General features: G+C 58.5%; 62 protein-coding genes and 4 tRNA genes. 2 read left to right on the top strand and 64 right to left on the bottom strand.

Annotated elements, in window-relative coordinates; translation table 11 throughout:
• Positions 1–257: 257 nt before the first annotated feature.
• The 47 genes from KBA32_RS02360 to KBA32_RS02130 form a co-directional block, all read right to left on the bottom strand.
• Positions 258–884 carry a ParA family protein gene (locus KBA32_RS02360; RefSeq protein WP_294354710.1) on the bottom strand — a complete coding sequence of 209 codons (627 nt, stop codon included), beginning with the start codon at positions 882–884 and terminating at the stop codon, positions 258–260.
• A 313-nt stretch (positions 885–1,197) separates the two neighbouring features.
• Positions 1,198–1,584 (bottom strand): 50S ribosomal protein L17, encoded by a 387-nt coding sequence (rplQ, locus tag KBA32_RS02355; RefSeq protein WP_294354708.1) that lies wholly within the window; start codon positions 1,582–1,584, stop codon positions 1,198–1,200.
• A gap of 31 nt (positions 1,585–1,615) precedes the next feature.
• Positions 1,616–2,590, bottom strand: a complete 975-nt coding sequence (rpoA, locus tag KBA32_RS02350) for a DNA-directed RNA polymerase subunit alpha (RefSeq protein ID WP_294354706.1) — start codon at positions 2,588–2,590, stop codon at positions 1,616–1,618.
• Positions 2,591–2,629: 39 nt separating this feature from the next.
• Positions 2,630–3,259, bottom strand: a complete 630-nt coding sequence (gene rpsD / locus KBA32_RS02345) for a 30S ribosomal protein S4 (RefSeq protein ID WP_294354703.1) — start codon at positions 3,257–3,259, stop codon at positions 2,630–2,632.
• Between the two features lie 12 nt (positions 3,260–3,271).
• Entirely contained in the window at positions 3,272–3,661 is a 390-nt protein-coding gene (gene rpsK / locus KBA32_RS02340; protein ID WP_294354700.1) for a 30S ribosomal protein S11, read from the bottom strand.
• A gap of 15 nt (positions 3,662–3,676) precedes the next feature.
• Complete coding sequence (gene rpsM / locus KBA32_RS02335) at positions 3,677–4,039, bottom strand: 30S ribosomal protein S13 (protein WP_294354697.1); 363 nt, start codon at positions 4,037–4,039, stop codon at positions 3,677–3,679.
• A 69-nt stretch (positions 4,040–4,108) separates the two neighbouring features.
• Entirely contained in the window at positions 4,109–4,222 is a 114-nt protein-coding gene (gene rpmJ, locus KBA32_RS02330) for a 50S ribosomal protein L36 (RefSeq protein WP_263769975.1), read from the bottom strand.
• Positions 4,223–4,299: 77 nt separating this feature from the next.
• Positions 4,300–4,518: a translation initiation factor IF-1 gene (infA, locus tag KBA32_RS02325; RefSeq protein ID WP_263769974.1), complete on the bottom strand. Its 219-nt coding sequence runs from the start codon at positions 4,516–4,518 to the stop codon at positions 4,300–4,302.
• Between the two features lie 2 nt (positions 4,519–4,520).
• Positions 4,521–5,846, bottom strand: coding sequence for a preprotein translocase subunit SecY (gene secY, locus KBA32_RS02320; RefSeq protein WP_294354689.1), 1,326 nt, complete (start codon positions 5,844–5,846; stop codon positions 4,521–4,523).
• A 21-nt stretch (positions 5,847–5,867) separates the two neighbouring features.
• The gene (rplO, locus tag KBA32_RS02315) at positions 5,868–6,302 is read right to left on the bottom strand and encodes a 50S ribosomal protein L15 (RefSeq protein WP_294354686.1); all 435 of its coding nucleotides are present in this window, start codon (positions 6,300–6,302) and stop codon (positions 5,868–5,870) included.
• A gap of 1 nt (position 6,303) precedes the next feature.
• Entirely contained in the window at positions 6,304–6,486 is a 183-nt protein-coding gene (gene rpmD / locus KBA32_RS02310; protein ID WP_294354682.1) for a 50S ribosomal protein L30, read from the bottom strand.
• A 3-nt stretch (positions 6,487–6,489) separates the two neighbouring features.
• Positions 6,490–7,014: a 30S ribosomal protein S5 gene (gene rpsE / locus KBA32_RS02305; protein ID WP_294354679.1), complete on the bottom strand. Its 525-nt coding sequence runs from the start codon at positions 7,012–7,014 to the stop codon at positions 6,490–6,492.
• 28 nt (positions 7,015–7,042) lie between these two features.
• Entirely contained in the window at positions 7,043–7,396 is a 354-nt protein-coding gene (gene rplR / locus KBA32_RS02300; RefSeq protein ID WP_294354721.1) for a 50S ribosomal protein L18, read from the bottom strand.
• Positions 7,397–7,409: 13 nt separating this feature from the next.
• Entirely contained in the window at positions 7,410–7,943 is a 534-nt protein-coding gene (gene rplF, locus KBA32_RS02295; protein WP_294354678.1) for a 50S ribosomal protein L6, read from the bottom strand.
• 12 nt (positions 7,944–7,955) lie between these two features.
• On the bottom strand, positions 7,956–8,351 hold the full coding sequence (gene rpsH / locus KBA32_RS02290) for a 30S ribosomal protein S8 (protein ID WP_294354676.1): 396 nt from the start codon (positions 8,349–8,351) through the stop codon (positions 7,956–7,958).
• Between the two features lie 15 nt (positions 8,352–8,366).
• Positions 8,367–8,672 (bottom strand): 30S ribosomal protein S14, encoded by a 306-nt coding sequence (gene rpsN, locus KBA32_RS02285; RefSeq protein ID WP_294354675.1) that lies wholly within the window; start codon positions 8,670–8,672, stop codon positions 8,367–8,369.
• Between the two features lie 11 nt (positions 8,673–8,683).
• Entirely contained in the window at positions 8,684–9,223 is a 540-nt protein-coding gene (gene rplE, locus KBA32_RS02280; protein WP_294354672.1) for a 50S ribosomal protein L5, read from the bottom strand.
• Positions 9,224–9,232: 9 nt separating this feature from the next.
• Positions 9,233–9,547 (bottom strand): 50S ribosomal protein L24, encoded by a 315-nt coding sequence (gene rplX, locus KBA32_RS02275; protein ID WP_294354668.1) that lies wholly within the window; start codon positions 9,545–9,547, stop codon positions 9,233–9,235.
• A gap of 9 nt (positions 9,548–9,556) precedes the next feature.
• Entirely contained in the window at positions 9,557–9,925 is a 369-nt protein-coding gene (gene rplN / locus KBA32_RS02270) for a 50S ribosomal protein L14 (RefSeq protein ID WP_294354665.1), read from the bottom strand.
• 126 nt (positions 9,926–10,051) lie between these two features.
• A complete protein-coding gene (gene rpsQ, locus KBA32_RS02265; protein WP_294354662.1) occupies positions 10,052–10,315 on the bottom strand; it encodes a 30S ribosomal protein S17 in 264 nt (87 codons plus the stop codon).
• Complete coding sequence (gene rpmC, locus KBA32_RS02260; protein ID WP_294354658.1) at positions 10,312–10,506, bottom strand: 50S ribosomal protein L29; 195 nt, start codon at positions 10,504–10,506, stop codon at positions 10,312–10,314. The genes rpsQ and rpmC overlap by 4 nt, the downstream gene beginning before the upstream one ends.
• Position 10,507: 1 nt before the next feature.
• The gene (rplP, locus tag KBA32_RS02255) at positions 10,508–10,921 is read right to left on the bottom strand and encodes a 50S ribosomal protein L16 (RefSeq protein ID WP_294354653.1); all 414 of its coding nucleotides are present in this window, start codon (positions 10,919–10,921) and stop codon (positions 10,508–10,510) included.
• The gene (rpsC, locus tag KBA32_RS02250; protein ID WP_294354650.1) at positions 10,905–11,729 is read right to left on the bottom strand and encodes a 30S ribosomal protein S3; all 825 of its coding nucleotides are present in this window, start codon (positions 11,727–11,729) and stop codon (positions 10,905–10,907) included. The genes rplP and rpsC overlap by 17 nt, the downstream gene beginning before the upstream one ends.
• Positions 11,730–11,738: 9 nt before the next feature.
• Positions 11,739–12,068, bottom strand: coding sequence for a 50S ribosomal protein L22 (gene rplV / locus KBA32_RS02245; RefSeq protein WP_294354718.1), 330 nt, complete (start codon positions 12,066–12,068; stop codon positions 11,739–11,741).
• Positions 12,069–12,079: 11 nt separating this feature from the next.
• Positions 12,080–12,355 (bottom strand): 30S ribosomal protein S19, encoded by a 276-nt coding sequence (gene rpsS, locus KBA32_RS02240; protein ID WP_294354648.1) that lies wholly within the window; start codon positions 12,353–12,355, stop codon positions 12,080–12,082.
• A 13-nt stretch (positions 12,356–12,368) separates the two neighbouring features.
• Positions 12,369–13,196, bottom strand: a complete 828-nt coding sequence (gene rplB, locus KBA32_RS02235) for a 50S ribosomal protein L2 (RefSeq protein WP_294354646.1) — start codon at positions 13,194–13,196, stop codon at positions 12,369–12,371.
• Positions 13,196–13,498 (bottom strand): 50S ribosomal protein L23, encoded by a 303-nt coding sequence (gene rplW, locus KBA32_RS02230; protein ID WP_294354643.1) that lies wholly within the window; start codon positions 13,496–13,498, stop codon positions 13,196–13,198. Before rplW ends, rplB begins: the two co-directional genes overlap by 1 nt.
• Complete coding sequence (rplD, locus tag KBA32_RS02225) at positions 13,495–14,115, bottom strand: 50S ribosomal protein L4 (RefSeq protein WP_294354641.1); 621 nt, start codon at positions 14,113–14,115, stop codon at positions 13,495–13,497. The genes rplW and rplD overlap by 4 nt, the downstream gene beginning before the upstream one ends.
• The gene (gene rplC / locus KBA32_RS02220; RefSeq protein WP_294354635.1) at positions 14,115–14,759 is read right to left on the bottom strand and encodes a 50S ribosomal protein L3; all 645 of its coding nucleotides are present in this window, start codon (positions 14,757–14,759) and stop codon (positions 14,115–14,117) included. The genes rplD and rplC overlap by 1 nt, the downstream gene beginning before the upstream one ends.
• Before the next feature lie 110 nt (positions 14,760–14,869).
• A complete protein-coding gene (gene rpsJ / locus KBA32_RS02215) occupies positions 14,870–15,181 on the bottom strand; it encodes a 30S ribosomal protein S10 (RefSeq protein ID WP_294354632.1) in 312 nt (103 codons plus the stop codon).
• Between the two features lie 57 nt (positions 15,182–15,238).
• Positions 15,239–16,429, bottom strand: coding sequence for an elongation factor Tu (tuf, locus tag KBA32_RS02210; protein ID WP_294354600.1), 1,191 nt, complete (start codon positions 16,427–16,429; stop codon positions 15,239–15,241).
• Between the two features lie 26 nt (positions 16,430–16,455).
• Positions 16,456–18,549 (bottom strand): elongation factor G, encoded by a 2,094-nt coding sequence (fusA, locus tag KBA32_RS02205; RefSeq protein WP_294354627.1) that lies wholly within the window; start codon positions 18,547–18,549, stop codon positions 16,456–16,458.
• 65 nt (positions 18,550–18,614) lie between these two features.
• On the bottom strand, positions 18,615–19,085 hold the full coding sequence (gene rpsG, locus KBA32_RS02200; protein ID WP_294354625.1) for a 30S ribosomal protein S7: 471 nt from the start codon (positions 19,083–19,085) through the stop codon (positions 18,615–18,617).
• 96 nt (positions 19,086–19,181) lie between these two features.
• Positions 19,182–19,559 carry a 30S ribosomal protein S12 gene (gene rpsL, locus KBA32_RS02195; RefSeq protein WP_294354622.1) on the bottom strand — a complete coding sequence of 126 codons (378 nt, stop codon included), beginning with the start codon at positions 19,557–19,559 and terminating at the stop codon, positions 19,182–19,184.
• 161 nt (positions 19,560–19,720) lie between these two features.
• Positions 19,721–23,926 (bottom strand): DNA-directed RNA polymerase subunit beta', encoded by a 4,206-nt coding sequence (gene rpoC / locus KBA32_RS02190; RefSeq protein WP_294354620.1) that lies wholly within the window; start codon positions 23,924–23,926, stop codon positions 19,721–19,723.
• Positions 23,927–24,010: 84 nt separating this feature from the next.
• On the bottom strand, positions 24,011–28,294 hold the full coding sequence (rpoB, locus tag KBA32_RS02185) for a DNA-directed RNA polymerase subunit beta (protein WP_294354617.1): 4,284 nt from the start codon (positions 28,292–28,294) through the stop codon (positions 24,011–24,013).
• A 288-nt stretch (positions 28,295–28,582) separates the two neighbouring features.
• The gene (gene rplL / locus KBA32_RS02180) at positions 28,583–28,957 is read right to left on the bottom strand and encodes a 50S ribosomal protein L7/L12 (protein ID WP_294354615.1); all 375 of its coding nucleotides are present in this window, start codon (positions 28,955–28,957) and stop codon (positions 28,583–28,585) included.
• A gap of 63 nt (positions 28,958–29,020) precedes the next feature.
• On the bottom strand, positions 29,021–29,518 hold the full coding sequence (gene rplJ / locus KBA32_RS02175) for a 50S ribosomal protein L10 (protein WP_294354613.1): 498 nt from the start codon (positions 29,516–29,518) through the stop codon (positions 29,021–29,023).
• Positions 29,519–29,759: 241 nt separating this feature from the next.
• On the bottom strand, positions 29,760–30,449 hold the full coding sequence (rplA, locus tag KBA32_RS02170) for a 50S ribosomal protein L1 (protein WP_294354716.1): 690 nt from the start codon (positions 30,447–30,449) through the stop codon (positions 29,760–29,762).
• 1 nt (position 30,450) lies between these two features.
• Positions 30,451–30,882 carry a 50S ribosomal protein L11 gene (gene rplK, locus KBA32_RS02165; RefSeq protein ID WP_294354610.1) on the bottom strand — a complete coding sequence of 144 codons (432 nt, stop codon included), beginning with the start codon at positions 30,880–30,882 and terminating at the stop codon, positions 30,451–30,453.
• Between the two features lie 130 nt (positions 30,883–31,012).
• Positions 31,013–31,546 (bottom strand): transcription termination/antitermination protein NusG, encoded by a 534-nt coding sequence (gene nusG, locus KBA32_RS02160; RefSeq protein WP_294354607.1) that lies wholly within the window; start codon positions 31,544–31,546, stop codon positions 31,013–31,015.
• Entirely contained in the window at positions 31,543–31,896 is a 354-nt protein-coding gene (gene secE / locus KBA32_RS02155) for a preprotein translocase subunit SecE (RefSeq protein WP_294354604.1), read from the bottom strand. The genes nusG and secE overlap by 4 nt, the downstream gene beginning before the upstream one ends.
• Before the next feature lie 23 nt (positions 31,897–31,919).
• Positions 31,920–31,995 (bottom strand) — tRNA-Trp (locus KBA32_RS02150).
• Between the two features lie 52 nt (positions 31,996–32,047).
• Positions 32,048–33,238: an elongation factor Tu gene (gene tuf, locus KBA32_RS02145; protein WP_294354600.1), complete on the bottom strand. Its 1,191-nt coding sequence runs from the start codon at positions 33,236–33,238 to the stop codon at positions 32,048–32,050.
• A 54-nt stretch (positions 33,239–33,292) separates the two neighbouring features.
• Positions 33,293–33,367: transfer RNA gene (locus KBA32_RS02140), tRNA-Thr, on the bottom strand.
• Between the two features lie 38 nt (positions 33,368–33,405).
• A tRNA-Gly gene (locus KBA32_RS02135) sits at positions 33,406–33,479 on the bottom strand.
• A gap of 49 nt (positions 33,480–33,528) precedes the next feature.
• A tRNA-Tyr gene (locus KBA32_RS02130) sits at positions 33,529–33,613 on the bottom strand.
• A 184-nt stretch (positions 33,614–33,797) separates the two neighbouring features.
• On the opposite strand from KBA32_RS02130, the gene KBA32_RS02125 reads away from it, so the two are divergent.
• Positions 33,798–34,628, top strand: coding sequence for a trans-aconitate 2-methyltransferase (locus tag KBA32_RS02125; protein WP_294354598.1), 831 nt, complete (start codon positions 33,798–33,800; stop codon positions 34,626–34,628).
• Here KBA32_RS02125 and KBA32_RS02120 read toward each other — a convergent pair.
• The 12 genes from KBA32_RS02120 to rpiB all read right to left on the bottom strand — a co-directional run bounded on the left by KBA32_RS02120 (position 34,573) and on the right by rpiB (position 47,014).
• Positions 34,573–35,220: a response regulator transcription factor gene (locus KBA32_RS02120; RefSeq protein ID WP_294354595.1), complete on the bottom strand. Its 648-nt coding sequence runs from the start codon at positions 35,218–35,220 to the stop codon at positions 34,573–34,575. The genes KBA32_RS02125 and KBA32_RS02120 overlap by 56 nt on opposite strands.
• Before the next feature lie 93 nt (positions 35,221–35,313).
• The gene (locus KBA32_RS02115) at positions 35,314–37,845 is read right to left on the bottom strand and encodes an ATP-binding protein (protein WP_294354593.1); all 2,532 of its coding nucleotides are present in this window, start codon (positions 37,843–37,845) and stop codon (positions 35,314–35,316) included.
• A 4-nt stretch (positions 37,846–37,849) separates the two neighbouring features.
• Positions 37,850–38,260, bottom strand: coding sequence for a thioredoxin family protein (locus KBA32_RS02110; RefSeq protein WP_294354589.1), 411 nt, complete (start codon positions 38,258–38,260; stop codon positions 37,850–37,852).
• A gap of 169 nt (positions 38,261–38,429) precedes the next feature.
• On the bottom strand, positions 38,430–39,407 hold the full coding sequence (locus KBA32_RS02105) for a sugar-binding transcriptional regulator (protein WP_294354586.1): 978 nt from the start codon (positions 39,405–39,407) through the stop codon (positions 38,430–38,432).
• A gap of 146 nt (positions 39,408–39,553) precedes the next feature.
• Positions 39,554–40,504, bottom strand: coding sequence for a methyl-accepting chemotaxis protein (locus KBA32_RS02100; RefSeq protein WP_294354583.1), 951 nt, complete (start codon positions 40,502–40,504; stop codon positions 39,554–39,556).
• A 293-nt stretch (positions 40,505–40,797) separates the two neighbouring features.
• On the bottom strand, positions 40,798–41,751 hold the full coding sequence (locus KBA32_RS02095) for a D-ribose ABC transporter substrate-binding protein (RefSeq protein WP_294354580.1): 954 nt from the start codon (positions 41,749–41,751) through the stop codon (positions 40,798–40,800).
• Positions 41,752–41,809: 58 nt separating this feature from the next.
• Positions 41,810–42,919 carry an ABC transporter permease gene (locus KBA32_RS02090; RefSeq protein ID WP_294354577.1) on the bottom strand — a complete coding sequence of 370 codons (1,110 nt, stop codon included), beginning with the start codon at positions 42,917–42,919 and terminating at the stop codon, positions 41,810–41,812.
• 23 nt (positions 42,920–42,942) lie between these two features.
• Complete coding sequence (locus tag KBA32_RS02085; protein ID WP_294354572.1) at positions 42,943–44,478, bottom strand: sugar ABC transporter ATP-binding protein; 1,536 nt, start codon at positions 44,476–44,478, stop codon at positions 42,943–42,945.
• Complete coding sequence (locus KBA32_RS02080) at positions 44,475–45,134, bottom strand: DUF2291 family protein (protein ID WP_294354569.1); 660 nt, start codon at positions 45,132–45,134, stop codon at positions 44,475–44,477. Before KBA32_RS02080 ends, KBA32_RS02085 begins: the two co-directional genes overlap by 4 nt.
• Positions 45,135–45,328: 194 nt before the next feature.
• Positions 45,329–46,213: a zinc-binding dehydrogenase gene (locus KBA32_RS02075; protein WP_294354712.1), complete on the bottom strand. Its 885-nt coding sequence runs from the start codon at positions 46,211–46,213 to the stop codon at positions 45,329–45,331.
• Between the two features lie 30 nt (positions 46,214–46,243).
• Positions 46,244–46,417 carry a hypothetical protein gene (locus tag KBA32_RS02070; protein ID WP_294354566.1) on the bottom strand — a complete coding sequence of 58 codons (174 nt, stop codon included), beginning with the start codon at positions 46,415–46,417 and terminating at the stop codon, positions 46,244–46,246.
• 150 nt (positions 46,418–46,567) lie between these two features.
• On the bottom strand, positions 46,568–47,014 hold the full coding sequence (rpiB, locus tag KBA32_RS02065) for a ribose 5-phosphate isomerase B (RefSeq protein ID WP_294354565.1): 447 nt from the start codon (positions 47,012–47,014) through the stop codon (positions 46,568–46,570).
• Between the two features lie 375 nt (positions 47,015–47,389).
• Here rpiB and dhaL point away from each other — a divergent pair, with 375 nt between their 5' ends.
• Positions 47,390–49,156 carry a dihydroxyacetone kinase subunit DhaL gene (gene dhaL / locus KBA32_RS02060; protein ID WP_294354560.1) on the top strand — a complete coding sequence of 589 codons (1,767 nt, stop codon included), beginning with the start codon at positions 47,390–47,392 and terminating at the stop codon, positions 49,154–49,156.
• 120 nt (positions 49,157–49,276) lie between these two features.
• Here the strand turns inward: dhaL and KBA32_RS02055 are convergent, their stop codons facing one another.
• The 5 genes from KBA32_RS02055 to KBA32_RS02035 all read right to left on the bottom strand — a co-directional run bounded on the left by KBA32_RS02055 (position 49,277) and on the right by KBA32_RS02035 (position 55,287).
• Positions 49,277–50,194, bottom strand: a complete 918-nt coding sequence (locus KBA32_RS02055) for a substrate-binding domain-containing protein (RefSeq protein ID WP_294354557.1) — start codon at positions 50,192–50,194, stop codon at positions 49,277–49,279.
• Between the two features lie 85 nt (positions 50,195–50,279).
• Entirely contained in the window at positions 50,280–51,275 is a 996-nt protein-coding gene (locus tag KBA32_RS02050; RefSeq protein WP_294354553.1) for an ABC transporter permease, read from the bottom strand.
• A 23-nt stretch (positions 51,276–51,298) separates the two neighbouring features.
• Positions 51,299–52,816, bottom strand: a complete 1,518-nt coding sequence (locus KBA32_RS02045) for a sugar ABC transporter ATP-binding protein (RefSeq protein WP_294354551.1) — start codon at positions 52,814–52,816, stop codon at positions 51,299–51,301.
• Between the two features lie 109 nt (positions 52,817–52,925).
• Positions 52,926–54,371, bottom strand: a complete 1,446-nt coding sequence (locus tag KBA32_RS02040) for a hypothetical protein (RefSeq protein ID WP_294354548.1) — start codon at positions 54,369–54,371, stop codon at positions 52,926–52,928.
• Positions 54,372–54,375: 4 nt separating this feature from the next.
• Positions 54,376–55,287: a sensor histidine kinase gene (locus KBA32_RS02035; RefSeq protein WP_294354546.1), complete on the bottom strand. Its 912-nt coding sequence runs from the start codon at positions 55,285–55,287 to the stop codon at positions 54,376–54,378.
• Positions 55,288–55,510: the final 223 nt, after the last annotated feature.

Raw genomic sequence — 55,510 nt, 5'->3', positions numbered from 1 at the left:
ACCGACAACGGGCACGAGCCCTACCGCGTCGAACATCGGCCGCAGGTCGTATATCACCACCCTGCACCGCCCGTTTACTACGCTCCGCCCACGCGCGTTGCCACACCGGTCTATTACGTTACGACCTATCGCGGCGCACGTCAGCCCCACCATCATCACGAGCGTTGGCGCCGAGCCGAAGGACACTGGCACGGCTATCGTTGAACGAGCACAACCGCGCGGCTTATCGCCACAGGCGGTGAGTACGGTCGCCGTCCTTAGTCCGAGCCGGCCCAATCGATAATGGGCCGCCACTGTTCGATGTCTTTCTCGACACGCGATCCGGGAAAATCAAATAGCGTCATCCCGTTGGCCGCAACCTGGACATAGAGTTGCGTATCGCGGAGATATGTCAGCACAGGCAGATCGTAGGCGCTTAGAAACCGCTCAAGCTCGGCGGCGGAGCGTGTTCGCGCGTCGACCCGCATTCCGACAATTGCGACCTGGATTCGCTCTTTCCGGATCGCTTTTTCCGCTAACAGCAACTCAAGAAATTGCCGTGTCGCAGCGATGTCAAAGAACGACGGCTGCACTGGCACGATTACGCGCGAAACGGCCTTCAGAACACGTTCGAGCGCTCTCCCATGCAAACCAGCCGGGGAATCGAGAACTGCGTGCGAAGTCCCGCGCGGGGGTCGGGCCGGCGAGTCCTTTTCGATGTTCCAGGTGCGAATCGGGGGCAACTCGGGCGGACGGGCCTGTAACCAGGTGCGTGCCGATAATTGACGATCGGTGTCTCCAAGCATCACCTGATGCCCGCAGCGCGCGTAGAAGCCGGCCAGGTTCGTCGCGAGCGTCGTCTTGCCCGAGCCGCCCTTGGGGTTTGCCACCAGAAAAGACTTCATCGTGCCTCCGTCTCGGCTTCAATCCTTCAGCCGCACAGCCGCCTCACCACAACACAGATCGCGCTCGCCTTCTCGGCAGACAAGCCCGTTCCTGGGGATCGCCACAGGCATACGCACGGCGCCCTCCGGTCCCGCCCACCATCTGCGACGTGGCAGCAAAGGTCGCCGAGCGCGTAAACCGGCGCCCGGACGCCTACCCAGACCCGACCAACATCCGCACCGGGCCGCGGGGAGCCACCGCCGATCGGCATAAGAAAAAGGCCGCCTAGCATGCACTAAGCGGCCCTCAACTTTACGACTCGACGTGACAGCCCTACGCTGCGACGGGCAACGCCTCTTCTTCTGGCTGATCCAGCAACTGAACCAGTGCCATCGGCGCGTTATCACCGTCACGGAAGCCGCACTTGAGAATTCGCAGATAACCGCCGTTACGGCTCGCATAGCGCGGACCAAGTACGTCGAACAGTTTGACCACAATCTCACGGTCGCGCAGGCGATCGAACGCCAAACGACGGTTTGCCAAACTTGGCTTCTTGCCAAGCGTGATGAGCGGCTCGACGACGCGACGCAGTTCCTTTGCCTTCGGCAAGGTGGTCTTGATCGTTTCGTGGCGCAGGACAGATACTGCCATGTTGCGCAGCATCGCCAAGCGGTGAGCACTAGTGCGGTTGAGCTTACGCAGACCTAAACGGTGACGCATATCATTTCCTTCCTATTCTTGTCCGAGAGAGCTACTTGTCGAGACCAGCCGGTGGCCAGTTCTCAAGCTTCATGCCCAGTGTCAGGCCCCTAGCTGCCAACACTTCCTTGATTTCATTCAGCGACTTTCTGCCCAGGTTAGGGGTCTTGAGCAGTTCGTTCTCCGTGCGCTGGATCAGGTCGCCGATATAGTAGATATTCTCGGCCTTGAGGCAATTCGCCGAACGGACCGTGAGTTCAAGGTCGTCGACCGGGCGCAGCAGCAAGGGGTCAACCTGGACCGTCTTATGGTGCTCGACCGGCAGCGCCGTGCCCTCGAGATCCGCAAACACCGACAGTTGCTCCATCAGAATCCGCGCAGCGGTGCGAATCGATTCCTCCGGCTCAATAACGCCGTTTGTTTCGATTTCCATCACCAACTTGTCAAGGTCGGTTCTCTGCTCAACTCGCGCGCTTTCGACGAAATAACTCACGCGGCGAACCGGGCTGAACGAGGCGTCAAGCACCAGATTTCCTATAGTCTTGCCACTTTCTCCGTCCGATCGGACATTACCCGGAACGTAGCCTCGGCCCTTCTCAACCTTCAACTCCATCGACAACTTGCCGCCGGCCGAAACATGCGCAATCACATGATCAGGATTCACGATCTCGACGTCGTGCGACACGGTGATATCGCCAGCGCGCACCACGCCCTCGCCATCTTTGGTGAGATGGAGCGTTGCCTCTTCCCGATTATGAAGTTTGAAGACGACGCCTTTCAAATTCAGCAGGATGTCGACAACGTCCTCCTGAACACCATCGATCGTGGAGTACTCATGGAGTACGCCATCGATACTGACCTCGGTCGGGGCGAAACCTGGCATCGACGACAGCAGAATCCTGCGCAGCGCATTCCCTAGCGTATGCCCATAGCCACGCTCGAACGGCTCCATAACCACCCGTGCGTGCACTGGAGACAAACTCTGTACATCAATAATGCGCGGTTTCAATAATCCACTACTATGCATATCCTGTCCTTTGCCTGATTCTGTCAAGCCGCGCAGCACTTACTTCGAGTACAACTCGACGACGAGGCTTTCATTGATCGTCGACGACAGTTCACTACGCTCCGGACGCGCTTTATAAACGCCTTTGGCTTCCTTGGTATCGACTTGGACCCACTCCGGGAACCCGCGCGACTCAGCTGCGGCCAGCGCAGCCTTGACGCGCAGGTGATTCTTCGCCTTTTCTGCGATTTCGAGCACGTCACCGGGGCGGACCTGGTACGACGGAATATTCACGCGCCGGCCGTTAACCAAAACGCAATTGTGGCGAACCACTTGGCGCGATTCGGAACGCGAGGCCGCGAAACCCATGCGGTACGTGACCGTATCCAGACGCGATTCGAGCAACTGCAGCAGGTTTTCGCCGGTCACGCCCTTCCGGCGATCCGCTTCCTTGTACACTTTACGGAACTGCCCTTCGAGCACACCGTAGATGCGGCGAATTTTCTGCTTTTCGCGCAGGTGAACGCCATAGTCCGACAAACGTTGCCCTGACTTCTGGCCATGCTGACCGGGAGCGTATGACCGGCGCTCAATTGCGCACTTGTCCGTAAAACACTTTTCGCCCTTGAGGAAGAGCTTCTCCCCCTCACGGCGGCACTGACGGCACTTGGGATCGAGATTGCGAGCCACTGTACTTTCTCCTTAAATCCGGCGCTTCTTCGGCGGACGGCAACCATTATGGGGGATCGGCGTCACGTCCGTGATCGCCGTGATCTTCATGCCAAGCGCGTTAAGCGCACGCACCGAAGACTCGCGCCCGGGGCCGGGCCCCTTGATGCGGACTTCGAGATTCTTCACTCCGCATTCAACAGCGACTTTACCGGCTGCTTCGGCGGCCACCTGTGCCGCGAACGGCGTACTCTTACGCGACCCCTTAAAACCGGCGCCGCCAGAAGTCGCCCACGACAGGGCGTTGCCCTGGCGATCCGTGATCGTAATGATCGTGTTATTAAACGAAGCGTGAATATGCGCAATGCCTTCCGCGACGTTCTTCTTGACTTTTTTGCGAACTTTCGTTGCAGTCTTTGCCATGATGATCAGATCCTCTTATTTCTTACCGGCGATGGCCTTGCGCGGGCCTTTACGCGTGCGCGCATTCGTGCGCGTACGCTGACCACGACACGGCAGTCCCTTGCGATGGCGAAGGCCGCGATAACACCCCAGATCCATCAGGCGCTTGATGCTCATCGTCACTTCGCGACGCAAATCGCCTTCGACCGTGAACTTGCCGACCTGCTCACGCAGACGGTCCATCTCCGCTTCTGTAAGATCCTTCATCTTCGTCGTACGCGCGATGCTCGATGCATCACAAATAAGACGTGCTCGACTGCGTCCAATACCGTAGATCGCGGTCAACGCGATCTCGGCATGTTGGTGGTTGGGAATATTTACCCCTGCGATGCGGGCCATCGAATCACCCCGAATAAACTAAACTTAAATTGTACCGAACCGGCAACAACTCGAACCGAGTCGCTCCGATCAACCTTGGCGCTGCTTGTGGCGCGGATCCGAACAGATCACGCGCACAATGCCGTGGCGCCGAATAATCTTGCAGTTGCGGCAGATGCGCTTTACAGATGCCAGCACTTTCATGGTTTGCTCCTAAAATCACGGCATCCGGCGCAGCCAGCCTTTTGCCAAAAACACAACTACGTAGAGATTCTGAATTCTTACTTCGCCCGGAAGACGATTCTCGCCCGGCTCAGGTCATACGGCGTGAGTTGAACCGTCACCTTGTCGCCGGGAAGGATGCGAATATAGTGCATACGCATCTTTCCTGAAATGAAGCCGAGGACGACATGCCCATTTTCAAGCTTTACCCGAAACGTCGCGTTTGGGAGGTTTTCGAGAACCTCCCCTTGCATTTCAATGAGATCTTCTTTCGCCATCCTTATTTCGCCGTGTAGCCAGAGCCTTTGAAATTTGCCTTCTTAAGCAGCCCCTCGTACTGATGCGACATCGCGTAGGCTTGAACTTGGGTCATAAAATCCATGGTGACGACCACGATGATTAACAACGATGTACCGCCAAAGTAGAACGGGACGTTCCACTTCAAAATCAGGAACTCCGGTAACAGACAAACGATGGTGATGTAGGCAGCACCCACCAGGGTCAGGCGCATCAAAATCTTGTCGATATAGCGTGCCGTCTGATCTCCCGGTCGAATCCCTGGGACGAATGCACCACTCTTCTTCAGGTTGTCGGCCGTTTCTTTCGAATTAAACACGAGCGCGGTATAAAAAAAGCAAAAGAACACTATCGCCGCCGCGTACAACATGACGTAGATTGGCTGACCGGGCGAAACCGCACCGGCGAAGTCTTTCAGCCAACGCATCGAATCGCTGGAGCCGAACCAGCCCGCGATCGTCGCCGGGAACAGGATGATCGACGAGGCGAAAATCGGCGGTATAACCCCCGCCATGTTCAGCTTGAGCGGCAGATGCGAACTCTGCCCACCGTAAATCTTGTTTCCGACCTGGCGCTTCGCGTAATTCACCAGAATCTTCCGCTGACCTCGTTCGACGAACACGACGAACGCGGTAACCAACCCAACCAGCAGGGTAATAAACAACGCTGACACGGGATGCATAGCGCCGGTACGCACCAACTCGAGCAAGCCGGCAATCGCTTTGGGCAAACCGGCAGCGATCCCCGAAAAGATGATTATCGAGATACCATTACCCAACCCACGTTCGGTAATCTGCTCGCCGAGCCACATCAAGAACATCGTCCCGGTCAGCAGCGTAACCACCGTCACCAACCTGAAAACCAGACCTGGGTGCGGCACCAAACCCGGTTGCGCTTCAACAGCGACCGCGATTCCCACCCCCTGAAAAAGCGCGAGGATCACAGTACCGTAGCGGGTGTACTGTGTAATCTTTCTGCGCCCGGCTTCCCCCTCCTTCTTTAAGGCCTCAAGCTGCGGGCTCGCATGCGTCATCAATTGCAGGATGATGGAGGATGAAATGTACGGCATGATCCCCAAGGCGAAAATCGAAAAACGCATCAGCGCGCCGCCTGAGAACATGTTGAACATTCCCAGAATTCCGCCCTGCTGACGACTAAAAAGTTCGCTCAGGGCAGCAGGATCGATTCCGGGCACCGGAATGTGCGAACCGATCCGATACACAACTAACGCGCCGAGCAGGAAGAACAAACGCCTCTTCAGGTCGCCGTACTTACCGCTCTTACCGACTGAACTTTGATTAGCCGCCAAAAAACACCCCGGTTAAAACGATTACTCGACAACGGAGCCGCCAGCGGCTTCGATAGCCGCTTTCGCACCGCGCGTAGCGCTCACCCCCTTGAGGGTGACCTTCCGTGCTATCTCGCCAGAAAGTACGACCTTCGCGGACAGCGAATGTTGAGAAATGAGGTTCGCTTGCATCAGCGTGAGCAGATCGATCTCGTCGACGGGCAACGCAGAAATTTCCGAGAGACGGACTTCGGCGCTACGCCCCTTCGCCAACGAGACGAATCCACGCTTCGGCAACCGGCGCTGAAGCGGCATTTGACCGCCTTCGAAACCAACCTTGTGAAAGCCACCGGCGCGCGACTTCTGCCCCTTATGGCCACGACCAGCGGTCTTGCCAAGACCGGAACCGATACCACGACCAACGCGGCGTTTCGAATGCTTCGCGCCCTCAGCGGGCTGAATCGTATTCAGTTTCATATCAACCCTCGCACTTAACAAGGTACGCGACCTTGTTGATCATGCCGCGAACCGCCGGCGTATCTTCCAGCACGGAGACACTGTTCAATCGCCGAAGCCCAAGACCCTTTACAGTCGCTCTATGAGACTGTTTCGTCCCAATGACGCTTTTGACTAGCGTGACCTTAACCGTCTTCTCTGCCATGTCTTACCCCAAGATTTCTTCGACTGTCTTGCCGCGTTTTGCTGCAATATCCGCGGGCGTGTTCATTGCTTGCAGACCATTGATCGTCGCGCGCACGATATTGTACGGATTAGTCGAGCCGTGCGCCTTTGCAACGACGTTCGTCATCCCCATCACGTCAAACACAGCCCGCATTGCGCCACCAGCAATGACGCCCGTACCTTCGGGCGCCGGTTGCATCATGACCGTGGAAGCGCCATGGCGTCCAACAACGGTGTGGTGCAGAGTGCCACTTTTTAGGCGAACCTTCACCATCTTCCGCCGCGCTTCCTCCATCGCTTTCTGCACGGCAACCGGCACTTCACGCGACTTGCCCTTTCCCATACCAATACGTCCGTCGCCATCCCCCACCACGGTCAAAGCGGCGAACCCGAGGATACGACCACCCTTAACGACCTTCGTGACCCGGTTGATCGAGATCATCTTCTCGCGCATGCCGTCATCAGGCTTTTCGGCTTGCTGCGACTTTCTGCTTTGCGGTTTTGCCATTACTTACTCCGATCCAATATTCGAGCGCTCAGAACTTGAGCCCAGCCTCACGCGCAGCCTCGGCCAACACCTTGACCCGTCCGTGGTACTGAAAACCGCTCCGGTCGAACGCAACTTGGGCGACACCAGCTTTAATAGCGCGCTCCGCGATCAACTTCCCAATAACGGTGGCAGCATTCTTGTTCCCCCCGTTAGCCAGTTCTTTACGCAACGCCGGCTCAAGCGACGAAGCCGCTGCGATAACCTTGGACCCACATGGCGAACACACCTGCGCATAAATGTGCAAGTTCGTACGATGAACTGATAGCCGTACGGCGTTCAACTCAGCAATCTTAAGCCGCGTTTTCCGAGCTCTGCGCAACCGCGCTTCGTTCTTGTTAATCATCTATGCACCCTTACTTCTTCTTGGTTTCTTTGAGGACGATCACTTCGTCGGAATACCGGACGCCCTTGCCTTTGTACGGCTCTGGCTTGCGATAGGCACGTATCTCGGCAGCAACTTGCCCGACCTGTTGCTTATCAACGCCCTTGATAATGATTTCGGTTTGCGTCGGCGTTTCGCACTTGATACCTTGTGGCATCTTGTGCGCGACAGGGTGTGAGAAGCCAAGCATCAAGTTCAGCACATCACCCTGAACCTGCGCGCGATAACCAACTCCGACCAACGCAAGCTTGCGCTCGAAACCCTTGCTAACGCCGGCAACCATGTTCGCGACAATCGCGCGAACCGTACCGGACAAAGCGCCCGCGTTCTCGACGCCTTCAACAGCTTTGCAGACAAGGGTGTTCTCAACCTTCTCGACCGTCACCGCAGCACTAGCCGGGAACGACATGGCGCCAAGAGGCCCCGTGATCGAGACATTACCGCCTCCAAGGACGACCTCTACGCCCTGCGGGAGAACGATGGGATTTTTAGCTACACGCGACATAGTTTCCCCTTATTACGCCACGACGCAAAGCACTTCACCGCCGGTGTTGCTGGCACGCGCCTTACGATCAGTCATTACGCCTTTAGGGGTTGACACTATCGCAACACCCAACCCATTCATAACCTTCGGTATCGCGCCAACACCTCGGTAAATCCGCAGTCCTGGCTTTGAAACGCGGTCGATTCGCTCAATAACCGGTTGGCCAGCGTAATACTTGAGGACAACTTCGAGGACCGCCTTACCGTCCAAGGTCGCCACGGAAAAGTCTTCGATATAGCCCTCGTCCTTCAACACTTTGGATATCGCCACCTTCACCTTTGACGACGGCATCACAACAGAAGCCTTGCTAGCCATCTGCGCGTTGCGAATGCGGGTCAGCATGTCGCTGATCGGATCGCTCATACTCATCTCGTTGCCTCCTGCTTACCAGCTAGCCTTAGTCATACCCGGAACTTCTCCGCGCATGACAAAATCACGCAGCTTGCTGCGCCCCAACCCGAACTTGCGAAAAACGCCACGGGGCCGCCCGGTCAGCTTGCACCGGTTGCGCAGCCGGACTGGACTTGAGTTTCGCGGCAACGCCTGAATCTCCAAGCGTGCAGCAAAACGCTCCTCTTCCGTACGAGCTTGGTCATTAACAACAGCAAACAGACTCTCACGCTTTGCAGCGAACTTCTCAACCAATTTACGACGCTTCTCGTCGCGGTTAATCAATGCACGTTTCGCCATTATTGATTGCCTCAATTCTTGAACGGAAATTTGAACGCACCAAGAAGCGCCCTAGCTTCTTCGTCGGTCTTTGCGGTCGTCGTCACACTGATATTCATGCCGCGCAAAGCATCGATCTTGTCGTACTCGATTTCCGGAAAGATGATCTGCTCTTTGACGCCCATATTGTAATTACCGCGCCCATCGAAGCCCTTGCCGGATACACCGCGGAAGTCGCGCACTCGCGGCAAGGCGACGGTAACCAGACGATCAAGGAACTCGAACATACGCGGACCACGCAGAGTCACCATACAACCGATCGGGTAGCCGTCCCTGATCTTGAAACCGGCGATCGATTTACGCGACTTCGTAACAACCGGCTTTTGACCCGCGATCTTTGTCATGTCCGAAACCGCGTGCTCCAAAACCTTTTTGTCCGCAACAGCCTCGCCAACGCCCATGTTCAGCGTAATCTTCGTGATACGCGGAACTTCCATCACGGACTTGTAGCCGAATTTCTTCGTCAACTCACCAACGACGGTACTCTTATAAAAGTCAAACAAACGCGCCATGATCACCCCTTACGCCCCAACCGCCTCGCCATTCGATCTGAAGATGCGAACTTTCGCACCATCAGCCGAAACCTTGAACCCAACGCGATCAGCGCGCTGAGTTGCCGGATTAAACAAGGCCACATTCGAAACATGGAGCGGCGCACTTTTCTCCACAACACCGCCGACCACACCCTTAACCGGATTGGGCTTCACGTGCTTCTTGACGCGATTCACTCCTTCAACAACAACAAACCCGTCGACACACGAAACAACCGAACCGCGCTTACCTTTGTCCTTGCCGGCAAGAACAATGACCTCATCACCTTTACGAATCTTATTCATCGCCCTACCTCACAGAACCTCAGGCGCCAACGAGACGATCTTCATGAAACGATCACCACGCAACTCGCGCGTAACCGGCCCGAAGATACGAGTCCCGATCGGCTCGAGTTTGTTGTTCAACAACACGGCAGCGTTACCATCGAAACGAACGAGCGAGCCATCAGGGCGACGAACGCCTTTCGCGGTGCGAACCACAACGGCGTTATAAACGTCACCCTTCTTGACACGCCCACGCGGAGCCGCATCTTTGATGCTCACTTTGATAATGTCACCAACACTTGCGTATCTACGCTTGGACCCGCCAAGCACCTTGATACACATAACCGAACGCGCACCCGTATTATCGGCGACGTCCAACACCGTCTGCATTTGAATCATTTATTCACTCCAACTTAACCCGCCGCGGCGGTCAGTCTTGGAACCCGTAAGGGAAAGACCGCCTGCCGTTCGACGCCAGGCGAAAAAGAGCCGGAATTATATACTAATCAACGGCAATTGCAACGACTAGATAGCGACCGCACGCTCAAGAAGGCGGCTCACCGACCAAGTTTTCGTCTTCGAAAGCGGGCGCCCTTCCTGGATCTCAACCAAGTCCCCGGCCTTCGCCTCGTTGTTGGCGTTGTGAGCATGATACTTGCGCGACCGAACGATAATCTTGTCGTACATTGGATGCTTGACCCGGCGTTCAACCAAGACGGTCACCGTCTTTTCCATCTTGTCACTCACGACACGCCCGACAAGCGTGCGCTTACTCATCGTATCATTCATTGCTTCACCACCTTTTCACGAAGAAGCGTTCTTACTCGTGCGATATCACGCCGGACCTTGCCGATCTGACTCACGTTAGCGAGTTGCTGCGTAGCCATCTGCATCCTCAAACCGAACTGCGCCTTCAGCAGATCGAGAAGCTCCTTGTTCAACTCGTCGACGCTCTTGCTTCTTAGTTCACTCGTCTTCATCTCAACCCACCATCCGAGTCACAAACGTGGTTGGAATAGGCAACTTCGCCGCAGCCAGTGCGAACGCCTCGCGCGCCAAGGCCTCACCAACGCCATCCATTTCGTAAAGCACTTTGCCAGGCTGAATCTCAGCGACGTAGTACTCAGGATTACCCTTTCCGTTACCCATACGAACTTCCGCGGGCTTCTTCGAAATAGGCTTGTCCGGGAAAATCCGAATCCAAATTCTGCCACCGCGCTTGATGTGCCGGGTCATTGCCCGACGCGCCGCCTCGATTTGCCGAGCGGTCAACCGGCCACGACCCGTCGCTTTCAGCCCGAAATCTCCGAAACTCACTTTGGCACCACGAGTCGCCAATCCGGTGTTGCGACCTTTCTGTTCCTTGCGGTACTTTCTTCTAGTTGGCTGCAGCATCGCTCGCCCCTGCCTTTCTCACTCGTTTTGCCGTACCCTTAACGTCACCCGCGCCGGCGTCAGCAGTCTTAGCCCTTGTCTTGTCAGCGTCTCCAAGCACAGGCTTTGCCAAACGGCGCGGCTTCTTTGCAACATCGTCGGCCGAGCTGGCATCGACCGCCGGGCTACCTTGCTCGTTGCGATTAAGCACTTCGCCCTTGAAAACCCACACCTTGACACCAATCAACCCATACGTCGTCAGCGCTTCGGAGGTAGCGTAGTCGATATCGGCACGCATCGTGTGAAGCGGCACGCGGCCCTCGCGATACCATTCGCGCCGCGCGATTTCCGCACCGTTGAGACGACCCGAGCTCATGATCTTGATGCCCTGCGCTCCGAGGCGCATCGCGTTTTGCATTGCTCGCTTCATAGCCCGACGGAACATGATGCGTTTCTCGAGCTGCTGGGTAATCGAGTCAGCGATCAGTTGTGCGTCAAGTTCAGGCTTGCGAATCTCCTCGATCGAGACATGAACCGGCACGCCCATGATCTTCTGGAGCGCCGCGCGGAGATGATCGATCTCCTCGCCCTTTTTCCCAATAACAACGCCCGGTCGCGCCGAAAATACGGTAACCCGTGCATTCTTCGCCGGCCGCTCGATCAACACGCGCCCAACCGACGCATGCTTGAGTTTGGTTTTTAGATAGGCACGCACCTGCACATCTTCGTTCAACATGCCAGCGAAATTCTTGCTGTTCGCGTACCAGCGCGACGCCCAATCACGCGTTACTGCAAGCCGAAAACCAGTCGGATGAATCTTTTGTCCCATTGCTCTTCCTTAGTTCCCGACCGTCAGAAAAATGTGGCAAGTCGGCTTGACGATCCGATTACCACGCCCTTTTGCGCGCGCTGTAAAGCGCTTGAGCACCATGCCTTTTTCGACATAAATCGTCTTGACCTTCAATTCGTCGATGTCTGCACCGTCGTTATGCTCGGCATTAGCGATAGCCGACTCAAGCACCTTCTTAATGATGCCAGCCCCCTTCTTGGGGCTGAAAGTCAGGATGTTTAGCGCCTTATCAACCGGCAATCCGCGAATTTGATCGGCGACCAATCGCCCTTTTTGGTCCGAAAGCCGGACACCACGCAAGCTAGCACGAGTTTCCATGTTCATTCCCTTTACTTCTTCGCCTTCTTGCCGGCGGTATGACCTTTAAATGTCCGGGTCAGCGAAAACTCGCCAAGCTTGTGCCCTACCATGTTCTCAGTCACGTACACGGGAATGTGCTGCTTCCCGTTATGAACAGCGATCGTGAGGCCAACAAAGTCCGGCAATACCGTAGAACGACGCGACCACGTCTTAATCGGCCGCTTGTCGCTAGTTGCTCTAACGGCTTCAACCTTCTTGATAAGATGGGCGTCGACGAACGGGCCCTTTTTTACAGAACGTCCCATAGCTATCTATCCCCTATCGTTTGTGGCGACGCTGCACGATCATGCTGTTCGTGCGCTTATTGCTGCGAGTCCGGAACCCCTTGGTCTTGACACCCCACGGTGTAACCGGATGCATACCAGCGGCAGTACGCCCTTCACCCCCACCGTGAGGGTGGTCAACTGGGTTCATCACCACACCACGAACGGTCGGACGCACACCGCGCCAGCGCATCGCACCAGCCTTACCGATCGACCGGAGGCTATGCTCCTCGTTTCCGACCTCACCAATCGTCGCCCGACACTCGACATGGACACGCCGAATTTCGCCGGAACGCAGACGCAACTGCGCATAAACACCTTCGCGCGCAAGCAACTGGGCGGAAGTACCGGCTGATCGCGCCAATTGAGCACCCTTGCCAGGAATCATTTCAACGCAATGAATAGTCGTTCCGACCGGAATATTCCGGATTGGCAGCGTATTACCTACCTTAATCGGGGCTTCGGCACCGCTAACGACCTCCTGCCCGACCGCGAGACCACGCGGGGCGATCACGTACCGACGCTCGCCGTCCGCGTAGAGAACAAGCGCGATATTGGCCGTCCGATTCGGATCGTATTCAAGCCGTTCAACTTTGCCGACAACCCCGTCCTTGTTCCGCTTGAAATCGACAACGCGGTAGTGCTGTTTGTGACCACCACCTTGATGACGAGTCGTCACATGTCCGTTGTTGTTCCGCCCGGCTTTCTTGGACTGCGCTTCGACAAGACCGGCAAACGGAGCGCCTTTGTGCAAACCCGGCGTCACAACCTTGACGACCGCACGCCTTCCCGGAGAAGTCGGTTTTACTTTGATGAGCGCCATTATGCAGCCCCTCCATCAACGAAATTGATCTCCTGACCAGGCTTCAGGCACACAAAGGCCTTTTTCCAATCGCTTCGACGCCCGACGCTACGGCCAGACCGCTTCGATTTACCCTTCACGTTGGCAATCTGAACCGACGCTACCGAAACTTTGAACAACATCTCGACGGCCGCCTTGACTTCGACCTTGGTTGCACTTGGGACGACACGAAAGACCACCTGTTCGTTCTTGTCCGCAATGAACGTCGCTTTCTCAGAGATTTGCGGCGCCAAGAGCACCTGCATTAAACGTTGCTGATTCATCCCAGAATCTCCTCAAACTTGGCGAGGGCACCCTTCGTCATGACAACCCTCGGGAATCGAATCAGCGAAACAGGATCCGCTTCATTGACTTCCACCACCAGCACGCTAGGAACGTTGCGCGACGCGAGGAAGAGATTCTCTTCCAACTGATCGGTAATCACCAACGCCGACTCGCAACCAAGCGCCTTCATCTTCTGCACGAACAACTTCGTCTTCGGCGCCTCCAACTCAAGCGCGTCCACGATAGCCAAGCGATCTTCGCGCACCAACTGCGACATGATCGACGCCATACCGGCGCGATACATCTTCTTGTTCAATTTATGGCTAAAGTTCTCGTCTGGCGAGTTCGGAAAGATCCGGCCGCCGCCGCGCCACAACGGAGAGGAAGACATACCCGCACGGGCGCGCCCGGTACCCTTTTGCCGGAACGGCTTTGCCGTCGTGTGTCGAACCTGCTCACGATCCTTCTGCGCACGATTTCCGCTGCGCGCATTTGCCTGGTAAGCAACAACCACCTGATGAATGAGCGCTTCGTTGTACTCGCGCCCGAACAACACATCGGACGCCTCCAACTTTCCAACCTCAACACCCTTGCTATCGACCAATTTAAGTTCCATTACGCCCCCGCCTTGACAGCCGGACGAACAACCAGGTTCGAGCCTTTCGAACCGGGGACTGCGCCCTTGACCAGCAACAACTGTCGCTCGACATCGACACGAACGACCTGCAAATTCTGTTGCGTGCGCAATGCATCACCCAGATGACCCGCCATTCGCTTCCCTGGGAACACACGCCCCGGGTCCTGGTTCATACCGATAGAACCCGGCGCGTTGTGCGAAACGGAGTTGCCGTGAGTCGCGCGCTGGGAACTAAAATGGTGCCGCTTGATACCACCCTGGAAACCCTTGCCAACGGTGCGGCCGGTCACATCAACCGCCTGCCCGACGGAAAAGAGAGTGACGCTCAACTGGTCACCAGCCTTTATTTCGCCAAGCTGCGCGACATCCACCGGAAATTCCTTCACGACACTCCCAGCCTCCACACCAGCTTTCGCCAGATGACCAGCCATAGATTTGCTCACGCGCGAGGGACGGCGAACCCCATAAACCACCTGAACGGCGGCATAGCCATCAATCTCTGGCGTTTTGATTTGCGCGACACGATTATTCGACACATCCAGCACGGTCACAGGAATCGACACACCGTCGTCCGTGAAAATGCGTGTCATGCCGACCTTGCGCCCTACAAGGCCTAGACTCATGATTATTCTCCTCTAGTCGGCTGCGATTGGCCGACAAGCGATACAAAAACAGGCCACCACGTCAACGAAGCGACCCAGAAAAAGGGCAAGATTATGCCCCAATAGGCTGACTACTGCAACTTAATTTCGACATCCACACCAGCCGCCAAATCGAGCTTCATCAGCGCGTCGACGGTTTTGTCGGTCGGATCGATGATATCCATCAATCTCTGATGGGTGCGGATCTCGAACTGATCGCGCGAAGTCTTATTTACGTGGGGCGAACGCAGCACATCGAATCGCTGGATACGCGTCGGTAGCGGGACCGGTCCGCGAACAACGGCGCCGGTCCGTTTTGCAGTTTCGACGATTTCGAGAGCCGACTGGTCGATCAGGCGATAATCGAAAGCCTTCAGGCGAATACGGATTTTCTGATTTTGCATATAGCATTCCAAAGAGCGTCGAGGCCCCCAGGCGGGAACCTCGAAAAGCGATAAGAGTTACTCGATGATTTTCGCGACGACGCCGGCGCCGACGGTACGGCCGCCTTCACGAATTGCGAAGCGCAGACCTTCTTCCATGGCGATCGGGCAGATCAGCTTGACCGTCATCTGGATGTTGTCGCCCGGCATGACCATTTCCGTTCCTTCCGGCAGGGAGATCGCCCCCGTGACGTCGGTCGTGCGGAAGTAGAACTGCGGACGGTAGTTGTTGAAGAACGGGGTGTGACGACCACCTTCATCCTTCGACAGGACATAGACTTCGCCCGTGAAGTGCGTGTGCGGGGTAATCGAACCCGGCTTGGCGAGCACTTGACCACGCTCGACTTCTTCACGCTTGGTGCCGCGCAGCAGGACGCCGACGTTGTCGCCAGCCTGTCCCTGGTCGAGCAGCTTGCGGAACATTTCAACGCCGGTACAGGTGGTCTTGACCGTGGGCTTGATGCCGACGATTTCGATTTCTTCGCCAACCTTGACGATGCCGCGTTCGACGCGACCAGTAACAACCGTGCCACGACCCGAGATCGAGAAGACGTCTTCGATCGGGAGGAGGAAGGGCTTGTCAACCGTGCGCTCCGGCGTCGGGATGTAGCTGTCGAGCGCGTCGGCCAGACGCAGGATCGACGCTTCACCGATGTCGCTGGCGTCGCCTTCGAGGGCCTTGAGTGCGGAACCCTTGACGATGGGAATGTCGTCACCCGGGAATTCGTACTTGGAGAGCAGTTCGCGAACTTCCATTTCGACGAGCTCAAGCAGTTCTTCGTCGTCAACCATGTCGCACTTGTTGAGGTAGACGATGATGTACGGGACGCCAACCTGACGGGCGAGCAGGATGTGCTCGCGCGTTTGCGGCATCGGGCCGTCCGCGGCCGAGACGACGAGCACCGCGCCATCCATCTGGGCAGCACCGGTAATCATGTTCTTGATGTAGTCGGCGTGACCCGGGCAGTCAACGTGGGCGTAGTGACGCGTGGCGGTTTCGTATTCAACGTGCGCGGTATTGATCGTGATACCCCGCGCCTTTTCTTCCGGCGCTGCGTCAATCTGGTCGTACGCCTTCGCTTCGCCACCAAACTTCTTCGACAGGATCGTCGTGATCGCCGCCGTCAGCGTCGTCTTCCCATGATCCACGTGACCAATCGTGCCAACGTTTACGTGCGGCTTCGTACGTTCAAATTTTGCCTTAGCCATTTACAGTATCCTTAAAAAACGAAACCTTACTTCTTGTTGATCACCGCCTCGGCGACGTTTTTCGGCGCCTCGACGTAATGCTTGAATTCCATGGAGTACGTGGCGCGCCCTTGCGACAATGAACGGACCGTCGTCGCGTAGCCAAACATCTCAGCCAGCGGCACTTCAGCCTTGACAGCCTTGATGCCGCCAGGGATATCTTCCATTCCCTGCACGATGCCGCGACGGCTCGATAGGTCGCCCATGATGTTCCCCATGTACTCTTCCGGCGTTTCGACCTCAACCGACATCATCGGCTCAAGCAATGTCGGTTGCGCCTTCCGCATACCATCCTTGAAGGCCATCGAAGCCGCCATGCGGAACGCGTTCTCGTTCGAGTCGACGTCGTGATAGGAACCATCGAACAAGGTAAACTTGATGTCGACGACGGGGAAGCCAGCCAGAACACCGCTCTTGATCGCGTCCTGCAAGCCCTTATCAACGGCGGGAATGTACTCGCGCGGAACCGTACCCCCCTTGATGGCGTCGACGAACTCGTACCCCTTGCCCGCCTCGTTCGGCTCAATCTTGAGCCAGACGTGACCGAACTGGCCGCGACCGCCGGATTGCTTGACAAACTTGCCCTCCTGCTCGACGGCCTTTTTGATGCACTCGCGATACGCTACCTGAGGCGCACCAATGTTTGCCTCGACACCAAATTCACGCTTCATGCGATCAACAATGATTTCGAGGTGAAGCTCGCCCATCCCGGAAATAATGGTCTGTCCCGACTCTTCGTCGCTGCGAACGCGGAACGAAGGATCCTCCTGAGCCAACCGGCCAAGTGCAATACCCATCTTTTCCTGGTCAGCCTTGGTCTTGGGCTCAACCGCAATATGGATAACAGGCTCTGGGAACTCCATGCGCTCAAGCGTAATCGGCGCGGCGGGATCACATAGCGTTTCGCCGGTCGTGACCTCCTTGAGGCCAACACAGGCGGCGATGTCACCGGCCAAGATTTCCTTCACTTCCTCACGGTTATTCGCGTGCATCTGCAAGATACGCCCGATCCGTTCCTTACGCCCCTTCACAGGATTAAAAATCGTATCACCGGATTTCAATACGCCAGAGTATACGCGAACGAAGGTTAGTTGGCCGACGTAGGGATCGGTCATCAACTTGAAGGCGAGCGCCGAGAACTTCGCATTATCGGAGGCTTCGCGCGTAGCCAGCTTTCCGCCGTCGTCCTCACCGGACACCGCATCGATATCAACCGGCGACGGCAAAAGCTGAATCACCGCATCGAGCATCCGCTGAACGCCCTTGTTCTTAAACGCCGTGCCGCAGAGCATCGGCTGGATTTCGCAGTTAATCGTACGAGTACGCAGCCCCTTGATAATCTCGGCTTCGGTCAGATCGCCCGCCTCAAGATACTGATTCATCAACTCTTCCGACGCTTCGGCGGCCGATTCGACCATCTTGGCACGCCACTCGTCCGCAACCCCCTGAAGATCGGCAGGAATGTCCCGGTACTCAAACTTCATCCCTTGCGAGGCTTCGTCCCAGACCATCGCCTTCATCTTGATCAGGTCAACGACGCCAGCGAAGCTTTCTTCCTTGCCGATTGGGATAACGATGGGAACAGGGCTGCCCTTCAGGCGAGCCTGCATCTGCCCGACCACCTTGAAAAAATCGGCTCCCTGGCGATCCATCTTGTTCACAAAGGCCAACCGGGGAACCTTGTACTTGTTGGCCTGACGCCACACAGTTTCGGACTGCGGCTGAACCCCGCCGACCGCGCAATAGACCATGCAAGCACCGTCAAGCACTCGCATCGAGCGCTCAACCTCGATCGTGAAATCTACGTGCCCCGGGGTATCGATGATATTGAAACGGTGCTCCGGAAACTGCATGTCCATGCCTTTCCAGAAACACGTCGTCGCAGCAGACGTGATGGTAATACCACGCTCCTGCTCTTGCTCCATCCAGTCCATGGTGGCAGCACCATCATGCACCTCACCGATCTTGTGATTAACACCGGTATAGAAGAGGATACGCTCGGTCGTCGTCGTTTTACCGGCGTCGATGTGTGCGCTGATACCGATGTTGCGGTAGCGCTCAATGGGTGTTTTGCGTGCCACGATAAGAAACCTTTATTGACAAAGAACAAACGCCGGGAGACCACCTCCCGACGAATTCAAACTCTTTAAAAACGGAAATGGGCAAAAGCCTTGTTGGCATCAGCCATGCGGTGAACTTCATCGCGCTTCTTCACTGCCCCACCACGATTCTCGGAAGCCTCCAACATCTCGGCAGCCAGTCGCTGCCCCATCGATTTCTCCGAACGCTTGCGAGCCGACTCGCGCAACCAGCGCATTGCCAAAGCCATTCGACGACTCGGACGAACCTCGACCGGAACCTGGTAATTGGCACCGCCGACGCGCCGACTCTTGACCTCGACGAGTGGCTTCACGTTATTCATCGCCAACGCGAAGACCTCGAGCGGATCCTTGCCACCCTTGGAGGCAATCAGGTCAAATGCGCCGTACACGATGCGCTCGGCAACCGACTTTTTCCCGCTCATCATGAGCGTATTCACAAACTTCGAAACCTCGACACTCCCGAACTTCGGATCGGGCAGAATATCGCGCTTAGGTACTTCACGACGACGTGGCATATCAACCTCTTAGATTTTCAATTCAGCCGAAGGATGGCGCATTTGCGACACCTCCTCCCAAGCCGCCCAGAAGAGCGACTACTTACTTAACGGCTATCAAGCCGCCTTTGGACGCTTAGCGCCGTACTTCGAACGGCTCTGCTTGCGATCCTTAACCCCCTGCGTATCCAGAGAGCCGCGAACGGTGTGGTAGCGAACACCCGGCAAGTCCTTCACACGACCACCGCGAATCAGAACAACCGAGTGCTCCTGAAGATTGTGCCCCTCACCGCCGATATACGAAATAACCTCAAAACCGTTGGTCAAGCGAACTTTGCAAACCTTCCGCAACGCCGAGTTCGGCTTCTTCGGTGTTGTCGTATAAACGCGCGTACAAACACCCCGCTTTTGCGGGCAGTTCTCCAGCGCCGGAACCTTGCTCTTGACCTTCACGGCCTCTCTGGGCTTGCGCACCAGTTGGTTAATGGTTGGCATATTTCTATCCCTAAATGCTTGCGGTCACGAACCGGCCGGCCCGTGACAGACGAAGAACCAAGGCGCCACCAAGGCGCCTCGGCAATTTTTATAACAGACACAGGCAATGATTAGCCCATGCCGACAAAGACCGGCGATTCTATGGCCAAAGCTCTGCCAAGTCAACCGATCGACGACTCCTGAACACCTGCGGCAGAAACTGAAACCTCAGCATCCAGTTCCGCTGTCGCCAGATCGACGCCAGCCGAATTACTCTTGCGCATGCGGTGGAACGCAAGCCCCGTACCCGCCGGAATCAAGCGTCCGACGATGACGTTTTCCTTGAGACCGCGCAATTCATCTCGCTTACCCATGATCGCCGCCTCCGTCAGGACGCGCGTCGTTTCCTGGAAGGATGCTGCCGAAATGAACGAATCGGTCGACAACGACGCCTTGGTGATCCCTAGCAGCACCGGCTCGTAAGTTGCCGGCAGCTTGCCCTCGGCGACGATCCGATCGTTCTCGTCGAGTAGATGAGCACGCTCCACCTGCTCACCGCGGATGAACTTGGTATCACCCGGGTCGACGACCAAGGCGCGACGAAGCATCTGGCGCACGATGACTTCGATGTGCTTATCATTGATCTTCACACCCTGCAACCGGTACACGTCCTGCACTTCGTCAGTGATGTAGATCGCCAGCGCTTCAACACCTTGGAGACGGAGGATGTCGTGCGGATCGGGAGCACCGTCAACGATGAGCTCGCCCTTGTTGACAACTTGGCCATCATGAACGAGGACATGCTTGTCCTTCGGAATGAGGTACTCATGCGTTGCGCCTTCGAGATCGGTGATCACCAGACGCTGTTTGCCCTTGGTGTCTTTACCGAACGACATAGTGCCAGTGAACTCGGCAAGCATACCCGCGTCCTTCGGGGTTCTCGCCTCAAAGAGTTCGGCAACGCGCGGCAGACCGCCCGTAATGTCACGTGTTTTGGCCGACTCCTGGGGCAGACGTGCAAGAACGTCACCCACTGAGATCTGTTGGCCGTCGAGCACCGTAATGATCGCTCCAACCTGGAAAGTAATCGTCACAGCATGGTCGCTGCCATGCATGCGAACCTCTTGGCCGTCTGCGTCATACAGCTTGACCTGAGGACGCAAGCCCTTGGTTTGTCCCTTGCCACCGCGCTTCGGATCAATGACCACGAGCGTAGACAGACCCGTCACCTCGTCGATCTGCTTGGCGACGGTCACACCTTCTTCGACGTTCTCGAACTTCACCTGCCCGGCGTACTCGGCGATGATCGGCCGGGTATGCGGATCCCACACGGCCAGCTTGGTTCCCGCCTTTACTTGCTGCCCATCAGCAACCTGCAGTGTCGAGCCGTACGGCACCTTGTGCTTCTCGCGCTCGCGGCCGTTGTCGTCCGTGATCACGACTTCGCCGGAGCGCGTGATCACGATCTTCTCGCCCTTGGCGCTCGTAACGTAGCGCATCGACGCCGTAAAGCGAACGATGCCGGCGCTCTTCGTTTCAACCTGACTCGCGACCGCTGCTCGCGAAGCCGCACCACCGACGTGGAAGGTCCGCATCGTCAGCTGCGTACCGGGTTCGCCGATCGACTGCGCGGCGATGACGCCGACGGCTTCGCCGACGTTTACCGGCGTACCGCGGCCAAGATCGCGGCCGTAGCACTTGGCACACAGACCGTAGCGGGTGTCGCAGGTGAGCGGCGTGCGCACCTTGACTTCATCGACGCCCAACTGATCGATCAGGTCGCACAGGTCTTCGGTAACGAGCGTCCCGGCTTCGATGATGGTTTCGTCGGTTTCGGGATTGACCACGTCGACGATGGTAACTCGACCGAGGATGCGCTCGCGCAACGCCTCGATCACTTCACCACCCTCGATCAGGGCCTTCATGGTGACGCCGTTCTCGGTCCCACAATCCTCTTCGATAACGACCAAGTCTTGCGTCACATCGACAAGACGTCGGGTCAGATAGCCTGAGTTAGCGGTCTTGAGCGCCGTGTCCGCCAGACCTTTTCGCGCACCGTGGGTCGAAATGAAGTACTGGAGAACGTTCAGGCCTTCACGGAAATTCGTCGTGATCGGCGTTTCGATAATCGAACCGTCCGGTTTGGCCATCAGACCGCGCATCCCAGCCAACTGCCGGATCTGGGCCGCAGAACCGCGCGCGCCGGAGTCCGCCATCATGTAGATCGAGTTGAAGGACTCTTGCTTGACCTTCTTCCCTTGCCGGTCGACGACTTCTTCGTGGCCGAGCTGCTCCATCATGACCTTCGCCACCTGGTCGCCGGTCCGGCCCCATATATCAACCACCTTGTTGTAGCGCTCGCCGTTGGTCACCAAACCATTGGTGTACTGGCTCTCGATCTCCTTAACTTCCTTTTCCGCGGAGGCAATGATTTCGCCCTTCTGCGTCGGGACGAGCATGTCGTCCGAACAGATCGAGATGCCTGCACGGGTCGCCAGACGGTAGCCGTTCTGCATCAGCTTGTCGGCGAAAATAACGGTTTCCTTCAGCCCGCAACGACGGAACGCGGCGTTGATCAGTTTCGAGATTTCCTTCTTCTTCAGTGGTCTGTCGAGAACACTGAACGGCAGGCCTTTGGGCAGGATTTCCGAAAGCAGCGCGCGACCGGCAGTTGTGGTGTAGCGCGTCACCTTCTCTTGCCAAACACCATCCTGATCCTTGTCAAACTCCTTGATGCGAACCGAAATCCTGGCGTGAACGTCAAGCTCGCCGGCGTACATCGCGCGGGTGACTTCCGCCAGATCCGAGAAGGCCATCCCTTCGCCGTTGGCGTTGATCCGCTCACGCGTCGCGTAGTACAGGCCGAGAACGATGTCCTGCGACGGCACGATGATCGGATCGCCGTTTGCGGGCGACAGAACATTGTTTGAAGCCAGCATCAGTGTACGGGCTTCCATTTGCGCTTCAAGCGACAGCGGTACGTGAACCGCCATCTGGTCACCGTCGAAGTCGGCGTTGAAAGCCGCGCAGACCAGCGGGTGCAACTGGATGGCCTTGCCTTCGATCAGGGTTGGCTCGAATGCCTGAATACCGAGGCGGTGGAGCGTCGGCGCACGGTTGAGCATGATCGGGTGTTCGCGGATCACCTCTTCAAGGATGTCCCAAACCACCGGCTCCTGCATCTCGACCATCTTCTTCGCCTGCTTGATGGTCGTTGCCAAGCCCATGATTTCCAAGCGGTTAAAGATGAACGGCTTGAAAAGCTCAAGCGCCATCAACTTCGGCAAACCACACTGGTGCAGCTTGAGCTGCGGCCCGACGACGATGACCGAACGGCCGGAGTAGTCGACGCGCTTACCAAGCAAGTTCTGACGGAAACGTCCGCCCTTGCCCTTGATCATGTCGGCCAGCGACTTGAGCGGGCGTTTGTTGGCACCGGTCATCGCCTTGCCGCGACGGCCATTGTCGAGCAACGAATCGACGGCTTCCTGCAGCATCCGCTTCTCGTTGCGCACGATGATCTCGGGCGCCTTGAGCTCAAGCAAGCGCTTCAGACGGTTGTTTCGGTTAATGACGCGGCGGTAGAGATCGTTCAGGTCAGACGTAGCAAACCGGCCTCCGTCGAGCGGTACGAGAGGACGCAGGTCGGGCGGCAGAACCGGTAACACTTCCAGCACCATCCATTCCGGCTTGATCCCGGACTTCTGGAAACCCTCAAGAATCTTGAGACGCTTCGAGAACTTCTTGCTCTTGGTTTCCGAAGTCGTCGTCTCGAGCTCGGCGCGCAGACGGTCGACTTCACTGGTCAGATCGATCGAGCGGAGCAACTCACGAATCCCTTCGGCGCCCATCGCCGCATAGAAGTCGTCGCCGTACTCTTCGACCTTGGCCAAGCAATCGTCTTCGGTCAACAGCTGACCGCGCGTCAGCGGCGTCATCCCCGGATCGCAAACGACGAAGGCCTCAAAGTAGAGTACGCGCTCGATGTCGCGCAGCGTCATGTCCAGCACCATGCCGAGGCGGCTGGGGAGACTCTTGAGGAACCAGATGTGTGCGACCGGCGAGGCCAGTTCGATGTGCGCCATGCGCTCGCGGCGCACCTTGGACAAGGTGACTTCAACACCGCACTTCTCGCAGATCACGCCGCGATGCTTCAGTCGCTTGTACTTGCCGCAGAGACATTCGTAGTCCTTGATCGGCCCGAAGATCTTGGCGCAGAACAATCCGTCGCGTTCCGGCTTGAAGGTGCGGTAATTGATCGTCTCAGGCTTCTTCACTTCGCCATAAGACCAAGACCTGATCTTGTCCGGTGAGGCCAAACCGATGGTAATCGCGTCGAATTGCTCCTCTTGCGTTACCTGTCTAAACAAATCAAGCAGTGCTTTCATCTTTCACTCCATTCGGGGTGAGAACCCAATTCTTCGATCCGCGGCGTACGCGGCGACAACATGTTCACTGCACCGGCAGTGCTATCAGTAGCGCTCCAGATCAATGTCGATCGCCAGCGACCGGATTTCCTTCACGAGCACGTTGAACGACTCGGGCATCCCGGCGTCGATCTTGTGCTCGCCCTTGACGATGCTCTCGTAGACCTTGGTACGGCCGTTGACGTCGTCCGACTTCACCGTCAGCATTTCCTGCAACACGTAGGCCGCACCGTAGGCCTCGAGCGCCCAGACTTCCATTTCGCCGAAACGCTGACCGCCGAACTGCGCCTTGCCGCCCAGCGGTTGCTGCGTGACGAGCGAGTACGGCCCGGTCGAACGCGCGTGCATCTTGTCGTCGACCAGATGGTGAAGCTTGAGTACGTGCATGTAGCCCACCGTCACCTTGCGCTCGAACTGCTCGCCGGTGCGACCGTCGAACAAGGTCATTTGCCCGGACTCGGGCATCCCCGCGAGACGGAGCATCTCCTTGATCTCTTCTTCCTTGGCGCCATCGAAGACCGGCGTCGCGAAGGGCACCCCGGCCTCGAGGTTGCCGGCCATCTCCATGATTTCGCTGTCGTTCAGCTGCTCAAGGTCTTCCGGCTTGCCATTGCTGTTATAGACCTGCTCAAGGAAGGCACGAACCTCCTTGGCTGCGGCGTTGCGACGGAGCATGTCGCCGATCTTGAAGCCCAGCCCCTTCGCGGCCAGACCGAGATGGACCTCCAGCACCTGCCCGACGTTCATCCGTGACGGTACACCCAGCGGGTTCAGGACAATGTCCACCGGCCGTCCATCTGCCATGTGCGGCATATCCTCGACCGGGACGATGCGGGAAACGACCCCCTTGTTCCCGTGTCGTCCGGCCATCTTGTCGCCCGACTGCAGGCGACGCTTGACGGCGACGTAGACCTTGACCATCTTCTGCACGCCCGGCGGGAGTTCGTCGCCCTGCGTGAGCTTCTTGCGTTTCTCCTCGAAGGCAACGTCGAAGTCCTTGCGCGTCTGTTCAAGGCCGTCGCGCAGCGCCTCAAGCTGCTGCGCGACTTCTTCATCGGCCATGCGAATGTCGAAGCGGTGGTGTGCGTCGACACTCTCGAGATACTCGGCGGTAACCGTCGAACCTTTCGCCAGACGCTTCGGCCCGCCGTTGGCCACCTTGCCGACAACCAGACGCTCGACACGCGCGAAGGTATCGCGCTCGACAATACGCAGTTGGTCGGCCAGATCCAGCTTGTAACCACGCAAGTGATCGTCGATGATCGATTGGGCGCGCTTGTCGCGCTCGATGCCTTCGCGCGTGAAGACTTGCACGTCGATCACCGTGCCGGCAATACCCGACGGGACGCGCAGCGACGTGTCCTTCACGTCCGATGCCTTCTCGCCGAAAATTGCACGGAGCAGTTTCTCTTCAGGCGTAAGCTGAGTTTCGCCCTTCGGCGTCACCTTGCCGACCAGCACATCGCCAGCCTCGACTTCAGCACCGATATACACAATGCCGGATTCGTCGAGGCGCGAGAGTTGCGACTCACCCAACGACGCGATGTCGCGGGTAATCTCCTCTGGCCCGAGTTTGGTGTCGCGCGCTACGACGGTGAGCTCTTCGACGTGGATCGACGTAAAGCGATCCTCGGCAACCACGCGCTCCGAGATCAGGATCGAGTCCTCGAAGTTGTAGCCGTTCCAGGGCATGAACGCGATCAGCATGTTCTGGCCGAGCGCCAGTTCGCCCTTGTCGGTGGAGGCGCCATCGGCCACGACGTCGCCCTTGGCGATCTGGTCACCGACACGGACCAGCGGCCGCTGGTTGATGTTGGTGTTCTGGTTCGAGCGCGTGTACTTGACGAGGTTGTAAATATCAACACCGACCTCGCCCGCGATGGCTTCATCGTCGTTCACACGAACAACAATGCGAGATGCATCGACATAGTCGACCTTGCCGCCGCGCAGTGCCTGGACCGCCGTACCCGAGTCGACCGCAACCGTGCGCTCGATACCCGTGCCGACAACCGGCTTTTCCGGACGCAAGCACGGCACGGCCTGACGTTGCATGTTGGCGCCCATGAGCGCGCGGTTGGCGTCATCGTGCTCTAGGAAGGGGATCAGCGACGCCGCTACCGAGACGATCTGCCCCGGCGCGATGTCCATGTACTGAACGCGGTGCGGTTCGGCAAGAATCGTCTCGCCCTTTTCACGACAGGTGACCAGATCGTCGGTCAGGACGCCGTCACCGCCGAGCGCGGCATTCGCCTGGGCGATGATGTAGCCACCTTCTTCGATCGCGGACAGGTACTCGATCTGATCGGTGACCTTCGAGTCGATGACCTTGCGGTACGGCGTCTCCAGGAAGCCATATTCGTTCGTCCGGGCGAACAGTGCCAGCGAGTTGATGAGGCCGATGTTCGGACCTTCAGGCGTCTCGATCGGGCAGACTCGACCGTAGTGCGTCGGATGCACGTCGCGCACCTCGAAGCCGGCGCGCTCGCGCGTCAAACCGCCCGGGCCGAGTGCCGAGACGCGGCGCTTGTGGGTGATTTCCGACAGCGGATTGGTCTGGTCCATGAATTGCGAAAGCTGGCTGGAGCCGAAGAACTCGCGCACCGCTGCGCTGATCGGTTTGGCGTTGATCAGGTCGTGCGGCATGAGGTTATCGGATTCCGCCTGCGACAAGCGCTCCTTGACAGCCCGCTCGACACGGACGAGTCCGGCGCGGAACTGGTTCTCCGCCAGTTCGCCCACAGAGCGCACACGGCGATTACCCAAGTGATCGATATCGTCGATGTCGCCGCGCCCATTGCGCAGTTCGACGAGAATCTTGATGACTTCGACGATGTCACGCGGCGACAGCGTCAGTTGCTCGCGCACTTCACCGCTCACGCCGAAGGTCTTCAATTCGGCGAGTAGCGCCTTGGCCGAGTCTTCCGACAAATTCTCGGCGACGGCGCGCATGCCGTACGACAATTCGCCGAGCACTTGTTCGACTGCGTCATGACCGGCGCCGGTAGCCTGGACGATCGCATTGATGGCGCCGTCGCGCTTGGCCGGGACGTGCCTGACCATCACCTTGTGTTCGACCACTTCCTTGCGGGCGACACGACGGTTGAACTTCATCCGGCCGACGCCCGACAGATCGTAGCGCTCGTCGGAATAGAACAAGCCATTGAACAGGATTTCGACCGCCTCTTCAGTCGGCGGCTCACCCGGCCGCATCATGCGATAGATCGCAACCCGGGCCGCCTGTTTCGACGCCGTCTCGTCAGTGCGCAGGGTTTGTGAAATGAAACCGCCGCGGTCGAGATCATTGATGTACAAGGTCGGAAGCGTTTTAACGCCGGCTTCGACCAGTTTCGCCAGCAGGCTCTCGGTAATTTCATCGTTGGCGTTGGCCAGAATCTCGCCCGTCGCGGTGTCGACAACATTCCGGGCGACGACCCGGCCGATCAGGAACTCATCGGGAACGGCAATCTGCGTGATGCCCGCGGCATCGAGCTCGCGGATATGCTTCGCGGTGATGCGTTTGTCCTTCGGAACGATGACTTTCCCCGACTTGTCGCAGAAGTCAAAGCGTGCTACCTCGCCGCGCAGGCGCTCGGGCACGAGGTGAAACTCGACGCTGCTCTTTGCAAGCTCGAAGGTATCAAAATCGAAGAAGCTGCTCAGGATCTGCTCCGGCGTCAGACCAATCGCCTTGAGCAAGGTCGTAACCGGCATCTTCCTGCGCCGGTCGACCCGGAAGAACAGGATGTCTTTCGGATCGAATTCAAAATCGAGCCACGATCCACGATAGGGGATCACGCGAGCCGAGAACAGCAGCTTGCCCGAACTGTGCGTCTTGCCGCGATCATGCTCGAAGAACACGCCAGGGGAGCGGTGCAACTGCGAGACGATCACGCGTTCGGTCCCGTTGATGACGAACGATCCGGTGGTCGTCATGAGCGGAATTTCGCCCATGTACACTTCCTGCTCCTTGACTTCCTTGATCGTATCCGGGACCTCGCGATCAAGGATGACCAAGCGGACTTTTGACCTCAGCGCGGACGCAAACGTCAGGCCGCGCTGCTGGCATTCCTTCACATCAAACGCGGGCTCGGCCAAGGTGTAACTGACAAACTCGAGTCGAGCGTTACCGCTGTGGCTGACGATAGGAAATATCGAGGAAAACGCCGCTTGCAGTCCTTGGTTCTTTCGCGCTACAGGCGGACAGTTGGCCTGAAGGAACGAGGTAAAGGACTCTAGCTGTGTGGCCAACAAGAATGGAACGTCAAGCACATTGGCACGCTTGGCGAAACTCTTGCGGATACGTTTTTTCTCGGTGTAGGAGTAGTTCATGGTCGCTCCGAGCTCAGGAAACAAAATCCTCTAGCGCATACCGGCGAGGTTGCAGCAATGCCGGCTCGCAATGGACAAACGAAAGTACAGACAATTCTTCGACAGCGGCGAAGACGGACGGAGTCCCGTGCGCGCTTCGACCAAGACACAGAACCGATGGCTACTTGCGTTTGCTCACTACACAACAGCTGGATCAGACAACAAATCCAGCATACTCAAAGGCGTTTTCAGAAAAACACAAAAGGGCCGGCTGCCCTGAAGCAGTCGGCCCTGCGCACGAAACGCGAATTACTTGACTTCGACCTTCGCACCTGCGTCCTCAAGTTGCTTCTTGAGCGCTTCAGCGTCAGCCTTGGCGATACCTTCCTTAACGGCCTTCGGTGCGCCGTCAACGAGATCCTTGGCTTCTTTCAGGCCCAGGCCGGTTGCAGCGCGGACGACCTTGATCACTTCGACCTTCTTCTCGCCTGCGCCCAGCAGCATGACCGTGAACTCGGTCTGCTCTTCAGCCGGAGCTGCGCCAGCGCCCGCGGCCGGGCCAGCAGCCGCCATCGCGGCGGCGGAAACACCAAACTTCTCTTCGAACGCCTTGACCAGATCGTTCAGTTCCATAACCGTCATGCCGCCAACGGCTTCCAGGATGTCGTCTTTCGTAATAGCCATAATACTTAACTCCTAAATCGGGATATTTGTAAAAGCGGTATGTGAGACCAGGTCCAAGCCTTATTAAGCGGCAGACTCTTCGCGCTGCTTGGCCAGTGCGCCCAGCGCAACGGCAAAACCAGATACCGGCGCCTTCATGACACCCAGCAACTTGGCAAGCAACTCTTCGCGGCTCGGGATCGAAGCAAGAGCCTGAACGCCGGCCTTGTCCAGAACTTTCCCGGCATACGAACCGGCCTTCAGGACCAGCTTATCGTTGCTCTTCGCGAAATCATTAAGCACCTTCGCCGCAGCGACCGGGTCAGACGAAATGCCGTAAATCAACGGACCTGTCATCTGCTCGGCCAAATCGGCAAAGGAGCTGCCCGCAACCGCGCGCCGCACCAAGGTGTTCTTCAGTACGCGCAGGTAAACGCCAGACTTTCTCGCCTGAGCCCGCAGCTTCGTCAGATGAGCGACTTCCAGCCCACTATACGCAGCGACGACGATTGTCTGAGCGTTGGCGACCTGCTCCGAAACCTCGGCTACGACCGCTTTTTTCTCATCTAGATTGAGACCCATAGGCCCTCCTCCTTTCAAGTCAACACACGCCGTCCTTAAGGAACGACGCACCCACGGCGACCTGAACATTCATGTCATGTAGCACATGACTACACAAAACTCTGTTCGGGACTCACCGTCTACGCAGGCCGATTCCACTTAAGCAAGTTTACGAACTTGCACCTGCGGTCTTTGACGATCTGAAGGCGAGCCTCTGCCTTCAGCCCAAAGTACATTCCCGGAGAAACCCCCCGGCGATTGGTTACAGCGATGTCGAATCCACGCGAACACCAGGCCCCATCGTGCTGGAGACGGCGATCTTCTTGAGGTATTGCCCCTTAGAACTCGCAGGCTTCGCTTTGACCAATGCGTCAACGAGCGCCTTCAAGTTTTGCTCGAGTTTCTCGACTTCAAACGAGGCACGACCGATCGTACTGTGCACGATCCCGCCCTTATCCGTACGGTACTGAACCTGACCGGCCTTTGCGTTCTTGACGCCCGTCGCGACATCCATCGTCACGGTACCAACCTTCGGGTTCGGCATTAGACCGCGCGGCCCGAGGATCTGGCCGAGTTGACCGACGACACGCATCGCATCCGGCGTCGCGATTACAACGTCGAAGTTGATGTTCCCCGCCTTGATTTCGGCAGCCAGATCGTCAAAACCGACGACATCGGCACCCGCGGCCTTGGCCGCCTCCGCCTTCTCACCTTGCGCAAATACGGCTACGCGAACCGTCTTGCCTGTACCAGCCGGCAATACCACCGAACCGCGCACCAACTGATCCGACTTGCGCGCATCAATTCCGAGGCTGACGGCGACATCGATCGATTCGTCGAACTTGGCGGTTGCCAACTCCTTGGTCAAGGCCAGAGCCTCGCTGACGGCGTAATACTTCGCGCGGTCGAGTTTGCCCTGCACTGCCTTTTGACGCTTGCTGATAGCTGCCATGTTAGAGGCCCTCCACGGTGATACCCATCGAGCGGGCACTTCCTGCGATCGTACGAACTGCGGCATCCATATCGGCGGCAGTCAGGTCAGGCATCTTTTGCGTCGCAATGGCTTCGCACTGGGCACGGGTCAGGCTCCCGACCTTGTCGGTATGGGGCTTCGGACTTCCCTTCTGGATTCCTGCGGCTTTCTTTATCAGAATCGTCGCTGGCGGCGTCTTCATGATAAATGTAAAGCTCTTGTCTGCGAACGCGGTAATCACAACCGGGATCGGCAGACCGGGTTCGAGACCTTGAGTCTGGGCGTTGAACGCCTTGCAGAACTCCATGATGTTCAAACCACGCTGACCCAACGCAGGACCAATAGGCGGCGAGGGATTTGCCTTACCTGCCGGAACTTGCAGCTTGATAAAGCCGACAATTTTCTTAGCCACGGAAATTACTCCTAAAAACGGGTACTTTCGCGCACCTCAAGTCAAGAAATGCGCTCCCCAACAACAAAGCGACCGTACGGTCAACGAACTACGGCGCACGAACAATCGAGCGCCGCTGCAAACTACAACATCAAGCCTTTTCTACTTGACCAAACTCAAGCTCAACCGGCGTAGCCCGACCGAAAATGGTGACCGAGACGCGAAGACGATTCTTCTCGTAATTCACATGCTCAACCGAACCATGGAAATCGGTGAACGGCCCTTCTTTGACCCGCACCACCTCACCCGGCTCGAACAGCACTTTTGGACGGGGCTTTTCAACACCATCCTGCATCTGCTGCATGATCTTCTCAACCTCCTTTTCGGAGATTGGACTCGGCTTGTTGGCCGTGCCACCCACAAAACCGGTAACCCTTGGCGTGCTCTTTACGAGATGCCACGACTCATCGTTCATCTCCATTTCGACAAGCACATAGCCCGGAAAGAACTTCCGCTCAGAAATGCTTTTCTGCCCAGACTTCAGTTCGACAACTTCTTCAACCGGAACCAGAACCTGCCCAAATAGATCCTGCATTCCCTGGCGCTGAACTCTTTCGAGCAACGCCCGCTGAACACTCTTCTCAAAGCCGGAGTAGGCGTGCACTACATACCAGCGCTTACTCATGCACCCCTCCACCCAAGAATGATGTCGTACAGAACCCACTCGATGGTCTTGTCGGTCAACCAAAGGAACAGGGCCATGATCACGACAAATGCAAAAACCAAACCTGTGGTCTGCAAGGTCTCCTTGCGCGAGGGCCATACAACTTTTTTTGCCTCGGCAGCCGCCTCTTTGGCGAAGCCAAAGAAGACTCGACCAGGCTCAGTATTCCAGGCAACAGCGACGGAAGACGCCAAACCGGCGAGAACCGCCAGCACACGGAGAATTGCAGCCTGCTCTGAAAGCAAATAGAAGCCAGCCACGCCGGCAATCAACAACAACAACGCCAACGCAAACTTGATTTTATCGGCCATTTAGTCAGCTTAAATATTTGGGATGGCAGGGGCAGAGGGAATCGAACCCCCAACCTTCGGTTTTGGAGACCGACGCTCTGCCAGTTGAGCTATACCCCTGCAGCAGAGACCAAGACGCACCAGAATCTAGTGCGCCCCGAGTCACATTCCCTTACTCGATGATTTTCGCGACGACGCCGGCGCCGACAGTACGGCCGCCTTCACGAATTGCGAAACGCAGACCTTCTTCCATGGCGATCGGGCAGATCAGCTTGACCGTCATCTGGATGTTGTCGCCCGGCATGACCATTTCCGTTCCTTCCGGCAGGGAGATCGCCCCCGTGACGTCGGTCGTGCGGAAGTAGAACTGCGGACGGTAGTTGTTGAAGAACGGGGTGTGACGACCACCTTCATCCTTCGACAGGACATAGACTTCGCCCGTGAAGTGCGTGTGCGGGGTAATCGAACCCGGCTTGGCGAGCACTTGACCACGCTCGACTTCTTCACGCTTGGTGCCGCGCAGCAGGACGCCGACGTTGTCGCCAGCCTGTCCCTGGTCGAGCAGCTTGCGGAACATTTCAACGCCGGTACAGGTGGTCTTGACCGTGGGCTTGATGCCGACGATTTCGATTTCTTCGCCAACCTTGACGATGCCGCGTTCGACGCGACCAGTAACAACCGTGCCACGACCCGAGATCGAGAAGACGTCTTCGATCGGGAGGAGGAAGGGCTTGTCAACCGTGCGCTCCGGCGTCGGGATGTAGCTGTCGAGCGCGTCGGCCAGACGCAGGATCGACGCTTCACCGATGTCGCTGGCGTCGCCTTCGAGGGCCTTGAGTGCGGAACCCTTGACGATGGGAATGTCGTCACCCGGGAATTCGTACTTGGAGAGCAGTTCGCGAACTTCCATTTCGACGAGCTCAAGCAGTTCTTCGTCGTCAACCATGTCGCACTTGTTGAGGTAGACGATGATGTACGGGACGCCAACCTGACGGGCGAGCAGGATGTGCTCGCGCGTTTGCGGCATCGGGCCGTCCGCGGCCGAGACGACGAGCACCGCGCCATCCATCTGGGCAGCACCGGTAATCATGTTCTTGATGTAGTCGGCGTGACCCGGGCAGTCAACGTGGGCGTAGTGACGCGTGGCGGTTTCGTATTCAACGTGCGCGGTATTGATCGTGATACCCCGCGCCTTTTCTTCCGGCGCTGCGTCAATCTGGTCGTACGCCTTCGCTTCGCCACCAAACTTCTTCGACAGGATCGTCGTGATCGCCGCCGTCAGCGTCGTCTTCCCATGATCCACGTGACCAATCGTGCCAACGTTTACGTGCGGCTTCGTACGTTCAAATTTTGCCTTAGCCATTGCCGGTACCTCAAAACGTTAAAAAGTTAATAATTCTTGGCGCCAAAACTTTATTGGTGCCCATGGGCAGGATTGAACTGCCGGCCTCTCCCTTACCAAGGGAGTGCTCTACCACTGAGCTACATGGGCATCCCGCGTACGGCCCACAACAACCTTCAAACACAACCTGGAGCGGGTGAAGGGAATCGAACCCTCGTCTTAAGCTTGGAAGGCTTCAGCTCTACCATTGAGCTACACCCGCAAAACCCACCCGCAACAAAAATCGAAAACACTGCAACTTGCGGCATTATTGGTGGAGGGAGAAGGATTCGAACCTTCGAAGGCAGAGCCGTCAGATTTACAGTCTGATCCCGTTGACCGCTTGGGTATCCCTCCAACTCGGAACCGACGATTTTGACGCTCCCAAGCAAGATTGTCAAACCGTTTTTCGAGTGGGCTGCATTGTAGCAGATAGAAAACAGGATTGCACCCTTGCCGAATCAAATTGTTATCATCTGCGGCTCATCGTTTTGCCCGGCACCTGCGAAACTCCATTCACACTCACCGCACGTCAATTTCGTTGAAGCCCTCAATTCCTCTCGATTATCGGCGGCATCTGGCGCTGCAGACGGCCGCTGCGTTATCCGTCCTTTTTCTCGCCTTGCCGTACTTCTCAATCCGCGGAGAACCTCTGCCATGGCGTGGCGTTTCCGTTGCAATTGGCGGCATGGCACTGCTGTATTCCTGTGTCAGTCGGCACCCATGGTGGTGGCGAACAATTCATGCCACCTTTGCTCCGATGGCCTGGATGGCCTCATCGCTTGCCATTGACCCTGGCTGGTTTCTTGCCGCCTTTATTCTGACCTTGGCGGTTTTCCGCGGCGCACTTGAGGGGAGAATTCCGCTCTACACCTCAAACAAGGCAACTGCACTCGCACTTGGCAAGGTCATCAAGGATCAACACGGCGTGCACTTCATCGACCTCGGAGCCGGATTGGGCAGTGTGGTATCCAGACTCGCAAGGTTGGGCCCGGATCTGCCAAGCCTAAGGGTTACAGGCATTGAAAACGCGCCAATGACGTGGCTTATCGGCCGTCTGCGAACCCTCCGGCAACCGAACTGCGACTGGCGCTGGGGAGATCTATGGCATGTCGACCTGTCCAGATTCGATGTGGTCTACGCCTTCCTGTCCCCGTCGCCAATGCCTGAGTTGTGGAGCAAGGTCGCCGTTGAAATGCGCCCGGGGACGATATTGATCAGCAACACCTTCACCGTCCCGGGACGAAACGCCGACAAGGTCATTGCCGTTGACGATGCACGGCAGACGCGCCTGTACTGTTACTACATTCCCTCGATTACAGACGAATCCCGTTGCGCGCCACGACCACCATCGCCCGGGTCCGACTCGTAACGCCGAGCGCTTTGAAAATGGCGGTTAAATGGATCTTGACCGTCCCTTCCGACAAGCCGAGCAAAGCAGCAATCTCGCGGTTGGATTTGCCGGAAGCCATCAAGCCCAGCACCTCGGCCTGGCGCTCGGTCAGCCCGAACTCGGCCGGCTCCGCATTGCCGGCGATGGCGACTCGCGGCAAGACTGCCGGCGAGGCGGCCGGCAATAGGTCCGGCCGGAACACGCGCCCATCAAGCACTTCCCGCAACGCGGCCAGCAAGCGCTCGCTGGAGTAGGTCTTCGAGACAAACCCGGCCGCACCGCATTTCATCGCCCGCCCGACCGTGTGAGCGTCATCATAGGCCGACAGTATGACCACAGGTATCGCCGGGTAGTGCTGACGCAAGGACACCAGATAGGAGAGCCCATCGACACCGGGAAGCCCCAGGTCCAGAACCATCAAATCGACCAGTAGACCGCTGTCGAGCATCGCGTTGGCCGCCTCGGAATCGGCCGCCTCGTGCACGGTGACGCTTGTGTCGAGTTGACGTAGCGTTTGAACCAGCCCTTCCCGGACCAAAGCGTGGTCTTCGACGACTAGCAGACTGAGCATGAAATCAGAACATTCGTTACTTTGGGAATGCGGCACTCTAACACCAACCCTCGTGCCGGAGAACACCTCCGGCAAAACAGCAAACACTCTTCGTCACACCACTTCGCGCAGATCCGCCGCTTCGCTCATCAACGCCAGCAGCTTGCTCAGACCGACCGGTTTGAACAAGACTGGCCAACGCGTACGCGAGGCGAATTCGAGCTGGTCCATCGCGGTCTCGCCTGTCATCAACACGGCTCGGATCGGGCGAGACGATTCGCGCTGGAGGAGATCCAGAAACTGGACGCCATCGATGCCGGGCAGATTGAAATCGGAGATATAGAAATCGGCGCCCAACAGCGTTGGGCAACTCAGGGCGCTTTCGGCACTGAAGAAGACGTCCACCGACACGCCCAACGTTTGCAGCGAGATCTCGACGGACTTGGCGACGACCGGATCGTCTTCAATGACCGCAACACACCATCCTTTCACGCTGGACGATTCTTCGAAAGAAGCCTCCGCCGGCCTCGCGGCGACTGACTCCACCTCTTCGCCGTCCGGCGCAGAACGGACGCTTGCTTCGGAGAAACAAATATCAAACACCGAACCGCGGCCGGGGCGCGATCTGTAGGTAACTTCGCCGGTCAGCAGGTTCGCCGTGCGGCGGGCTATGGACAAGCCGATCCCGAGTCCTTTGCTGCGATCCTTGCCCGAGTTTCCGACCTGGAAACACTCATCAAAGATCTGGCCGCCGAACTGCTCGCCGATGCCGATGCCGGTATCCCAAACCTGAATGACCATTCCCCGCCCTCGGCGTCGTGCGCCGACGAGAATACCGCCCGCCTCCGAGTACTTGATCGCGTTGTCGACGAGGTTGCGCAAGATGCTCAACAGCAACCGCGGATCGGTCTGCAAGACAAGATCCTTGATCGGGTAGAACAGCTTGAAGCGCAGGTTCTTCTGCTGTGCCATCGGCGAAAACTCGGCGTCGACCGCCTTGAGCAGATCTTCGACCGATACGCTTTCCAGTTGCGGCACGACCAGGCCGGCTTCGAGCTTGGAGATGTCGAGCAGCGAATAGAGCAGGTCGCCGAGCGAGCGCACCGACATGGAGAGGAAATTGCAGATCGTCTTCTGCTCTTCGTCCAGGGCAGTTCGACCCAAGGCGTCACGAAACAGATTGATCGCCTGGATCGGCTGACGCAGATCATGGCTGGCCGCGGCAAGAAAACGCGTCTTGGCGAGATTGGCACTTTCCGCTTGCTGCTTGGCCACCAGAAGTTCGGCTTCCGCGCGCTTGCGCTGGGTGATATCGGTCTGCGCGACGATGTAGCCGATGACTTTGCCCGTACTGTCGATTTCGGGTCGCACTTCGCCGATGACATGGGTGATCTGACCATCAGGACGGACAAAGCGGTATTCGCAAATAAAGGCGTGAGCAGGGGCCACCGTCCGATCCCAGACATCGGCGATCTTCTTCCGGTCGCCCGGATGAACGAACTCCGACCACTTCTTGCCGAGAGAATCCTCTACACCGCGCCCGGTGAGTGCGTGATGCCGGCTATTGACGAAGGTGTAACGTCCTTCGGCATCAAAGTGCGCGATACCGACGGGCACAAGCTGAGCCAGTTCGCTGAATTGCGTCTCGCTTTGCGCCAGGTTGTCGAGAATGCCTGCCTCACGCACGCGCATCCGCCCGAGCCGCCGCATCAACGCCCCGACCAGCGCGAAGAGCAACAGGGTCGACAGCGCCACGACGACAACCTGACTGCGCCAGCCGGCCAGGACGTCGCTCCGGCCGAAGCCGACGACAAAATAGAAGGGGAAATCCGGCACGACCTGAATCCCGGCGATGCGCGAGCGGCCGTCGAGTGCGTCCACAAAATGCAGATTGAGCGCTCTCTCTCCCGGCTTGATGCCCTTCACGAATGGATGATCGGAACCCAGGCGCTGATTGACCTCGCTGGCGACGCCGGGAATCTGGACGATCAACGCGTGGTTGTCGCTCCGCCGCAGTGCGACGAAGCCATCCTTGCCGAGGTCGAGCAACCGGAATTGCTTCCGGTAGTACTCAAGCTCGAGCATGCCGTGCACGATACCCGCGAACTTTCCCTGCTCATCGCGCAATGCGCGCACGACGACCAGTATCTGCCTGCCGGTACTGCGCCCGGTGACCACATCGGAGAAGACCAGACCAAGATCGGGACTCTCGCGCAGCGCCTTGAAGTAGGTGCGATCGGAAATATTGACGCGTTGCGTGTGTGCGCTGTCGGAGCTGTACAGCGTCTCGCCATTGGCGTCATGTACGCGGTAACCGGCCATCTCTTCAACGCTGAACAAGCGGCTATCAAGCTTGGCGTTAATCTCGCGCGCGTAAATGGGAACGCTCTTCTGCTCCAGTGCCGCCACCGGAATATCCTTGGCCAACGCAACCAGGTCTGCGTCGGTGCGGTGCAAGATCATGTCGAGACGGGTCTCGAAGATCGACGCCAGATTGCGTGTACTGACCTCCGCCGCCCGAACCTGGTCGTAGTAGCTCAGCCAGAGCTGGTACGTGAGCAACGCCGTCAGGATGACCAGCGCCACCGCCAGCAGGACGCTGGGGATCGGGCTGCGCATCTCGCGGATTCTGGCGCGCTCGCTCATTGCATCACATCAGGTGCGCAATAGAGCGCAAGTCCTCATTCGCCTGCCACGTTCTGCGCTCGCTGTCGGAGTGGGCATAGACGAGGCTCTCCTCCCGACTATGCGCGAGAAACACTTCGAGCGTCCGTTGCAGATGCCCGAGGTGCGGCAGCATCGTGCCGAAGAACAAAACGACGTCACCACGCGTGATCAGAAGCGTCGGAAAATTCTCGACATCGAGGTCGCCCAAGTCATCGGCACGCTCCTCAATATCCAACCAGACGAAACGCACGCCGGGGAATTGACCGGCCAATGCATGAAAGCCCGGACGATAGTCGCGACAGGTTCCGCACCATTCTGCGCAAAGGCAATGGACGGCGAACGCCTCCGCTGCCGTGTGTTCAGTTTCTGCCGAAGCCGACGGTTGCTTTTCCATGAGAGCGCGCAATGGCCTGCGTAGGCAACGCCGACGAGGAGGAGAGAGAAAACACCCCACCAGACCGGACGGACAGCAAGAACCGACAAACCTTTGGGGCGACCGGCTGCAAGTTTAGCGCAAACGCCCAGGACAGCCGACTGCGAACGCGCCCCACACGCCCCGCAACTCAGTTAACCGCGGCCTCGGAAGCGTTTGAACTTTGCAAGGCTTCGGCAAAATTAAGCACCGACATGGCGTTGCTCGCCGTCGTCGCCAAGGTGTCGACCACCCCGGCGTTGAGCGCACCGAGAATGCCGGAAACCTTCGTCGGTTCGCTGGCAACCGCGATGACGTTGGGAATCTTCTTCAGATCCGGCAGGCTCAGGCCGATGACGCGCCCCTGCATGGCTAGCGCCGACGGCGTTCCGCGAATGTCGATGAAGTCGTAACCCATGACGTCGCCGACCGTTCCGGCCATCTTCGCTTGGGCGATTTCGCGCGTCGAGAACCAGCCCATGCGCACGATATTACTGTCCTCAGACATGTCACCGACGCCGATCAGAGCGATGTCCGCGCGGCGCGCCTTGTCCAGCGTGTGGCGCACGGTATCGTTCTCGATCAGCTTGCGCCGGAACTCCGGATCATCGACGAGCGCCGGCGCGTAGAGCGACTCGCACTCGCCGCCAAAGCGCGAAGCCAGGCGCCGGGCGATGTGGTCGGCGTTCATCGTCTGACCGCCGCGATAGGAGCCGCCGATCGCGCTGACGAAGGTGCATTGCCGCTGCGTCGCCGACATCGCGTGCTCCGACACCGCGCTGACGTTGCGTCCCATGCCGACGGCAACGATCGAGCCGTCGACGAGTTCGCGATCAAGGTAGCTGGCAACCAGACCGGCGAGCAGTTCGCGTTGCTTGTCCTGGTCCTTGTGATCGACCGAAATCAGCGCGCGCTGGATGCCGAAGCGCTCGACCAGCGCCTTCTCGAGGTCCGCAGCATAGGCGTTGTTCGGACGCACGCGGATCTCGACGATGCCTTCCTGCAATGCGCGACGCAGCATACGCCCCACCGTGGCGCGGGAAATCGAGAACATGCGCGACAGTTCTTCTTGCGTCAACCCGTCGATGTAATAGAGCGTTGCGATCCGGGCCAGTTCTTCTTTATACATTTCGTGGGACTCTCAAGTGACGTTAACCTCCCGCTTGCGCCGTCGCCAACGCCGCCATAGCGGCCAATAGTATAGCTTCCGTACACGACCGAATCGCGACTTTCCTGCCGCGCACCGGGAAAAACCCCGATCCAGCGCCGAGACCTTCAGAGTTTGTACTGGTCGGTGATCATCCGCATTTTCTGCGCCAGCGTATTGAGTTGCTGCGCCGTATCGGCGCCACCCTGCGCCGCGGCGGCACTCTGCTCGGCCATCTGGGCGATGCGTTCGACCGACTGCGCGACCGACGTACTCGATGCGCTCTGTTCGTGGATGGCGTCGGTGATTTCGCTGACCATGCCAACCGCCTCGCGCGAGCCTTCGCCGATCTTCCGGATCATGTCGCAGGCACCGCTCGCGCGCGAAACGCTGGCCGTCACCTGCTCGACAGCGTTCATCATCGCCGTCGAAGCCGCTTGCGCACCTTCGCGCATCACGTCGATCGTGTCGGTAATTTCACGGGTCGAATTGCCCGTGCGCTCGGCGAGCTTGCGCACTTCATCGGCGACCACGGCAAACCCCCGCCCCTGTTCGCCGGCACGCGCCGCCTCGATGGCGGCATTCAAGGCCAGGAGGTTGGTCTGGTCGGCGACTTCCTTGATCACGTTGACGACCGAGGCGATTTCGCGACTCTGCGTTTCGAGACGATTGATCAGTTCCGCCGATGACGACACCGACAAGGCGATCGCGTCAATGTCCTCGACTGTCTTGACGACAACGCTTTCGCCATTCTTTTGCCCGCTGCTCGCCGCGATCTTCTCGTAGTCAGCCAGTGTCGTCGCAAAAGTCTGCTGTGACGCGGTGATACGCGCGTCGAGTTCTTTCTTTTCACCCTCGTTATAAGCGGCGATATGGCCGGGCACGGCCACTTGAATATCCAGGAAAGCAAGACGCATCGTTCCGATCGATTCGACCGTCGGGACGATGATTTTTTCACTGTTCTCGACCGCCGGGTTGATCGAGCTGGCAACGCGGTTGCCGATAATCCCCACCACCGGCAGGATGGCGATGGTGACGAGAGCCATCAAGGACAACTGGCGCGAAATCGTAAGTTTCATTTCAGATCCATCCTCAAGCCAGTCATTCCAGAGCGGTCGGAAAGTTCTCGCGCGAGTCCGACTCTCCGTTCTCACGCCAAAGGGCGAACCGTTCCAGGCCTGCCCCTCTTATTGATTCGGCGCGGTAATGTTTGAAGTTCGTTCGCCTTGAGCTTATCGAAGGGGGGGGGCGGACTTCGACAGGCTCAGCCCGAACGGGAGTTGAGACTTCTTCGTGCCGGATCGATGGCTGTAACGTCGCCGCGCCACTTCGGCGCGGCGACGACCTTCAACAGCTACTTACTGCGTGCTTCTCAGTTGTCGAGAACGAACGGAGCCGAGTACTTGCCAACGTTTTCCTTGGTAATCAGCATGCACTCGAACAGTTGCTTCTCGGTCTTCGCACCGGTGCTGCCCGTGCGGATGAAGTTGTCAGCCTGCTTCACGCCTTCGGCGGCAAAGACGGCCACCGGCTGGAGAACCGTGTAGGCGAGTTCGCCGGCCTTGACGGCAGCAACTGCGTCAGGCGAGCCGTCGAAACCGCCGACGACGACGTCCTTCAGCTTGCCGGCCTTCTTCAACGCCGCGATTGCGCCCAACGCCATTTCGTCGTTGCCGCTGATCACGCCCTTGATGTCCGGGTTGGCTTGCATCATCGACTGCATCTTGTTGTGCCCCAGCGTGCGGTCCCAGTTGGCAACTTCAGCCGCAGCCTTGTTCAGGTCCGGGTACTGGCTGAGCACCGTCTTGAAGCCGTTCGAACGCGTTGCGGCGTTGTTGTCGGACGGCAGACCGATCAACTCGACGTACTTGCCCTTTTCGCCCATCGCCTTGACCCACTGCTGTGCACCAAGAGCAGCGCCCTGCGCGTTGTTCGAAACGAGCTGCGCCTTGGCCAGGCCTTCCTTGTTGATTTCGGCGTTGATCAGGATGACCGGGATGTTGGCCGCGATCGCCTTCTGCACCGCGCCGACCGAGCCGCTGGCGTTGGCCGGATCGAGCAGGATCGCAACCGACTTGTTGGTGATCGCCGTATCGATCAGCTTGCTTTCGGTGTTCGTATCGCCAGTGTGTGCACCGACAACTGCCGTGTAGCCCATTTTCTCGGCGGTAGCCTTGGCAACATTGCCTTCGGTGAACCAGTACGGGTTGGCCGGATCATTGACGATGATCGTCATCAGACCCTTGCCCTGGGCCATTGCTGCGCTGGCCATGAGAGGGGTAAGCACCAGAGCTGCAATCAGTTTACGGCGGGTAGTCTTAAACATTTTTACGTCTCCTCCTGGGTTGCTTCGTTGCACATGCCGAAGATCGGCGGGTAGTTCATCAGTTGAGCTTGGTTGCGGGCTCTTTCTGAGGAAGGGTTGGCGCACCCGCAGCGGGGGCGTTTTTCGGGCGTTTGCTGTACTGAATCGAGTTCAGCAACACCGCGAGTACGATGACGGCACCGGTGAACACGGTCTGCCAGTAGGCGGACACACCGATGATGACGAGACCGTCGGACAAGAAGCCGATGACGAAGGCGCCGAGCAGCGTGCCGCGCACATTGCCGCGCCCGCCGGTCAGTGCCGCACCGCCGACGACGACGGCAGCAATCGCCGTAAGTTCGTAGGTCACACCCGCGGTCGGACCGGCGGAGGTAAGCTGCGAGGACAGGACCAGGCCGGCGATGGCCGCGCAGACACCCGACAGCACATAGACAGTGATCGTCGTGTACTTGACGGGAACGCCCGACAGATCAGCAGCGCGCGCGTTGCCACCGGTGGAGTAAATCCAGCGCCCGAGGGCCGTCCGGTTGAGCAGGATGGTGGCGATGATGGCGACCGCAGCCATGACGACGACACCGATCGGCACGTTGAAGAAGGTGTTGAAACCCAGCCAGTTGAAGCCGGTATTGCCGAGTTCCGCCTTGCCGCCGAGGTCGTTGTAGGTCAGACCGTTGGTCATCAGCAGGGCGACACCGCGGGCGACGTAGAGCACACCGAGCGTGGCGACGAAGGCCGGTACCTTCAGGTAGGCGATCAGCACGCCATTGACGGCGCCGACGAAAGCGCCCAACGCACAGGTCAGCAGAACGACGACCCACACCGAAGGGTAGAGGACCGTGCCGAAGATCTTGAGCGTCACCCCCTGCATCAGCGCGCCGGCGACGACGCCGCACAGACCGAGCGTCGAACCGACCGACAGATCGATGCCACCCGTCAGGATGACGAGCAACATGCCGATCGCCAAGAGGCCATAGATCGCAACGTGCGACGCCATGACCAAGAAGTTGGCGGTAGAAAAGTAGACCGGCGACAGGATCGAAAACACGATCACGATCACGACCAACGCGAAGAACGCTCTCCCTTCGAGAAGCATTTTCACGATATCGAAGCCCCCACCGGCGGCTGGACTTCCTGATGCGCCCTGGGCGACTTTGCTAGCTGCGGACATGCGAACCTCCTCCTATTGTGACTTCATGCAACCAAGGCTTCGCCCGAGGCGGCCATGATCTGTTCTTTGCTGACATCGGGACCGAACTCGGCGGAGATCCGCCCACGAGCCATCACGATAATCCGGTGAGCGACGCTCAGGCACTCGCCGACTTCCGACGTCGAGTAGATGACGGCCAGCCCGTGTTTCGCCCGCTCGGCGATCAGGCGGAAGACTTCGGCCTTGGCGCCGATGTCGATCCCCCGGCTCGGCTCGTCGAGCAGCAGGACTTTCGGATTGGTCGCCAACATCTTGCCAATGACGACCTTCTGCTGATTTCCGCCCGAAAGGGAACCGATGGCGGCCGCACCGCCGCTCGTCTTGACCGTGACGCGCTTGATCGATTCGTTGACCAGCTCCTGTTCGATCTTCGGCGAGGTCAGAAGGCCGCGCACGAAAGCGCCGATGCTGGCGAGTGACAGGTTCTGGCCGACCGACATCGTCTGCACGAGCCCATCGCGCTGGCGATCCTCCGGCACGAGCGACAAGCCGGAAGCGATCCGCTCGGCGATGGTCAGCCCGGCCATGTCCTTGCCTTCGAGCACGGCCCGACCTTCGACCAGTTCGCCGCGGCCGGCCACGGCTTCCAGCAACTCGGTGCGTCCGGCGCCCATCAGTCCGTAGATGCAGACAATCTCGCCGGCGCGAACCTGTAGCGACATGTGATCGACAACGTTGGCACCCGAAGCTTCGGTAACGACCGCGTCCTCGATCGACAAAGCGACATCGCCAAATTTGTAGCCGGTCGGCGGGCTGCCCAGGTCGAAATTGTCGCCGACCATGTTGCGCACGATCCATTCGAGGTCGATCTCGGAACGCGGCGCCTTGGCCGTCATGTGTCCGTCGCGCAGGACGACCGCGTGGTCGGTGATCTGCAGCGCCTCTTCCAGGTGGTGCGAGATATAGACGATGGACACGCCGCGCGACTTCAGATCGCGAATGACCTTGAACAGGACTTCCACTTCCGACGCGGAAAGCGCCGAGGTCGGCTCGTCCATGATCAGGATGCGGCTGTTGACCGACAGCGCACGGGCGATTTCGACGATCTGCTGCTGGCCGAGGCGCAGGTCCTCGATCAGTGTCAGCGGATCAATATCTTCTTCGAGTTCGAGCATCAGCTCGCGGGCGATCCGCGCTTCCTCGGCGAAATCAACGCCGGTCGGCGTGCGTAGCTCGCGCCCCATGAAGATGTTGTCGCGCACCGACAGATTCGGCGCGAGGCTCAGCTCCTGGTGGATGATCGAGATGCCGTGATTGCGCGCATCGGTCGAGGATTCGAAAGTGATCGGCTCTCCATCCAGAATGATCTCGCCGTAGGTCGGCGGTTGAATGCCGGCCAGGATCTTCATCAGTGTCGATTTACCGGCACCGTTCTCGCCGAACAGCGTCGTCACTTCGCCGCGATGGATGTCGAAATTCACCCCATTCAGCGCGCGCACGCTGCCGAAAAACTTGGCGACGTTGCGCGCCGACATCACGGCCTCGCCCTTGACGCCGGCGGTGTTGGGCGCGGCACTCATGGCGCGACCTTGAAGCGCACTGGCGTCACCATCCAGTTCGCCGGATTGATCAGCTGGAACGCCCCGACAACCTCGACGGTCTTGCCCGGCAGCTTCTCACGGTCGAGTTCGCCGATCACCTGCGACTTGACCTCGTTGTTCAGCGCCGAACCCGCGTCCTGATATTCGATCTGGTTGGTGAATTGGCCGAAATCGATGGTGCCGGTGGCATCACGTACTTCTGTTCCGTTGATCGCCGGACCGGTTTGCACGCGAATCGTCGTGCCTTCCGGCATTCCTTCGACCTTGACCTTGAACACGCCGCTCGAGCCTTCGCCGACAACGCCCGTAAACTTGACCGGGAAGATCGGACCGACGCTGCCGGGCTTGCCGAATTTCTCGGCGGCCGCTGCCTTGTCCGCTGCGATCGCCGCGGACAGTTCCTTGGCATCGACTGCCGCCTTCTCGATCAGCCCCTGGATGCGCGGGAAGTCTTTCTTCCCGTACTCGGCCGGCGAAAACACGTCGGATTTAACCTGTTCGAGCGGCACCACCTTGGTACCCATCGATGCCGCGACCAACACGACGGCGCCGACTGCCAACCACACGAGCTGGCGGACGCGCGAAGCGCCACGCTGGCCTGCCGTCTTAGCTGTCACAGTTTTTTTTGCGCTCATGAGCGACGTCCTTCTGATTTGGGCAATGGCGCGCGCTGTTCAGCGGCTGCACACACCTCCCATTGGGCGACTGGGTATCTCATTCGCGATGCCTCCTTCAGAACTTTTGTAGGTACTGTTTCGTTTGGGTATCAACTTCGGCAACTTCGATCGAGCCGGCGCGCTCCCTGCAAATCGCGCCGGCCCGCCTTACATCAGGGCTTCAGCAAGACCTTGATCGATTCCATCGACTGCGCGACCTTCAGCGCCTCGTCCCACTCGGACAGCTTGTAGCTGTGAGTAACGACGCCCTTCGAGGTGCACAAGCCGCGGTTCAGGAGGTCGATCGCAACCGGGTAGCAGTAACCCGAGAGGTGCGCACCGCGCATGTCGAGGTGCTTCTCTTCGCCGATGATCGACCAGTCGACCGTCGTCTCGTGGCCGAAGACTGAGAACTCGACGAAGCGACCGAGCTTGCGGATCATCTGCAGGCCGGCGGTCACGCCGCTCGGATGGCCGGTTGCTTCGATATACACGTCGCAGCCGTAGCCGCCGGTCATTTCCTTGACGATCTTCACCGAGTCTTCGCGCGAGGGATTGATCACCACGTCGGCGCCGAATTGCTTGGACAGTTCGAGGCGGTCGTCGGCCATGTCGATGACGACCAGGCACTTCGGCGTCTTCAGCTTGGCGGCTTGAACCATGAACAGTCCAAGCGGACCAGCGCCGGCGATGACGACGACGTCGGAGAACTGGATGTCGCCGCGATTGACGGCGTGGATCGAACAGGACAGCGGCTCGATGACGGCGGCGTCTTCAAACGACACGGTTTCGGGGATCTTGTGGATGATGGCGCGTGCCGAGAGGCGCATGTATTCGGCCATGCCGCCGTCGGCGACTTCCTTCTGGAAGCCATAGACGTCATGCACTTCGCACATCCAGTGGTGGCCGGTGCGGCAGTAGTGGCAGCGACCACAGGGAACGATCTGCTCGGCGACGACGCGGTCGCCCATCTTTACGTTGTGGTATTCGGCAGCGCCTTCGCCGAGTTCGCAGACGACGCCCCAGAACTCGTGGCCGGAGATCACCGGCGCCTTGATGTACGACGGACGGCCGGCTTCCTTGTCGCCTCAGAAGCGCGGCGCACCGGCAAAGCCCTTGCAGTCGCCGGCGCAGATGCCGCACGACATGATCTTGATGATCACTTCATTCGGGCCGGCGGCCGGGCGCTTTACGTTCTCAAGCTTGTAGTCGTGCGGGGCGCGGCAAACAACGGCCAACATTTCTTCGTCATGATATTTCACAGAAAACCTCCTCATGGTTAATTGCAATCGACGCCAGGTGCGCCACGGTAAAACTGAAAACTTTTGATCTGCTGCGCTCGGCAAGCCACGCCCGTGCTCGCAGACTTCCTGGATGAGTACCAGGTACCCCGCCGGACCGCGAGGGCTCGGTCAGCGGCCCTTCTTCTCGTAGGCGGCAATCCGTTCGACCTTGGCCGCCGAGCTGCCGCCGTCGAAGGTGGACTGCAGATAGCGATCAACGATCACTTTCGCCAGCTCGGGGCCGATCACGCGGGCACCCAGGGTGATGATCTGCGCGTTGTTGCTGCGGCTGGCGCGTTCGGCCGAGAAGGTGTCGTGACATTGCGCCGCCCGGATACCCGGCACCTTGTTCGCCGAGATGGCCATGCCGATCCCTGTACCACAGAGCAGGATGCCCCGCTCGAACTGACCGGCAATGATCGCCTCGGCGACCTTGAACCCGACGTCCGGATACAACACGGGCTTGTTATCAAAAGTGCCAAAGTCGTTCACCTCATGGCCCTGCGCCACCAGGTGCGCCTTGATGATGTCGCGGAGTCCGCAGGCAGCTTCGTCACAACCAATCGCAATTTTCATGATCTACACACACTCTTCAAATGATCAGAAGTGTTACGACAGAACATTTGCTCTGTCATCGGTGCAGCAATTCTGGTGATCAATTTACCAAATGTCAACCGCGTGATCGTTTGTTCTCGCAATTAGCTTCGAGCGACAATACTGATCACGGCATTTTGACTCATTTCCGCCAAGCACCCCTTGATAACCAGTGGGTATGCACTAAAAGTGGCAGATGAACAGCCAAATAGGACAAATTTTCCACGAGATACGCTATTGATCATTTGCTCATTCGTGACTATGATGCTCAGGCAGCCAGCAAGGGATACGCGCTGACAGAGTGAATTTCAAGACCAACCCACCTTTCACCCCCAATCACTTCTGGGAAAACTCACTATGACTATGAACAGAATCATCAACAACGCAGACCTCGTGGTTGAGGACATGCTCAAAGGCTGGCTGGTAGCGCACGCCGACACGGTCGTCGCCACCGACAATTCACGCGTGGTCAAACGCGCACGCGCCCCCGAAGCCGGCAAGGTGGGCGTCGTCACCGGCGGCGGCTCGGGCCACGAACCCGCCTTCCTCGGCTACGTCGGCGACGGTATGGTCGACGCGGTCGCCATCGGCGAGATCTTCTCCTCACCGACCGCCAAGAGCTTCCTCGACGCCATGCGCGCCGCCAACGGCGGTGCCGGTGTCGCCTGTCTGTACGGCAACTACGCCGGCGACAACATGAACGTGAAGATGGCCATCTCGATGGCCGAACGCGAAGGCATCACGGTCAAGACCGTCGTCGCCAACGACGACGTCCCGTCCGCCCCGAAGGGTGACGAAGCCAAGCGCCGCGGTGTGGCCGGTGAAATCCTGATGTGGAAGGTCGGTGCCGCCAAGGCCGCGATGGGCGGCTCGCTCGACGAAGTCATCGCCGCCGCACAGAAAGCGATCAACAACACGCGCAGCATCGGCATTGGCCTCTCCGCCTGCATCATCCCGGCCGTCGGCCACGCCAACTTCACGATCGAAAACGGCAAGATGGAAGTCGGTATCGGCCACCACGGTGAGCCGGGCATCGACGTGCGCACCACGGTCAGCGCGGCTGAAATGGCCGAACTCATGCTCAAGGTGGTCCTGCCGGACCTCCCCTTCGGAAAGGGTGACCGCGTCGCGCTCCTCGTCTCCGGCCTGGGCGCCACGCCGATCATGGAGCTTTACATCCTCTACGGCGAACTCGCCAAGCGCCTGGAAGCACACGGCATCACCGTCGTCTTCAACAAGGTCGGCAACCTCTTCACCTCGCTCGAGATGATGGGCGTGACGCTGACGATGATGAAGGTCGACGACGAACTCGAAGCCTGCCTGAAAGCGCCTTGCGATTGTGTCGGCATCAACGTTGCCGGCAACGCTTCGGCCGGACGCAGCTACAGCGGCTCGCTCGAAGGCGCCGCCAAGACGGCTGCTGCGGCAGCCCCCGCAGCCAAGACGGCCGCCGCACCGCGTACGATCAGCGGTCCGACGGTGGCGATGGCGACGGCAGGTGACGTGGTGCGCGATCTGATCACGACGATCAACAGCAACCGCGCCTTCCTCTCGGAAATCGACGGACTGATCGGCGACGGCGACCACGGCATCAACATGAGCAAGGGCTTCACCGGCTGCGGCACGCGTCTCGACGCGCTCGGTGCCGCAGCCAATGAACTGCCCAAGGCGTTCGAACAGCTTTCGCAAGCGTTGATGGACGACATCGGTGGTTCGATGGGCCCGCTCTACGGCAACTTCTTCCTCGGCTTCGTCAATATGCTGGAGGCGTATCCCGAGATGGACGCCAAGCTGTTCGGCGAAGCGCTCGCCGCCGCCGTCTCCAACGTGCAGGGCATGGGCAACGCCAAGGTTGGCGACAAGACGCTGATCGATACGATGGTGCCGGCGCTCAACGCCTACACCGAGGCCGTCGGTGCGGGCTCGAGCTTTGCCGATGCCTTGAAGGCGATGAGCGTCGCGGCCGAAGCCGGCAAGAATTCGACGAAGGATCTGCAGGCGCGCATCGGCCGTTCGGCTCGCCTCGGGCCACGCTCGATCGGCGTGCTCGATGCCGGCGCCACGTCCTGCTTCCTGATCCTGCAGTCGATCAGCAACTCGCTGCAGCGGCACCTCGCCAAGTAACAACGCGGATTGCAGTCCTCCTCTTCGCGACCGTCATGCGCTGCATGCGGTCGTGTTTTTTTGTGAACAAAGAAGCCGGGTACCCTTGCGGACACCCGGCTTCTTGTTTAGTGCGGTGTATTACTTTCTCAGCACGGAAACGCCTGTGTCGATGACGGCCGGACCGGTGCTCAGATCGGCCAGCGCAGCGTAGGCTTGGGCGACACCGAGGTAGCCCATCGTATAGGGGTTCTGCGCCATCGCGGCCTTCAATGCGCCACTCTTCAGGAGGCCAAGGATCGCGTCGGACTTGTCGAAGCCGATACCGACGATCGGCTTGCCGGAAGCCTTGATCGCGTTGCCGACGCCGACGGTCGAACCTTCATTCGCGCCATAGAGGCCGACGAGGTCGCCGTTGCCGGAGATGAAGCCGGTGGCGGCTTCCTGCGAGGCGGCGGCGTCGCCGTCCTTGTACTCTGTGGTCAGGATCGTGTAACCGGCAGCGCTGACGACGCCACGGAAGCCGTTTTCACGCTCCATCGTCGAGTTGGTCGCCGTGTTGACGCTGACGATACCGATCTTGCCGGCCGACTTGCCCGCCGCCTTGAGCTCGTCGATCATCGTCTTGCCCGCCAGCGCGCCGGCCTGGAAGTTGTTGGTCGACAGCGTGGCGATCGCCGGCACTTCCGCGCCCGAGTCCACGTAGATGATCTTGACGCCCTTGCTCTGCGCGTTCTTCACGGCGGCGCTGATCGCCTTCGGATCGTTGGCGGCGAGCAGAATCAGGTTGGCCTTGTCGGCGACGGCGTTGTTCACCGCCTCGATCTGTTTGGCATTGTCCTTGACGTCCGGCGCATCCCACTTGTACTTCAGGCCGACGGCCGCAGCCATCGTCTTGGCACCTTCGTCAACCTTGACCCAGTGCTGGTCCATCTTGTCCATCGTGATCAAATAGACCGTCTTGCCTTTTGCGTCCGCAGCCGATGCCGCCGGCGCGACGACCGACAGGGAAACCGCCGCCATCGTTGCCATCGTCAGAACTTTGAGTGCTTTCTTCATTGTCACTACCTCCACTGTTTATGAGAACTACGCCTGGTCATTGCCCTGGTGGGCATGAATTCCTGAATACGGTACGAAGCAATCGTTAGCGCTTCTTGAGGAAGCTGAATTTCCCGCCGCGGGCGATGCGGTCGATCAGCACCGAGATGATGACGACGACGCCGATCACCAGATTGCGCAATGCGAGCGGCGCACCGGCGAACTGCAGGCCATTGTTCAACACGCCCCAGATGAACGAGCCGATGACGGTGCCGAAGAGCAGCCCCTGGCCACCCATCGTGCTGACGCCGCCGATGACCGACGCGGCCACCGCGTTCAATTCGTAGGACATACCGGCGTTCATCGTCCCCATGCCGCTCTGCGCCGTGAGCATCAGGCCGACGATGCCGGCAAGGAACGAGCTGAACACGTACACCTTGGTCTCGGCGACGACCACGTTGACACCCGAGAGCTTCGCCGCCTCGTAGTTGCTGCCGATGGCATACGTGTGGCGGCCGGTGCAGGTCTTGCCGAGGATGAAGGCAAAGACGAGAAACAGCGCGATGCCGATCCAGATCGGGTTGTACAGGCCGAGCGTATCGCCGTAGTAGAAAATGCTCTTGAAGCCATCGGCGGCTTCCGGGATGCCGTCGGTATTCATATTGCCGTTCGCAAGCTGGGCGATGCCGCGCGCAATGATCATCGTTCCGAGCGTGGCGATGAAGGCCGGCAGCTTGGTCAGCGAAACCAGCAGGCCGTTGACCAGGCCGACGAGACAGCACGCGGCGAGGGTGACGCCACTGGCAACCCACGGATCCATCCCGCCTTTAGTCATCAGGGTCGCCGAAATCATGCTCGACATGCCGGCGACGGAACCGATCGAGAGATCGATGCCGCCGGTAATCATCACGAACGACTGGCCGATGCCGATGATCATGATCGGTACCACCTGACGCAGGAGGTTGGTCGTATTCTCGCCCGAGAAGAACGACGGATTGATGATGCCGAATACGATGCTCATCACGCACAGGGCCGCCGTGACCGAAATGACCTGACCCATGCCCCTGATGGCCAGAATCTCTTTGAAGTAGTTGTTTTTCATGTGAGTCTGTCTTTAGTTATCGGTTACTGATTCAACGCTGCAACGTCGGATTGCACGTTGTACTGCGTCGCATAGCGGAGGATTTCATCCTGCGTCGCCTCCTTCGAAACGAGGTTCCCGGTAATCCGGCCGTTGCACATGACGAGGATGCGGTCGCTCATGCCCATCACTTCCGGCATCTCGGACGACACGAAGAGCACGCCGATGCCGCGTGACTTCAGCTCGTTCATGATCGAGTAGATTTCGACCTTGGAAGCGACATCGATACCGCGCGTCGGCTCGTCGAAGATGACAACGCGCGCGTCGCGCACCAGCCATTTGCCGAGCACGACTTTTTGCTGATTGCCGCCGGACAGATTTTTGGCCGTCTGTTCGCCGGACGGCGTCTTGATGTGCAGATCCTGGATGGCGCGGCGCGACAGCTCCTTCTCGACGCCGCTGCGCACGACGCCCCAGCGGTTGCAGATGCGGTCGAGGTTGGCCAGGCCGACGTTCTCGCGGATCGACAACTCGGTGCACAAACCCTGCTTCTTGCGATCTTCCGGCCCGAGCACGATGCCGTGCTCGATGGCGTCGAGCGGATGGCGGACGTGGATGACCTCGCCGTCGAGCCTGATCGTACCGCGCTCGATCGGATCGGCGCCGAAGATCGCGCGCACCAGTTCGGTCCGCCCGGCGCCCATCAGCCCGGACAGCCCGATGATCTCGCCGGCGTACAGGTCGAACGACACGTCCTTGACCATGCCCGAGTCGAGGTGGGTAACTTCGAGGATCTTCTTCCCCTTGGCGACCGGGATATGCGGGAATTTCTCCTTGATCTCGCGGCCGACCATCATGGCGATGATCTCGTCGAGCGTCGTTTCGGCGAAGTTGCGCGTGGCGACATAGCGCCCGTCGCGGAAGATCGAAACGCGATCGGTGATTTCCTTGAGCTCGTCGAGCCGGTGCGAGATATAAACGATGGCGCAACCGTGGTCGCGCAGATCCCGCACGATGCGGAACAATTCGGCGATCTCGCGCTCGGTCAGCGCCGACGTTGGCTCGTCCATGATCAGGATGCGCGCGTTGGTCGACAGCGCCTTGGCGATCTCGACCATCTGCTGCTTGGACACCGGCAACTTCTTGACCACGGTGCGGGGATCGATATCGATCTTCAGCTTACGCAGGATTTCGGCGGCCTGCCGATCCATCTCGCGCTGGCGGATGACACCGCGCGCATGCGCCTCGCGGCCGAGGAACATGTTCTCGGCGACCGTCAGGTCGGTGCACATGTTCAGTTCCTGGTGGATGATGGCGATCCCGAGCTCCTGCGCCTTCTTCGGCGTCAACTCGTCGATTTCGTGACCTTCGAGGCGGTAGCTCCCCGAATCGCGCTGGTAGATGCCGCTGATGATCTTCATTAGCGTCGATTTGCCCGCTCCATTCTCGCCGAGCAGGGCGTGCACTTCGCCCGCCTTGAGACTGAAGCTGACATCGTCAAGCGCTTTTACACCGGGAAATGACTTGCTGATCCCCGACAATTCCAGCAGATACTTCTCCACGTTTCCCCTCTCCTTGACATCCCGATTTTCGGCCTTCGGCGTTGGCGCTACGGCCTCAAACGGTTGTCGTTCAGTTGTGGGACGAGCGTAGCATCAGCATTTTTGCCAATCAAAGGTCATTCTTTTGGTGAAGGGGGTCATTCTTCTGATTGATTGAAATTTTCCTGCGTGCGCTTTCGGCCTCGGACGCGCTCGACGTCAGAATGAGCACGGCAATGCCTTTCCTGAGCAGCAGGTCAATGAAGATCGCACTGATTTCTTCCAGGGTCTTGTCGACCGAACTGTAGGGCTTGACGCAAACCACGACGCCCGGTTTGTACAGGTGCCAGCGGCAGTAAACCAGTTTGTGCAGATCCTGTGCGCTCAGTTCGTCAGGGTATTTGTTCAACACGTCCGCGTCGAAGAAGGGACTGTATTCCTTCAGGCAACTGCTCACGTACGTTGGATTGAGCCAGAATCCGCTGGCTTTGCGGCTGGACGGCAAGCAGAGGTTCTCGATCGCGGACAGATCGCGAAAGATCATGCTGTCGGCCGGGTTTTCCGCGATGAATGCGACCTTCTGATCGAGCGCCTGCCAGGCGTTGCACGCGGCAAATTCAACGCCGTTCGCGAGAATGCGTCCGCGGAGCGGTCGATGCTCACCGCTGAGCAGGGCGCGAATTTCCTCGATCCCTTTCCCCGCCTGGTCCAGGATGCAAAGCTCTTCGCCCTGCACGAGCGAGAAGCTGAGGTCGTCGAGAACGCCGGAACTCACCTGGTCAAAAACGAGAACCTCGGGGAGCGCGTAGCCTTCCCCGGCTGCTGACCACCAATCTTCCGGATGCGTGGTATCGCGCTTTCTGGCAAAGCAGGTCTTCAGCGCCTCATCACTGAACGTTCCGCCCGCGAAGGTCCAGAAATTGCGACCGTTCTTGATCACTACCACGCGCTCGGCGTAGCGGGAAAGCGTCCCGACCGAACTCTCGACCATGAGAAGACCGATACCGCGCGTCTTGAGGCGGGCAGCGAATTCGAGCAGTTTCTCGATGCTCGAATCCGGCAGAAAGCTCGCAAGATCCTTGAAGACGACGATCTGCGCGCCGAGCGCAATCGCCTTGAGCACTTCGAGGCAACACCGGTCGACGTCCGAGAGGTTTCGCGCCAGAGTCTCGGGGGCGATCGACATCCCGAATTCGTCGATCAGCTGGCGTGCCTGGATATCCAGCAGCGCATGGTCGATGACACCCGCCTTGACGCCTTTGCGGATGACGAAGATGTTCTCTGAAACGCTCAGCACGTCGATCAAGGTCCGCGCGGAATGAATGACGCCGACCTTGCGCCGTCGATGGAGATTGCTCTCCTCGAATGGGCTCGGTTCGCCCGACAGGTACATGCGTCCGGCGACGGCGCCGATCTGGCCGGCGATCAGGCGAACCAGATCGTCCTTCACGGCCGCGTGGGTCGAGAACACGCCCAGGATTTCGCCAGCGTTGAGAACCAGGCTGAAATCGTCCAGCGATTTCTGCCCGTGCTCGCCGAGCGAAACGCTCTCCATCCGGAGCAGTTCGCGCCGCATGCGCTCAAACGTCCGCGCGTCGCTTCACGGGCAGCTGGATTTCGACCGTGGTGCCCATGCCTTCGATGCTGGAAACACGAAGTCCGTACTGCTCGCCAAAGAGCAACTTGATCCGGTTGTTAACGTTCGCGAGAGCGATTCCACCGCGATGCTTTTCGTCTCGGCCGGACGCAGCCTCCGGAGACACCAACCGCCGACCGAGCTCTTCAAGCACTTCTTCGCTCATGCCGATGCCGTCGTCCTTCACGTCGATCAACAGGCGACTGCCATCGGTTGCGATATCGACCGAAACTTGTCCCGGCCCCACCTGCCCCTCCAGGCCATGAATGATCGCGTTCTCAATGATCGGCTGCAGCGTCAGTTTCGGAATCATGAAGTCCACGGCTGCCTCGCTGCCTGCCTCAAGCGTCACCTGCATGCTGATCCGCTCGCCGAACCGGTAATTCTGGATCGCGAAGTAGTTCTCGGCGTTGCCCAACTCTTCTTCAAGCGACACCAGGTTGTCCATGTTCGAGATCGTGTAGCGGAAGAAGGTGGCCAAGGCCTCGGTGATCGTCGCGATATCCCGCATTCCCACCGACAGCGCATCGCCGCGAATCGCTTCCAGCGTGTTGTAAAGGAAGTGCGGGTTGATCTGGTTCTGTAGCGCCAGATACTGCGCTTGCCGGTTCGAGAGGCGGTTGACTTCCTGGTTGTCGAGCAAATGGCCGATCTTCGCCAACGACAGCTTCTCGGCCGAGGTGAAGAAGACCGGCTTGCTGAAGATCGCTTTGGAGTCGTAACCGCGGTTGAATCGCAGGTACAGTGCTTCGATCTCGCGCAACGGCGCAATGATCGAACGATAGAGATAAAACGTGTTGACCGAGAACACGATCAGCAACAATCCAGCCGACCTGCCACCGAAAACGTCATTCATGTAGAACGCCACCCCGAGCAGCGCATAGCAACCGAGACAGAACAACAAGCGCCTGATTAGTCCCCAGCGTTCGTCAAACATCGCAGCACAGTCTCGCTAGTCCATTGAATCAATGAAATTGCACCCCATATAGGGGGCATGGGAAAGATGAATCTGAGTGAATTGGAGCGGGACGAGTTGGAGGGCTTGCAGCGCAAGCGGACGGCGCCGGTGGCGCAGGTTA

The sequence above is a fragment of the Propionivibrio sp. genome, assembly GCF_017995515.1.
In the GTDB taxonomy this organism is placed as follows: Bacteria; Pseudomonadota; Gammaproteobacteria; order Burkholderiales; family Rhodocyclaceae; genus Propionivibrio.
The sequence above is the reverse complement of the archived record's forward strand: the minus strand, read 5'-3'. Positions and strand labels throughout refer to the sequence as shown.

What these genes read in the sequence shown, in the direction of transcription:
- KBA32_RS02360 (WP_294354710.1), bottom strand. Translation starts at nt 884, where the DNA reads ATGAAGTCTTTTCTGGTGGCAAACCCCAAGGGCGGCTCGGGCAAGACG.
- rplQ (WP_294354708.1), bottom strand. Translation starts at nt 1,584, where the DNA reads ATGCGTCACCGTTTAGGTCTGCGTAAGCTCAACCGCACTAGTGCTCAC.
- rpoA (WP_294354706.1), bottom strand. Translation starts at nt 2,590, where the DNA reads ATGCATAGTAGTGGATTATTGAAACCGCGCATTATTGATGTACAGAGT.
- rpsK (WP_294354700.1), bottom strand. Translation starts at nt 3,661, where the DNA reads ATGGCAAAGACTGCAACGAAAGTTCGCAAAAAAGTCAAGAAGAACGTC.
- rpsM (WP_294354697.1), bottom strand. Translation starts at nt 4,039, where the DNA reads ATGGCCCGCATCGCAGGGGTAAATATTCCCAACCACCAACATGCCGAG.
- rpmJ (WP_263769975.1), bottom strand. Translation starts at nt 4,222, where the DNA reads ATGAAAGTGCTGGCATCTGTAAAGCGCATCTGCCGCAACTGCAAGATT.
- infA (WP_263769974.1), bottom strand. Translation starts at nt 4,518, where the DNA reads ATGGCGAAAGAAGATCTCATTGAAATGCAAGGGGAGGTTCTCGAAAAC.
- rplO (WP_294354686.1), bottom strand. Translation starts at nt 6,302, where the DNA reads ATGAAACTGAATACGATTCAGCCCGCTGAGGGCGCGAAGCATTCGAAA.
- rpmD (WP_294354682.1), bottom strand. Translation starts at nt 6,486, where the DNA reads ATGGCAGAGAAGACGGTTAAGGTCACGCTAGTCAAAAGCGTCATTGGG.
- rpsE (WP_294354679.1), bottom strand. Translation starts at nt 7,014, where the DNA reads ATGGCAAAACCGCAAAGCAGAAAGTCGCAGCAAGCCGAAAAGCCTGAT.
- rplF (WP_294354678.1), bottom strand. Translation starts at nt 7,943, where the DNA reads ATGTCGCGTGTAGCTAAAAATCCCATCGTTCTCCCGCAGGGCGTAGAG.
- rpsH (WP_294354676.1), bottom strand. Translation starts at nt 8,351, where the DNA reads ATGAGTATGAGCGATCCGATCAGCGACATGCTGACCCGCATTCGCAAC.
- rpsN (WP_294354675.1), bottom strand. Translation starts at nt 8,672, where the DNA reads ATGGCGAAACGTGCATTGATTAACCGCGACGAGAAGCGTCGTAAATTG.
- rplE (WP_294354672.1), bottom strand. Translation starts at nt 9,223, where the DNA reads ATGGCGCGTTTGTTTGACTTTTATAAGAGTACCGTCGTTGGTGAGTTG.
- rplX (WP_294354668.1), bottom strand. Translation starts at nt 9,547, where the DNA reads ATGAATAAGATTCGTAAAGGTGATGAGGTCATTGTTCTTGCCGGCAAG.
- rplN (WP_294354665.1), bottom strand. Translation starts at nt 9,925, where the DNA reads ATGATTCAAATGCAGACGGTGTTGGACGTCGCCGATAATACGGGTGCG.
- rpsQ (WP_294354662.1), bottom strand. Translation starts at nt 10,315, where the DNA reads ATGAATGATACGATGAGTAAGCGCACGCTTGTCGGGCGTGTCGTGAGT.
- rpmC (WP_294354658.1), bottom strand. Translation starts at nt 10,506, where the DNA reads ATGAAGACGAGTGAACTAAGAAGCAAGAGCGTCGACGAGTTGAACAAG.
- rplP (WP_294354653.1), bottom strand. Translation starts at nt 10,921, where the DNA reads ATGCTGCAGCCAACTAGAAGAAAGTACCGCAAGGAACAGAAAGGTCGC.
- rpsC (WP_294354650.1), bottom strand. Translation starts at nt 11,729, where the DNA reads ATGGGACAAAAGATTCATCCGACTGGTTTTCGGCTTGCAGTAACGCGT.
- rplV (WP_294354718.1), bottom strand. Translation starts at nt 12,068, where the DNA reads ATGGAAACTCGTGCTAGCTTGCGTGGTGTCCGGCTTTCGGACCAAAAA.
- rpsS (WP_294354648.1), bottom strand. Translation starts at nt 12,355, where the DNA reads ATGGGACGTTCTGTAAAAAAGGGCCCGTTCGTCGACGCCCATCTTATC.
- rplB (WP_294354646.1), bottom strand. Translation starts at nt 13,196, where the DNA reads ATGGCGCTCATCAAAGTAAAACCGACTTCTCCGGGAAGGCGTGCGGTC.
- rplW (WP_294354643.1), bottom strand. Translation starts at nt 13,498, where the DNA reads ATGAATCAGCAACGTTTAATGCAGGTGCTCTTGGCGCCGCAAATCTCT.
- rplD (WP_294354641.1), bottom strand. Translation starts at nt 14,115, where the DNA reads ATGGAACTTAAATTGGTCGATAGCAAGGGTGTTGAGGTTGGAAAGTTG.
- rplC (WP_294354635.1), bottom strand. Translation starts at nt 14,759, where the DNA reads ATGAGTCTAGGCCTTGTAGGGCGCAAGGTCGGCATGACACGCATTTTC.
- rpsJ (WP_294354632.1), bottom strand. Translation starts at nt 15,181, where the DNA reads ATGCAAAATCAGAAAATCCGTATTCGCCTGAAGGCTTTCGATTATCGC.
- tuf (WP_294354600.1), bottom strand. Translation starts at nt 16,429, where the DNA reads ATGGCTAAGGCAAAATTTGAACGTACGAAGCCGCACGTAAACGTTGGC.
- rpsG (WP_294354625.1), bottom strand. Translation starts at nt 19,085, where the DNA reads ATGCCACGTCGTCGTGAAGTACCTAAGCGCGATATTCTGCCCGATCCG.
- rpsL (WP_294354622.1), bottom strand. Translation starts at nt 19,559, where the DNA reads ATGCCAACCATTAACCAACTGGTGCGCAAGCCCAGAGAGGCCGTGAAG.
- rpoC (WP_294354620.1), bottom strand. Translation starts at nt 23,926, where the DNA reads ATGAAAGCACTGCTTGATTTGTTTAGACAGGTAACGCAAGAGGAGCAA.
- rpoB (WP_294354617.1), bottom strand. Translation starts at nt 28,294, where the DNA reads ATGAACTACTCCTACACCGAGAAAAAACGTATCCGCAAGAGTTTCGCC.
- rplL (WP_294354615.1), bottom strand. Translation starts at nt 28,957, where the DNA reads ATGGCTATTACGAAAGACGACATCCTGGAAGCCGTTGGCGGCATGACG.
- rplJ (WP_294354613.1), bottom strand. Translation starts at nt 29,518, where the DNA reads ATGGGTCTCAATCTAGATGAGAAAAAAGCGGTCGTAGCCGAGGTTTCG.
- rplA (WP_294354716.1), bottom strand. Translation starts at nt 30,449, where the DNA reads ATGGCAGCTATCAGCAAGCGTCAAAAGGCAGTGCAGGGCAAACTCGAC.
- nusG (WP_294354607.1), bottom strand. Translation starts at nt 31,546, where the DNA reads ATGAGTAAGCGCTGGTATGTAGTGCACGCCTACTCCGGCTTTGAGAAG.
- secE (WP_294354604.1), bottom strand. Translation starts at nt 31,896, where the DNA reads ATGGCCGATAAAATCAAGTTTGCGTTGGCGTTGTTGTTGTTGATTGCC.
- tuf (WP_294354600.1), bottom strand. Translation starts at nt 33,238, where the DNA reads ATGGCTAAGGCAAAATTTGAACGTACGAAGCCGCACGTAAACGTTGGC.
- KBA32_RS02120 (WP_294354595.1), bottom strand. Translation starts at nt 35,220, where the DNA reads ATGCTCAGTCTGCTAGTCGTCGAAGACCACGCTTTGGTCCGGGAAGGG.
- KBA32_RS02115 (WP_294354593.1), bottom strand. Translation starts at nt 37,845, where the DNA reads ATGAGCGAGCGCGCCAGAATCCGCGAGATGCGCAGCCCGATCCCCAGC.
- KBA32_RS02110 (WP_294354589.1), bottom strand. Translation starts at nt 38,260, where the DNA reads ATGGAAAAGCAACCGTCGGCTTCGGCAGAAACTGAACACACGGCAGCG.
- KBA32_RS02105 (WP_294354586.1), bottom strand. Translation starts at nt 39,407, where the DNA reads ATGTATAAAGAAGAACTGGCCCGGATCGCAACGCTCTATTACATCGAC.
- KBA32_RS02100 (WP_294354583.1), bottom strand. Translation starts at nt 40,504, where the DNA reads ATGAAACTTACGATTTCGCGCCAGTTGTCCTTGATGGCTCTCGTCACC.
- KBA32_RS02095 (WP_294354580.1), bottom strand. Translation starts at nt 41,751, where the DNA reads ATGTTTAAGACTACCCGCCGTAAACTGATTGCAGCTCTGGTGCTTACC.
- KBA32_RS02090 (WP_294354577.1), bottom strand. Translation starts at nt 42,919, where the DNA reads ATGTCCGCAGCTAGCAAAGTCGCCCAGGGCGCATCAGGAAGTCCAGCC.
- KBA32_RS02085 (WP_294354572.1), bottom strand. Translation starts at nt 44,478, where the DNA reads ATGAGTGCCGCGCCCAACACCGCCGGCGTCAAGGGCGAGGCCGTGATG.
- KBA32_RS02080 (WP_294354569.1), bottom strand. Translation starts at nt 45,134, where the DNA reads ATGAGCGCAAAAAAAACTGTGACAGCTAAGACGGCAGGCCAGCGTGGC.
- rpiB (WP_294354565.1), bottom strand. Translation starts at nt 47,014, where the DNA reads ATGAAAATTGCGATTGGTTGTGACGAAGCTGCCTGCGGACTCCGCGAC.
- dhaL (WP_294354560.1), top strand. Translation starts at nt 47,390, where the DNA reads ATGACTATGAACAGAATCATCAACAACGCAGACCTCGTGGTTGAGGAC.
- KBA32_RS02055 (WP_294354557.1), bottom strand. Translation starts at nt 50,194, where the DNA reads ATGAAGAAAGCACTCAAAGTTCTGACGATGGCAACGATGGCGGCGGTT.
- KBA32_RS02050 (WP_294354553.1), bottom strand. Translation starts at nt 51,275, where the DNA reads ATGAAAAACAACTACTTCAAAGAGATTCTGGCCATCAGGGGCATGGGT.
- KBA32_RS02040 (WP_294354548.1), bottom strand. Translation starts at nt 54,371, where the DNA reads ATGCGGCGCGAACTGCTCCGGATGGAGAGCGTTTCGCTCGGCGAGCAC.
- KBA32_RS02035 (WP_294354546.1), bottom strand. Translation starts at nt 55,287, where the DNA reads ATGAATGACGTTTTCGGTGGCAGGTCGGCTGGATTGTTGCTGATCGTG.